Here is a 55,814-nt window from a genome sequence, read left to right as displayed (position 1 = left end):
GTAGCCGGTTCCGCCGACCAGATAGGCCACCAGGCCGGCGAGGGCGCCGCCGAGGAACGCGAACCACACGTACTCGTAGGGGCTGGTCAGGCCGAGGAGGCCGATGCTCGCGGCGACGCCGAACGCGCCGCCGGCGCTGACGCCGATCAGCCCCGGGTCGCCGAGCGGGTTGCGGGTGATGTCCTGGGCGACCGCGCCGGCGACGCCGAGGGCGAGACCGACGAGCAGGCCCAGGAGGGTGCGCGGGACGCGCAGGTCGCGGACCACGACGGCGTCGCCCTCACGGCTTCCGCCCAGGGCCGCGAACACGTCCGACAGCGCGAGGTTCTTGGTGCCGATGGCGAGGGACGCGAACACGGCGACGGCGAGCGCGGCGAGCAGGATCGCCACAGCGGTGCCGCGGCGGGCGGAACTCGCCGGTCGCGAGGGCGGGTCGGGCGCGGTGGCCGCGGTGTTGGCGGGGGGAGCGTCGAGCTTCGAAGGCACGACCGTAAGGTAAGGCACGCCTAATGGTGGCCGAACAGACCCCCCGGTTTCGGTCGAACGGACCCCCGCCAATCCGGCTCGGCCAAGGTAAGGCTAACCTCATCGCGATCGAAAGGTGGCGCTTGCGGCCATTTCGGCTTCGCGCCGTCGTGTTGCCGCTCGTCGCACCCGCGGTGCGCCCGCACCCGGTTCGTCGCCTTGTCGGCCTTGTTCGTCCCGTTCACCCGTGGAGGGTTCATGATCACGCTCAGACGTCGCCGTTGGAGCGCCCGTCTCGGCTTCGCCGCACTGGCCGTCGTGCTGACGGCCGGCCTCACCGCGTGTGGCGACGAGTCCGAGCCCAAGGCCGCCGACAGCGCGCAGAGCGCTCCCGCCTCGGCCGGCGGGAAGGCGTCCGCCGCCACGTTCCCCCGGACGATCACCCACGACAAGGGCACCACCACGATCCAGGCCAAGCCCAAGCGGGTCGTGGCCCTGGACAACAGCCTCGTCGAGGCGGTCGCCGCCCTGGACGTCCCGCTGGTCGGCGGGATCGGTTCGTACCGCGACCAGAAGGGCTTCCCGCCCTACCTCGGCGCCGCGGTGAAGGACACCAAGGACGTCGGCCCGCTCGCCGGCCCGAACCTCGAACAGATCGCGCTGCTCAAGCCCGACCTGATCATCTCGGCGACCGTCCGCCACGAACAGCTCTACGCCCAGCTGTCCAAGATCGCGCCGACCGTCTTCGTGAAGACCACCGGGCCGATCTGGAAGGAGAACGTCAAGCTCGTCGGCCAGGCGCTCGGCGAGGACGACAAGGCGCAGGCCAAGCTCACCGCCTACGAGACCCGGGCGAAGAAGATCGGCGCCGCGGTCAACGCGAAGGCCGGCAACCCGACCGTGTCCATCGTGCGTTTCGTGGACGGACCCACGCGCATCTACCTGGGCAAGACCTTCGGCGGCATCATCCTGTCCGACATGGGCCTGGCCCGGCCGGAGAACCAGCGCGACGCCGAGAAGTTCAACATCGAGATCAGCGAGGAGCAGATCGAACAGGCCGACGCCGACCACATCTTCGTGACCTCGTTCTCGGGCGGCGCGGAGCGCAAGGCGAAGTTCCTGGCCAACCCGCTGTGGCAGCGGCTGAAGGCGGTCCAGGGCGGTCACGTGCACGAGGTGCAGGACGAGACCTGGATGACCTCGGTGTCCCTCCAGGGCGCGGACATGGTGCTCGACGACATGGCGCGCATCTTCGCGGTCGACCCCGCCAAGTAGTCCCCACCGCGGCCCAGTAGTCCCCACCTCGGCCAAGCAGTCCCCACCGCACAGCCCCTCGGCGGCGGGTCGCGTCCTCCCGACGACGGCCCGCCGCTTCGGCATGCCGCACCACCGCCGACGCTACGCCGCCGACCTGCTGCCCGCCCCGCGCGAGTGACTCGCCGCCGTCCTCGCCGAACTCGCCGGCGGAGCCGACACCCTGGCCGACCGAGCCCGAGCACTGCTCCCGGACGACCTGCAACTCGCCTGCCACCTGGCCGAACTCGCCGTCGCCGTGGAGGTCGGCCCCGGTCGGCGTCCCATTCCCAATCCGCGGACGCGCCACGCGCGTGACGACCATGCCGCCCCGGGATACGAGTGCGCCCCGCTCCCGGCATGGAAGGCCGGGAGCGGGGCGGTCATCGGGTGTGCTCGGTCAGGGGGTCACGGGGTCAGGTCGTCACGAGATGCTGATGTCGTCGACCAGGAAGGTGGTCCTGAGTGACGAGTCCTCGGCTCCGGCGAATTGCACGGTGACCGTTTGTCCCTTGTAGGCGGTGAGGTCGACGGTCTTCTCCACGTAGGTGCCGGTGGCGCCGACGTTGGAGTAGGTGGCCAGGGCGGTGTTGCCGATCTTGACCTTGAGGGTGTCGTAGACCGTGGAGCCGGTCTCCTGGGTGGTGGTCTTGATCCAGACGCGGAGTTTCGGTGCGGCCGTGTTCGGGATCGTGACGGCGGTCTGGGTCAGGGTTTCGGTGGCGGTCCTGCCGTAGCCCATCATCCAGGCGTACCAGGAGCCGCCGTGCGGGGTGGCTCCGGTGCTGTTGGAAATGATGTTGGCGTTCTGTGTCCAGTTGGCGGTGCCCTGTTCGAAGCCGCCGTTCTGGAGCGCGTTGCCGCCGGGTCCACCGGTGACGGTCAGGGTGTAGGTGGTCGAGTGGGTCACCGAGCCGGTGCCGGTGATGGTCAGCGGGTAGGTGCCCGGCGCGGTGTTGGCCGCGACGGTGACGGTCGCGGTGGAGGACGACCCGGACTGCACGGACTGCGGGTTGAAGGTCACGCCCACACCGTTGGGTGCGCCGGTGGAGGACAGCGCCACGGTCTGGGCCGAGCCCGCGGTGGTGGCGGTGTTGATCGTCGTGGTGGCCGAGTTGCCGGGCTGGACACTGCCGGCGTTCGGGGTGGCGCCGATCGAGAAGTCGTTGGTGGGTGTGCTGCCGCCGACCGCGGTCTTCCAGATGGCGTAGGCGATGCCGTCGGCGCTGCGGTTGAGGACCGTGGCGTCGACGTTGGTCGTGGTGTCACACGCCGAGTGGTAGCAGGAGTCGTAGGCCGCGTTCGCCGTGCCGCCCCACTTGGTTGCCTGTGCCGCCGTCTTGCGGGCGCTTGCTCCGGCCGCGTAGCCGGAGGTGGGGATGCCGCCTTGTTGGAAGGAGTAGTCGTCGGAGCGGCCTTGGCCTTCGACGTTCTCCTCGGGTTGGAGGTTGAGGGTGTCCCAGTAGGCCTTGAGGGGTGCGGCGGTGGTGGAGTTGACGTTGTTGATGAAGTAGCCGGCGTTGCGGGAGCCGACCATGTCGAAGTTGTAGTAGCCCTTGATGGTGGAGCGCTGGGCGGAGCTGAGCTGGCTCACGTAGTACGCCGAGCCCTGGAGGCCCTGCTCCTCGCCGGCCCACCAGCCGAAACGCACGTGCTTGGTCATGGTCGGGTTGGCCTGGGCCAGGGCCAGCGCGTTCTCGAGAAGCGTGCCGGAACCCGAGCCGTTGTCGTTGATGCCCGGTCCGGCGCTGACGCCGTCGAGGTGGGCGCCGAACATGACGATCTGGTCGGCGGGGCCGCCGGGCCAGTCGGCGATGAGGTTGTTGGAGGTGTAGGTGCAGGAGGTGCAGACCTGTTCGGTGACGGTGAAGCCGGCGGCTTGGAGCTTGCCCTTCACGTAGGCCAGCGACGCGGTGTAACCGGCGGTGCCGGCCCGGCGGTTGCCGCCGTTCTGCGACGCGATCGTGCCGAACTGGGCCAGATGCGCCTGGACGTTCGTGATGCTGATGTCCGGCGGGTCCGTGTTCGGGTTACCGGGACCGCTGACCGTGAGCGTGTACTGCGCGGTGTGCGTGGTGGCGGTGCCGGTACCGGTCACGGTCACCGTGTACGTACCCGCCGGCGCGGTCGAACCCGCCGACAGGGTCAGCGTGGAGCCGGCACCGGCCTGCACGGACGCCGGGTTGAAGGTCGGGGTCACGCCACTGGGCAGGCCGCTGGTGGAGAAGGTCACGGTCTGCGCTGTGCCGGAGGTGACGGCCGTGCTCACCGTGGTCGAGACGGAATTGCCGGGCGAGACGCTGCCCGAGGTCGGGCTGACGCCCATCGAGAAGTCGGGGTTCCCGGGGCCGCCGACGCAGGTCGGGTCACCCGTCTGGGCCGGCACGCTGATCGCGTCCCACGCGGCCTTGGTCTTGTTGAACAGGACGCAGGTGGAGTCGAGCGTCTTGGCCGAGTTCAGCGTGGCGGTGCGGTACTTCTTGTAGGTCATGCCGCTGGTCTTGAGCAGCATGCCGCCGTAGAAGACCTTGCCCGCGCTCTGGATGCCGACGCCGGTGAGGGAAGTGTTGTTGCAGGTGGGGCTGTTGGGCTTGCCGCCACCGGGGGCGGTGCCCTCGGCGAGGAGGTAGAACCAGTGGTTCATCGGTCCCGCAGCGGCGTGTTCCTCGGTGCCGGGGATCGCCGAGCTGTAGCAGTTCGGGTCGCCGTTGGTCGAGGGGTTGTACATGTAGCGGATCGGGCCCTGGCCGACCAGGTTCACGACCTCGCCCACCGTGTAGTCCGGAGTGTCGTACGGCGACGGCTCGTTCACGTACGCCTCGGTCAGCGCGCCCATGATGTCGCCGGTGGACTCGCCCAGGCCCGGCTCCGTGCCGGCGCCGCCGGGGGTGAACTGGTCGATGCCGTGCCCGAATTCGTGGCCCACGACGTCCATCGACGCGATCCACTGGTTCGCCTGGTTGTGGCCGATCGCGACGGACGAGCCGTCCCAGTAGGCGTTGATGTCGTTGAGGCCGACCTTGACCGGCCAGCTGCCGCCGTTGCCGTTGTGGCCGTTGCGACCGAGCCAGTCGCGGAGCATGTTCCATTGCTTCTGCGCGGCCCACATGACGTCGACGCAGCCGGTTTCCTTGCTGGACGCCTGGCCGTTGCCCCACGAGTCGGTGGACTTGGAGAAGACCTGGCCGTTGCTGTAGTCCGCGCAGCTCAGGCCGGAACGACCGGGGTCGCGCAGCGTGTACGTGCTGCCCGACTGCGTGGTGTCGATGGTGAGCGGATTCGGGCCGTTCCACTGGCTGTTGCCGGTGCCCGCCTTCACGTCGTCGACGGTGTCGAGCACCGTGCCCGTGCTCGCGTCGACGAAGACGTGGAGTCGGCTGGGCGCGGTCGCGGTACGACCCGCCAGCACGGTCTCCCACGCGAGCGCGCTGTTGCCGTCCTTGACCCGGACGACCAGGCGGTGCGACTCGACCCGGTCCACGACCGCGAGCTTGGCCTTGGACGTGGCCTCGGCGGCGCCGGCCGCCACGATCGGCTGAATGGGGACGGATATTCGGGCGTTCGTGGCGGACTGGGTGGCACGCACGCGGCCCTTGCCGTCGGCCAGGACGACGGCGTCGCCGCCGACGACCGGGAGGCCGCGGTAGGTGCGCTCATAGGCGACGGAGTACAGATCGTCGACCCACGGCGTCACCGCCTGCCGTTCGTACTGCTCGTCGGGACCCTTGGCGAGGACATCCAAGCCGCTTGCGGCGGCCCGGTCGGCGGCGGAGACCGCCAGTGACAGCGAACCGGGGGGCGGGGACGGGTCGGCCGAGGCCGACTGGGTTGCCACGCCGACCGTCAGGCCGGCGAGCATGGCCAGGACGGTCCCGGCCGTGGTCGTTCTGCGATTCATCGAGGCTCCTTGGGTGGAAGGCAGACCTCGACCACGTCACCGGCTTGCGCCACGTGCGCCGCGTGAGCGCCGTGGACGACCGTGCATGCCGGGTTCGTGCCCGAGCGAGCTGAACACTCACACGGGCGTGTCACCAAGCGAAGAGATTCCGTGTAATCAGCAAATTCTGGCGAAATTCGGCGAGTTCCGGCGACGCCGGTGCCGTGACCGGTCATAGCCCGTGGCCCGCAAGCCCTTTCGGGGCGGGCGCGCGCCGATCACGGGAGCCGTAGGCGACCTACGGCTCCGCAGGGATGGTGAAGATGGTTACTGCCACCGTCGTTCCGCACCTCGTCGGCGAGGGAGGCATCCGGCTCGACGACCCGTCGAGAGGCACCTCACCGGCGAGACGGCCCCGCGCGCGGAGCGACGGGCGCCGGGTGGTTCACGCGTTTCGGGCCACGTAGTACACGTTGACGAAGTCGTCGGGCAGGGTGTGTGCCCGGATGTCGGCGAAGCCGGCCTCCGCCAGCTTCTGCCGGGCGGCCTGCTCGCCCCACACCGTGCCCAGCCCCTCGCCGCCCTCGCCCAGCGAGACGGTCATGCAATAGAACACCGAGAACGCGTACAGGGTGGGCCCCATCGGATGGTCGATGTTCTCCTCCAGGTTGCTGGACGCCGCGATCTCGCCCATCAGGAACACACCGTCCTCGCGCAGCGCGTCGGACACGGCCGCCAGCGTGCGGGTCGGCTGTGCCATGTCGTGGATCACGTCGAACGCGGTGATCAGGTCGTACGAGCCGAGCGGATCGGCCGCGTCGACCACGGCGAACTCCGCGTTGTCCAGGCCCAGTCCATCGGCCTCGTGACGGGCCGCGGCGATGCCCTGCGCGGAGATGTCCACCCCGCGGAAGCGGCTGCGCGGGAACGCCCGGGCCAGCACGTTGACCGCGTGCCCCTGCCCCGTCCCCACATCCAGCACGTCGATGCCCGCGAGCAGCCGCTCGGTCAGGCCCGGCACCAGCGGCACGACGGCGTCCACCAGCGCCGCGTCCCAGACCCGGCCGGACTCCTCGGCCTGGAGCGCCTGGAAACGCGGATACGCCGAGTACGACACGCCGCCGCCCCGCCGAAACGCCCCCACGATCCGCTGCTCGACCTCACCCATCAAGGCCATGTACTGCGTCATCCCGGCCAGGTTCGCCGGCCCGGCCGCCTCGGTCAGCGACGCCGCGTGTTCGGGCGGCAACACATAGGTGGCGGTCTCGGGCGAGTACTCGACGAAGCCGCCGACGACCATCCCGCCCAGCCACTCGCGCACGTACCGCTCGTTCAGTCCCGAGGCGCGCGCGATGTCGTCGCTCGTCGAGGGCGGCAGCGCCGCCATCGTGTCGAACAACCCGGTCTGGTGGCCGACACTGGCCAGGAAGGCCAGGCAGGCGTCGTTGAGAATGCTGATCATTCGCCCCGCGAACGCTTCCTGCCGCACGGGGTCGACGTCGGAGACGGACATGGCAACTCCCAGCCGATCGGCGCCGCGGGAGACGCCTCGGGCGTACGAATCCCGTCCCGGGGGGCCGGCACCCCGGACCCCGGACGTCCTGCGCACCGAAGGCACGGGCGTCGCCCGCAACGAGAACAAGACCTCGTTTGCCACGCTACGCCGGTTCCCACCGACACGAGACCCGACGCCGGACTCGGTGCCCGACCCGACGCCCGACTCGACACCCGACCCGCATCGGCCTCGACCCGAACGCGAGACGGGTGGCAGACCCGGGTCCGAGCCCGTGGTCTGCCACCCGTGGTGTGCGGAGCCGATCCGCCCGTGCGCTACAGAACGTTCGCTCGGGTCGGGTCGGTCGGGGACTTCGTCCGCCGGCCGGTGGAACCCAGCAGGGGGACGAGGTTGAGCAGCAGACCCACGATCGCGACGCCGGTGACCAGGTTCGCGCCGGGGCGGTAGACGCCGAAGTCGGTGTCTCCGGCCGTGGCGCCCGTGGTGAGGGCGGTCACGACGGCGAGCACGAGCGCCGCGCCGACCTGGCCGGAGGTCTGCACCAGGCCCGAGGCGAGGCCCTGTTCGGAGTCCTCGATGCCCTCGGTGGCCTGGGACATGATCGAGCTGAAGCCGAACGCGAATCCGCCGCCGAGGAGCAGCATGGTGGGCAACACCGTGAACGCGTAGTTCGGTGTGCTACCGGCCGTGGCGAGGAACCACACGTATCCGAGGCTCATCGAGGCCATGGACGCGATCAGGAGCGGCGCCGTGCCGTAGCGGTTGATCAGGCGTCCGGTGAACGGTGATCCGAAGGCCACGACGAGTCCGGCCGGCAGCAGAGCGAGTGCCATGCGCAGCGCGGACCATTCGAGACCGTCTTGGAGGTACAGCGTCATCATGAACTGGAAGCTCATGTACGAACCCATGAGCGCGACGATGCTCAGGTTCGCGCGCACCACCGTGCCGATGCGCAGGATGCCGAACCGTACGAGCGGGTGCGCGATGCGCTTTTCGACGATCACGAAGAGGGTGAGCAGCGCCGCGGCCAGCGCGACGGAGCCGAGCGTCAACGGTGCGGTCCAGCCGCGCTCGGGCGCGGAGACCACGGTGTAGACGGCGAGGAGCATGCCGCCGCTGAGCGTGACGGCGCCGACGAGGTCGTGCCCGCCGGAGTCGGCGGGGCGGTCGCGCGGGATCAGGAACCAGCCGCCGACCAGGGCGAGGATCGCCAGCGGTACGGGGGTGAGGAACGTCCAGCGCCATCCGAACTCGGTGAGCAGTCCGCCCAGGATCAGGCCGGAGGAGTAGCCGCTCGCCCCGAAGACGGAGAACACGGACAGCGCTCGGTTGCGCGCCGGGCCCTCGGGGAACGTGGTCGTCAGGATGGACAGCGCGGTCGGCGCGGTGAAGGCCGCGGCCAGACCCTTGATGAAGCGGCTGGCTATGAGCAGGCCGCCGCTGTCCACCAGTCCGCCGAGGAGCGAGGCGGCGGCGAACACCGCGAGCGCGATGAGGAAGACCCGGCGCCGGCCGAGCAGGTCGGCGGTACGACCGCCGAGCATCATCAGGCCGCCGTACCCGAGCACATAGCCGTTGACGATCCACTGCAGCGAGGTCGCCGAGAGGCCGAGTTCGTGCCCGATCGACGGCAGGGCGACGCCCACCATGGAGACGTCGAGGCCGTCGAGGAAGAGCACGAGGCACAGCACGGCCAGGACGCCCCAGAGTCTGGGGGTCCATTGCGCAGCGGAGTTCGTCGGGTCGGGTGTGGCGGACGAGGGGACGGACTGTTCGCGGGAGGGCGGTCCCGCGTAGGTCTCGACTGTGGAAGCCATGGGGACGAACGTATATGCGTACGCATTGAATGTCTACGCATTAAATGTGAGTGCAATAAATTTGCTTGCATGTTATGACGGGCCGCGTTAGCGTGACGCAATGAAGACCGAGGAGCCGCTGATCGAGAGTTGGCGCGAGCTGTTGTCGCAGTACAGCCGGGTCGCCCACGAACTCGACCGCGCCCTCCAGGACCGGCACGGGCTGACCATGAGCGACTACGAGGTCTTGGACCGCCTGATTGCCGCCGAGGGATGCAAGTCCCGTATCCACGATCTCGTCGGCGACCTGCACCTGAGCCAGAGCGCCTCCTCTCGCGCCGTCGCCCGGCTCGAGAAGTGCGGCCTCGTCGCGCGCGCGATGTGCGACACCGACCGCCGAGGGGTCTTCGTCACCGCCACCGACGACGGGCGCGCACTGCACGCACAGGCCCGCCGGACCCAACTCGCCGTTCTGAAAGAGCACTTGGCCTGACGCCCGACGAACCGTCGCCTCGGCGACCCGGAGTCGACCTCGCGTAGGTGACGCTCGTGCCGCTACCGAGGGGCTACGCCCGGTCGCCGGTCAGTTCGTTCACAAGGACGCGGATGCGCCTTTCGATCTCGTCGCGGATCGGGCGGACCGCCTCGACGCCTCGGCCGGCCGGGTCGTCCAGGGTCCAGTCGAGGTAGCGCTTGCCGGGGAAGATCGGGCACGCGTCGCCGCAGCCCATGGTGATCACGACGTCGGACGCCCGGACGGCCTCGGTGGTGAGCACCCTGGGGGTCGCCGCGGAGATGTCGATGCCGACCTCGCGCATGGCCTCGACCGCCGCCGGGTTGACCCGGTCGCCGGGGGCGGAGCCGGCGGAGCGGACCTCGATGCGGCCGGCGCCGAGGTGTTCGAGGAAGCCGGCGGCCATCTGGGAGCGGCCGGCGTTGTGGACGCAGACGAACAGCACGGACGGCTTGTCGGACATGGTGCGGAGTCCTTCCGGTACGAGGAGGAGTGCGAGGCGGCCCGGTTCGCTGCTCGATGAGGGGTTCGCTTTCCGCGCCCCGGGCCAGTAACGTATCAGTCCATGATGATGTCAGTCGATGCTGATCTGTTGAAGGTGCTCGCGGACCCGCTGCGCCTGCGCATCGTCACGCTGCTCGCGGGCGAGGCGCTGTGCGTGTGTCACCTCATCGAGGAGACCGGCGCCAGGCAGACCAACCTGTCCAACCATCTGCGCGTGCTGCGCGAGGCCGGGCTGGTCGACACCGAACCCTGCGGGCGCTTCACCTACTACCGCCTGCGGCCGGAGGGCATCGGCGCCGTCGCCGCGGCCCTCGGCGGGCTCGCCGACACCGCTCGCGACTCCGCCGCGCATGCCCGAAAGAGGCCCTGTTGAAGACCGCCACCGACAGCCCGCTCACTCCGGCGAACGGCTCGGCCGCGGTCGTCGGCGGGCTCTCCACGCTCGACCGGTTCCTGCCGGTGTGGATCGGCCTCGCGATGGGGATCGGGATCGGCCTGGGCAAGCTGATCCCGGGCCTGGACGATGCGCTGGCCAAGGTCGAGATCGGCGGGATCTCGCTGCCGATCGCGCTCGGCCTGCTGCTGATGATGTATCCGGTGCTCGCCAAGGTCCGGTACGACCGCCTCGACACCGTCACCGGCGACCGCCGGCTGATGGCGTCGTCGCTGGTGATCAACTGGATCATCGGCCCGGCGGTCATGTTCGCCCTGGCCTGGATCTTCCTGTCGGACCTGCCCGAGTACCGCACCGGCCTGATCGTCGTGGGGCTGGCCCGCTGCATCGCGATGGTGATCATCTGGAACGACCTGGCGTGCGGCGACCGCGAGGCCGCCGCCGTGCTGGTCGCGCTCAACAGCGTGTTCCAGGTGGTCATGTTCGGCGTGCTCGGCTGGTTCTACCTCGACCTGCTGCCCGGATGGCTGGGTCTGGGCGACGGCGAACACCTGGACGTGTCGTTCTGGAAGATCGCCCTCAACGTGGTCGTCTTCCTGGGCGTCCCGCTGCTGGCAGGCTTCCTGACCCGTCGTCAGGGCGAGCGGGCCAAGGGCCGCGACTGGTACGAGAGCACGTTCCTGCCGCGGATCGGGCCGGTTGCCCTGTACGGGCTGCTGTTCACGATCGTGGTCCTGTTCGCGCTCCAGGGCGACACCATCACCGATGAGCCCGGCGACGTCGCGCGGATCGCGCTGCCGCTGCTGGTGTACTTCGCGGTGATGTGGTTCGGCTCGTACGCCATCGGCCGCGGCATCGGTCTCCCGTACGACCGCACCGCCACGCTCGCGTTCACCGCCGCCGGCAACAACTTCGAGCTGGCCATCGCGGTCGCGATCGGCACGTTCGGCGTCACCAGCGGCCAGGCCCTGGCCGGCGTCGTGGGCCCGCTGATCGAGGTGCCGGTGCTCGTGGCACTGGTGTACGTGTCCCTGGCGTTCATGCGCCGCGCGCAAAAGACCTCGTCCACGTGACCCCGGGCGGCGGCACGGGCGTCCGCGCCCGCACCGCCGGCTCGGCCCGCGCGGACTGCCGTCAGTCGACGACGGGGCTGCGGCGTTCGATCAGCACGACGTCGCGCCAGGCGCCGTGGTGGCGGGCGACGCGTTCGCGGGTGCCGACCACGCGGAATCCGGCCTTGGCGTGCAGGGTCAGGCTCGCCTGGTTCTCCGGGAAGACGCCGGATTGCACGGTCCAGATCCCGGCCGCTTCCGTCGAGCCGATCAGGGCGTCGAGCAAGGCCCGCCCCACGCCCCGGCCCTGCGCGGCGGGGTCGACGTAGACGGAGTGCTCGACCACGCCGGCGTACACGCACCGGTCGGAGACGACGGAGGCCGCCACCCACCCCAGGACCCGGCCGTCGGCGGGGTCGAGGGCGACATGGCAGTGCTCGGGCAGCTTCTTGGCCCAAAACGCGTCCCAGGTCGGGGCCTCGGTCTCGAATGTCGCGTTGCCGGTGTCGATCCCGATGCGGTACACGGCCAGGACCCCCTCGGCATGGGCCGGGGCCATCGGCTCGATCGCCACGGTGGCGGCGTAGGACGTGGACTCGCTCATGCGTGATCCTCCGGGGCGTCGGGCGCGGACGGGCGCGGGACTGGGATGCTACCGAGGACCGGGAGCGCGCCGACGGCGGGCCGTCCGCGCGCACGCGGCGAGGCCGGAGTCACCGAGCGGGTTCGGGCGGCCTGGGTGCCGGAGGCGTCGACGCCCCGGGCGCCTGCCGTGCCGGCGCCGGCCGCGGCCGACCGCGGCGCGTCTCCCCTTCGGGGAGGGGAGACGCGCCGGTGATCAGGACAGGTCGTCGATGATCTCGTTCGCGGCTCGTTCCCCTTCGACGGCGCCGCCGTTCATGAATCCCTGGAAGTCGTACGACGTGTGCTCGCCGGCGATGTGGACGTTGCCCTGCCGGGTGCCCTCGTATCCGGCGTAGCGGTGCAGGTAGCCGGCGGGCCAGTACGAGTAGGCACCGAGCGAGTACGGGTTGCGGTGCCACGCGGACAGTTGGGCCTTGCCGTTCCACTGGGCCTTGGTGCCCGGGAAGACCTTGTCCACGTCGGTGAGCACACCGCCGACGAGGTTGCGGATGTAGGGGTCGGTCTCGGCCTTGCCGAACGGGGTGGCCGGGGTCAGCGCGTGCGCGAGCGAGCCGCCGCCGTACTGGATCAGGACCCCCTTCGTGCCGGCCTGGCCCTTCGTGGTGTCCCAGGTCTGCTGGAAGGGCAGGTCGGTGAAGCAGTCGCCGGAGGCGACGCCCGGCCAGGGGCCGGTGCCGTTCCAGGTGCGGCGGTTGAACTGCATGTTGAGTTTGGTGACATCGCCCATGCGGGCGTCCCGCAGCAGGTTGGTCATCAACGGGTCGAATCCGGCCTGGGTGCGGTCGAGTTCCTGCAGGTTGGGCAGCGGCAGGGCCAGGATGGTGCGGTCGGCGATCACAGTCCTGGTGGTGCCGCCGTTGTCGAAGGTCAGGGTCTGGGTGCCGTCGCTGTTGGCGCGGATCGCGAGCAGGCGGTGGCCCATGCGTACGGTGCCGGTGGGCAGTGCGTTCGCGACGGCGTGGACGACCTGGTCGTTGCCGCCGACCACGTGGTAGCGCTCGTTGGAGCCGCCCCAGATGTTGAAGTGGCCCGGGTTGGTCTGCCAGCCGAGCATGCACACGGCCGAGTACGCGGCCTGGTTCACGGTGTCGGCGCCGTACTCGACGTTGTAGGCCACGTCCAGGAACTGGCCGAGCCGGGAGGCGTACCCGCCGGGCACGCGCGAGTCGATCCACTGCCGCAGGGTCATGTTGCTGAGCGCGGTACCGGTGGGTGTGGTGTTGTTCCACATCACGGTGCCGGCCTCGTTGAAGTCGCGGCGGACCGCCTGGTACATCGTCTTGAAGTCCTCGTCGGCCTGCGCGCGGGGGTAGTACGCGCCGTCGAAGGACAGGATCTCGGCCGCGTCCTTGGGCCCCGCCGCGGCGAAGTCGACGGTGCTCAGGCCGAAGCGGCGGCACAGCTCCAGCATCTTCTTGTGCCCGGTGTCGATCAGCTCGCCGCCGATCTCCGAGGTCTGGCCGCCGTCCCAGTAGGTGCGCTGCGAGTACATCCGGCCGCCGATGCGGTCCGGATTCGCCTCGTACACCGTGCAGGCGACGCCCGAGTCGGCCAGGGTCAGCGCGGCGGTCAGGCCGGAGATGCCCGCGCCGACGACGACGATCCGGGCGTTGGTGTGGATCTGCTTGGTCGTGGTGGACGCCTCGGTCGCCGCGGCGGTGCGGGCGAGGGCCGCGCCGCCGAAGGTCACCACCGCGCCGAGTGCGGCGCCGCGCCGGATCAGCGAACGGCGCGACGGGCCCTCGGGCTCCGCGGCGGCTTCGGCGCGCAGGCCGCGATATTCGTCGACCGGCATGCGCAGGACTTCGGCGGCGCGGTGATCGGCGGCCATCCGGCGCAGGGTGTGCATCAGATTCGTCCGGGCCATGACGGGTTCCTTCCGGTTCGGGGCATGACGAGGCCCCCGGGTTGTACGCGGTGGCGTGGTGAACACGTGGTGCGTGCGGCCCGGGGGCCGTGGGTGCGGGCGAGGTCGAGTGGTCGTCAGACCTGGGCGGGGCTGACGGGTGCCGCGGGAAGCGGCTCGTCGTCGGTGCGTTCGCCGGCGTCCTCGAGGATGATCCGGCCCATGAGTTCGTAGCGTTCGGGGCTCCTGGCCCGCATGTACAGGGCGAGCGCGATGCCGCCGAGGAAGACGCCGCCGACGATGTAGGGGGTGAGGGTGAACAGGAGGGAGTCGGAGGCGGCGCCGGCCGCGGTCTCCATGTTCTGCAGGAGCAGGACCACGACGGCGATCATCGCGATGCCGCCGAGGAGCGGGGCCAGGAAGGTCCGGAACCAGTGAGCGGTCTCCGGGTGGTTCTTCCCGACGTGGAAGTAGCCGATGACGGCGAAGGAGCACAGCGTCTGGACGATGAGGATGGCCATCGTGCCCAGGATCGCGAGCAGTGTGTACAGGTGGATGTAGGGGTCCTGGTCGGCGGCCAGGAACAGCAGCACGATGCCGGTGGCGATGACGCTCTGGACGAAGGACGCGAAGTAGGGCGAACCGTGCTTGGGGTGGGTGTTGCCGAGTTTGCGGGAGATGAAGCCCTCACGGCCGATGGCGTAGAGGTAGCGGGAGGCGCATTGGTGGAAGGCCATGCCGCAAGCGAAGGAGCCGGTGATCAGGAGCCATTGGAACCAGTCGACCGCCCAGCCGCCGATGAAGTCGCCGGTGGGGCCGAAGAAGACGTCGAGCGGGGCGGAGCCGCTCGCGATCTCCTTGGACTTCGCGAGGCCGTTGCCGTCGATGGCCATCCAGGAGACGAACACGTAGAAGAGTCCGACACCGATCACCGAGATCAGCGTCGCGCGCGGGATGACCTTCTTGGGGTTGCGGGATTCCTCGCCGTACATGGCGGTGGATTCGAAGCCGACCCAGGACCAGAACGCGAAGAACAGGCCCAGTCCGGCGGCGCCCTTGAAGGCGTTGGCGGGGTTGATCGGTTCGGTGGACAGGCCGTCCGGGCCGCCGCCCTGGACCAGGACCGCGATCGCCATCGCGGCGAGGACGGCGATCTCGGCGACGAGCAGTACGCCCAGGAGGCGGGAGGTGAGGTGGATGTCGAAGTAGGACAGCAGGGCGGTGACGGCGAGCATGCCCAGGGCGTAGATCGACCAGTTGAGGTCGACGTCGAACTGGGCGTTGACGGTGGTGTCGGCGAAGTAGGCGAAGATGCCGACGATGGACGCCTCGAAGACGACGTAGGCCAGGACGGCCAGGAGGCCCGAGGCCATGCCCACGACGCGGCCCAGGCCGTGGGAGATGTAGCCGTAGAAGGCGCCCGCCGAGGTGATGTGCTTGGCCATCGCGACGTAGCCGATGGAGAACACGCTCAGTACCAGGGTGGCGAAGAGGTAGCCTGCCGGTGCGCCGATGCCGTTGCCGAAGCCGACGGCGATGGGCAGGTTCCCGGTCATGGCGGTGATCGGCGCGGCGGTGGCGACCGCCATGAAGACGACCCCGACCAGGCCCACCGAGTTCGCCTTGAGGCGCTGGACGGGGGGTTGTGCCGCGGGGGCCTGTCCGACCTCGGAGTGGGTGGACATCCCACCTCCCTGCAGTGTGTGGCGGGTAAATAACTGATGGCGAGTCAGCTTCCACCCGCAGTAGCGCAGCTCACAATTGACACAGTGTCAGTGATCGCCCCCAGTTGCCTCTTGCGGTGTCGGGGCGGTGTCCCAGCGTGCGGGATCTTTCCCGCACAGCGACGAGTGTCGTTCCGTCGGGGCGCGTCCACGAGCGAGCGCGTTCACGAGCGCGCGCGTCCACCGGGGCCGGGCCGTCCTACGATGTGCGGATGAGTACGGGCGAACATCCGGCAGGTGCATCGGGTACGCAGGAGCGAGGCGATGGCGAACGCCTGGAGGTCGCCGCGTCCGTCCTGGGTCTGCTCGCGGACCGCACCCGACTGGCCTTGCTGCACCGGCTCGGCCGGGGCGAGGCCGACGTCACCACCCTCACCGAGGCGTGCCGGGTCCCCCGCCCGTCCGTCAGTCAACACCTCGCCAAGCTGCGGCTGGCCGGTCTGGTCACCACCCGCAAGGACGGGCGTCGGGTCGTCTACTCCCTGCGCCACGGACACCTGCGGCGGCTGGTGGACGAGGCGCTGAATGTCGCCGACCACCAGATCGGCGCCCTGCCGCCGCACGACTGACCGCCCCGCCCCCGGCCCCGACCCCTCCCGTCCGGCCTCGGCGCGGGGATTTCTCCCATCATCATGTGCACACGTATGCACATGATGACTATCATGATGCGGTCTCACGATGCCGCCGATCGGGACGGGGCCGATGCTGTCCGTATTGCGCAACCGCACCTACCGCCACCTGTTCACGGCACAGGTGATCGCACTGGTGGGCACCGGGCTGGCCACCGTCGCGTTGAGCCTGCTCGCGTACGACCTCGCCGGGGACGACGCCTCCGCCGTGCTGGGCACCGCGTTGGCGATCAAGATGATCGCCTACGTCGCCATCGCGCCGGTGGCCGGCGCGGTGGCCGACCGCGTCCCGCGTCGGGCCCTGTTGGTGGCGATGGATCTGACCCGCGCCGCCGTGGCGCTCGCGCTGCCGTTCGTCACCCAGGTCTGGCAGATCCTGGTCCTGATCTTCCTCCTGCAGGCCGCGTCGGCGGCCTTCACCCCCACGTTCCAGGCCACCATTCCCGAGGTGCTGCCCGCCGAACGCGACTACACGAACGCGCTGTCGATGTCCCGGCTCGCCTACGACCTGGAGAGCCTGTTCAGCCCGGCGCTGGCCGCCGGGGCGCTGGCCCTGGTCTCCTATACCTGGCTGTTCGCGGGTACGACCGTCGGCTTTCTCGCGTCGGCCGCCCTGGTGGTCTCGGCGGTCCTGCCCAAGCCCGCGCCGGTCGAGCGCTCCGGTGGGGTCTACGCCAAGGCCGGCTTCGGCGCCCGTCTGTTCCGGGCCACCCCCCGGCTGCGGGCGCTGCTCGCCCTGGATCTGGCGGTGGCCGCCGCGGGCGCGATCGTCTTCGTCGACACCGTTGTCCTGGTGCGCGGTCACTTCGACCGGCCGGCCGGCGCCGTCTCCCTGGCGCTGGGCGCCTACGGCGCGGGGTCCGTGTCGGTCGCCCTGCTGCTGCCCCGCCTCCTGCGACGCTTCACCGACCGCGCCGTGATGCTCACGGCCGCCCTCGCGCTCCCGGTGATCCTGGCCGGCGTCGCCACCTTGACCGGCACCGCGCCGAGCACCGGGTCCTGGATCGCGCTCCTGGTGGCGTGGGCGGCGATCGGGGCGGCCTGCTCGGCGGTGCTGACTCCGGGCGGGTTGGTGATCCGCCGCTCCGCCGCCGCCGCGGACCTGCCCGCCGCCTTCGCCGCGCAGTTCTCCCTCTCCCACGGTTGCTGGTTGCTGACCTACCCCCTCGCCGGTTGGCTCGCCGCGGGAGCGGGCCTCCCGGCGACCGCCGCCGTCCTGGCCGTCGTCGCCCTGGCCGCCGCCGCGGTGCCGCCGCGTGCTGGCCCGCCCGCGACCCGCGGAGCTCGACCACACGCACCCGGACCTGCCCGCCGGCCACCCGCACCTCGCCGACGCCGCCCCGTCCGCGACGGGGTGGCGGCACGGCCACCACTACGTCATCGACCACCACCACCGCCGCTGGCCCCGACCGACCCCGACGGAGGCCGGTTCCCGGGCGCACTGAACGCATGGCGGCCGGCGAGGCACCCGGACCGCTGATCGCCCTGGCCGACGCCGACCTCGCCGCCCGCGCCGTCCCGGACCGGCCACCGACGATCCTCTCCCGACTTTCCGCCCTCCCATGTCACAGCCGGCCCCGGCTGTCTCGTCTCGGGTTTCGGAGACAGACTTCGAGATGAGGAAGGTGATGGTCATGCGGGTGTTCGTGGCAGGCGGAACCGGGGTCATCGGGCGGCGGCTGCTGCCGCGGCTGGTGGCCCGTGGCCACCAGGTGACCGCTACGACGACGAGCGCGGCCAAGTTGGAACTGCTCGCGCGGATGGGCGCCGGGCGCCGGCGGCGTGTACAGCCCGCCGTCGTTCCCGGCGGCGACCACGATCGATCTCTTGGTCGAGCCCGCCGGCCTGTCGTCAAGCATCGTCTCGAAGTTGTCGGTGCCGTCGTGCGCGGTTTCCTCCCCGCCGAAGCTCATGTTCACCACCGCGGGTCTGATCCCGGTGCCCGGGGCGCGCCACGGCTGGTCGAAGATGTAGTCGACGCCTTGGATGTTCTCCGCGTCGCCGAGGGCCGACCGGACAATGACGAGATCGGCGTCGTAGGCGATGCCGACGGTCCGTTTCCCACTGCAGCAGCCGGGCGGACCGAACCCTGCGGCGATGCCCGCGATATGGCTTCCATGCTTGTGCCAGTCACGGGAGACGAAGGGCGCGGGTGTGGTCGCGGTCAAGGCGGCGTTGATGTCGGCCGGGGTGAAGATCCGGCCGGGCTTGACGGCGATCGTGGGGTGTGTCCCGCCGGTGAGCATGGCCCCGACGCGGATGGCGTTGAGCGTCGCGGTGTCGAAGATCGTTCCGTCGTAGTGGCCGCCGAAGTCGATCACCATCGGTGTTGTCGGAAGCGGGCCCCCGGTTACGGTGACATCGCCCGGTGCGATCCCGGCGAACGCGTTGAGGGCGCTCTGCACGGTGGCGGCGGTCAGCGGAAGAGACAACGCCGGGGTCAGCTGATCCTGCAACGGACCCGGCGGCTGCCAGGCCAGCGCGAGCGTGCCTCCCGTCGGATTTCCTTCTGCCACCAGCGTATGACGGAGCGTCAGGTCATAGAGCGAGACGATTCGAGTGGTCCCGTCGGGCTTGCGGAAGGCCGGATGAAAGATGTCGACGCCGGAGTCGATGATGCCGACGACCACACCCCGGCCGGTGAGATCCGGCGCAAAGGCGTGCACCGGGTCGGCCGCGTCGACGAGATCGTTTCGCGTGGTCGATTCGCCGGTTCGACTCAGAAGCCGCGCTCGGCGATTGCTCTGGATCGAGACGACGTTGTCGAGTTCGGCCACCCGTTCGAGATCGGCGGCGGCGATCGTGCCGACCGCGACCCGTTCGGAGCGGAACTCCATCCACAGGCCGGCCTCTTCCACGACCGCGAGGTCTCCGGTGAAGCGGACCGAAACCTTGATCCGCTCCAGCCGCGCGAATTCCGCGGCCCCGTCGCGGAGGCCGGTGTGCTCCAGGGCATGCACCCGTGCGATCAACGGTTCGTCGAGTTTCGTGCTTACCATCCGGCACCTCACACTCGATCGGCGATGTTCGCAGCGATGGCGCGACCGGCATGTCGTACACGCCCTCCGTGGACGCGAGGTCCGGAACCAGCCACCGATTGCCCCAACTTGGCGGCCGGCGCTCAGCATGAGCGGGAGGAAAATGCGCTGTCAATCACCCAAATCGCCGGCAACCTCCCCCGCGAGGCCGTCGGTCTCCCGAACTTCGGGCCCCCGCAAGCGAAGTACGCAACCGCAGGGCGATCGAACATGTCACCCATCCGGACCAATCACCAAGCCTGACCTGCCCCCCGGGCCGCACACAGTTCCACCCGGCGCGCGCCTTCGGCGGCGGCATCGGCCACTCGGTCGGCCACGCGGCTGCCCGACCCACCGTAACCAACCGAGCCCGCCAAGCAGTTCGCCCCGACGCACCCCGACCAGCACACCCCACCCACACATCCGGCAACCCACATTGACCCACACGGGCACCGCCGTTGGGGCCGCGCAGCCACGCCATAGGGTGTGCGGGTGATTGAACCCCCGACGTGGATCGACATGCGACCCAAGCCCATACCCACGATGCCGCGCGAGGTGCGTGTCGCGAAGTGGTGGCTGTACACGATGGGCGGTATCGCCCTGATCCTGACGGTGGTCGTGTTCGTCCTCGCCGACGACGACGGGGCGTATCAGGCCGGCGGCCAGGCGGCGAGCATGCTCCCGGTCCTCGTGGGCCCGCTTCTGGGTCGCGGGTTCGCCACCGGCACCAACAGGCTGCGGGTGGGCACGATCGTGTGCGCTTCGCTGATGATCTTCTTCGCTCTGCGGGCCGTGGCCGAGGGCTACTCCATCGGCCTGCTCCAGATCGCGGGCGGGATCGTGCTCATCACACAACTCGCCTGTGGCCCCGCCAAGCAATGGTTCGCCCGCCCGGCCGCCCACCGAGTCTGACCGGCTGTCGACCGGGTGGGTGCGCAACCGCAAGTGCGGTGCGGGAGGGTAATTCCCGCGAGACGCATCGGGTGCGCCGATGCGTCTGTGGGTGACCGGGGACAACGCGCGGGCGATCCGCTTCTACGAGCGTCACGGGTTCCAGACCATGGGTGAGCGCGAGCTCTGGTGCGGCGGGTTGCCCGACGTGCGCATCGCCCGTGCCGCCGGGGCCTGAGCGATGCCGCCGCGGCGTCAGTGCATGGTGATCTGCTTGCCGACTGCTCGGCGGTGGGCGGCGGCGACGACCAGGGCGGCGGCTGCGGCGTCCTGGCCGCGACGCCGATCGACTTGTACAGGGTGATCCGGTGCGGCGAGACGCGGCCCGGTTTGCTGCGCGAGACGAGTTCGGCGTGGATGTGCTCGGCCGTGATGAGGCCGTCGCGGATCGGGATCATCAGGTCGTTGCAGGCGGGGAAGGAGGCCAGGACGGTCTGCCGCGACTCGACGCACACCAGCGCGTCGACGATCGTGGCGTCGTCGATCTCGCGGCCGGCCGGGTTGAAGCCCACGGAAGTGACGTGCACCCCGGGCGTGAGCCATTCGCGGCGGCGATGTCCGCGCCGTCGAGCGCTTCGGCGTAGGTCGCCGCCGGCCGGACGTCCACCGCGAGTTCGGACGAGAGCTCCGCGGCCAGGGCGGCCGCGTCCATGTCGAGCAGCGACTCGACCTGTGCGCGCCCGAGCAGAAGCACGCGCGCCTCCCTCCCGGTGACGGTGCTCCGCCCGACGGACCGCGGACCGCGGACCGACGACCCTTCACCCCGAAGCGTCGACCACGGCCCCGCCGACGCGACCGTGACACGCCGTACACATGCGCACCTTCGTCCCTCGCCACGGACCGTGTGGTCGCGGGCACTGTTCGTGGATCCGTCGTGACGGGAGACCCGGCTGTTGCGCGAGGCGTGATTGACGCGGTGGAGTCCGGGTCATATTCCGGAGGTAGAACCCGTACGGCCGCAAGGCACGAGAGCTCGGTGGCGGCCCCGCGGGTCCGGGGGATTTCGACACCGCCGGTGTCGCGATGACCGCACAGGGTGAGCCGCCGGGACGCGTGACGCTCAAGGAGCGATGTCATGGCACGTCCGGTCGGTATCGATCTCGGCACGACGAATTCGGTGGTCTCGGTCCTGGAAGCCGGGGAACCCACCGTCATCACGAACGCGGAAGGGGCCCGGACGACACCGTCCGTGGTCGCGTTCGCGAAGAACGGTGAGGTCCTGGTCGGTGAGGTCGCCAAACGCCAGGCGGTGACGAACGTCGACCGCACCGCGCGTTCGGTGAAGCGACACATGGGGGAGAACTCGTGGCGTTTCCCCGACGTCGGTGACATCGACGGCAAGCGGTACACGGCGCAGGAGATCGCCGCGCGCGTCCTGCAGAAGCTCAAGCGCGACGCGGAGGCCTACCTCGGCGAGAAGGTCACCGACGCGGTCGTCACCGTGCCGGCGTACTTCGACGACGCCCAGCGGCAGGCCACGAAGGAGGCCGGCGAGATCGCGGGCCTGAAGGTGCTGCGCATTGTCAACGAGCCGACGGCGGCGGCCCTCGCGTACGGCCTGGACAAGGCGCACGACCAGATGATCCTGGTCTTCGACCTCGGTGGCGGCACGTTCGACGTGTCGCTCCTGGAGATCGGCGAGGGCGTCGTCGAGGTGAAGGCGACGCACGGCGACACGCACCTCGGCGGCGACGACTGGGACCAGCGGGTCATGGACCATCTGATCAAGCAGTTCAAGAACGGCCACGGCGTGGACCTGTCCAAGGACAAGATGGCGGTGCAGCGGCTGCGCGAGGCGGCCGAGAAGGCCAAGGTGGAGCTGTCCAGCGCGACCGAGACGTCCATCAACCTGCCCTACATCACGGCCTCGGCCGAGGGTCCGCTGCACTTGGACGAGAAGCTCACCCGGGCCCGGTTCCAGGAGTTGACGGCCGACCTGCTGGAGCGCTGCCGCAGCCCGTTCCACGCGGCGATCGAGGACGCCGGCATCACGGTGGCGAACGTCGACCAGGTGGTCCTTGTGGGCGGTTCGACCCGGATGCCGGCCGTCGCCGAGCTCGTGCGCGAGCTGACCGATGGCAAGGAGCCGAACAAGGGCGTCAACCCGGACGAGGTCGTGGCCATTGGTGCCGCGCTTCAGGCGGGTGTGCTCAAGGGTGAGGTCAAGGACGTCCTGCTGCTGGACGTGACGCCGCTGTCGCTTGGTATCGAGACCAAGGGCGGCATCATGACCAAGCTGATCGAGCGCAACACCACGATCCCCACCAAGCGTTCCGAGATCTTCACGACCGCGGACGACAATCAGCCGTCGGTGCAGATCCAGGTGTTCCAGGGTGAGCGCGAGATCGCCGCGTACAACAAGAGACTCGGCATGTTCGAGCTGACCGGCCTGCCGCCCGCTCCCCGGGGCCAACCGCAGGTCGAGGTCACGTTCGACATCGACGCGAACGGCATCGTGCACGTGTCGGCGAAGGACCTGGGCACGGGCAAGGAGCAGTCGATGACGATCACCGGCGGCTCGGGCCTGCCGAAGGACGACATCGACCGGATGATGCGCGAGGCGGAGGCGCACGCGGAGGAGGACCACCAGCGTCGCGAGGCCGCGGAGACCCGCAACCAGGCCGAGCAGCTGGTGTACACCACCGAGAAGTTCATCAAGGACAACAGCGACAAGGTCCCGGCCGACATCAAGGCCGAGGTCGAGACCTCGGTCACCGAGCTCAAGGACGCCCTCAAGGGCGAGGACCTGGCCGCCATCCGCGACGCCGCGGAGAAGGTCAGCACCACGAGCCAGAAGCTCGGCACCGCGATGTACGCCAACGCCCAACCCGGCGCCGACGCCGGTGCGCGCGGCGATACCGCGGGTGGCGTCGACGACGACGAGGTCATCGACGCCGAGGTCGTCGACGACGACAAGCGGGGAGGCGAGACCGCATGAACCCGGCATCCCCCGGCTCGGGGCTGCTTCCCGTTCCCGCCGGGCATCCACAACCGCCGATCCTGGCGACGTTGCTGGCCGAGATCGCGGCACAGCGCGAACAGACGAACGACCGCGTGGACGATCTGCGGCGGCTCCAGTCGGACTACGACGCCTACCGCGAACGCGTCCGGCGCGACCGGCTCGCCGTGCGCGAGGTCGCGCTCGCGAACGTCCTGACGCCGCTGCTGTCCGTTGTCGACGGCTTCGACAGTGCCCGTGCCGCCGGGGATCTGGGCCCGGGGGTCGCGAGCGTCGTCGACATGCTGGAGGACACCCTCGCGGCGCTCGGTCTGTGGGCGTTCGGCGAGGTGGGTGACGTGTTCGACCCCCACGTGCACGACGCGCTGGCGCATCACGTACGGGTCGGAGTCGACACGCCGATCTGCTCGATCGTGCACGAGCCGGGCTACCGCGTCGGGGACCGGCTGTTGCGCCCGGCCCGGGTGACGGTGACCGGGCCGCCGACATTGGGCGAGCCATGACTCGTCGACGCGTGATCGTGTCGGGGGACGTACAGGGCGTGTACTTCCGTGACACGTGTCGGATCACGGCGACGCGGTACGGCGTCACGGGTTGGGTCCGCAACCTGCCGGACGGCGCGGTCGAGGCGGTGTTCGAGGGCGAGTCGGACGATGTCGCCCGGTTGGAGGCGTGGGCGCACCGTGGGCCGTCCCGGGCGATCGTCGGGCATGTGTACGTGTTCGAGGAGGATCCGGAAGGGCTGGTCGGATTCGAGATCCGACCGACACCGACGCCCTGGTGAAGACGACAATAAGGAGCAAACTCTATCGAATTTCGACAGCTTGACTCATGCTGGTAGCGAGGGGGCACGCGTTTCAGGGCCCGTTTCCGGGCCCGGGACAGGGGGGCCGGAGGTGGCAGTGATGCAGATCGTCGGATGGCACATCGAGATGGAGTTCAAGGAGGACGGCAGGCGCACCGAGGCCGCCGCCCTGCTACGCCTGCAGGACGGAACGGAACTGCGGTCGCGCGCGCACGCCGCCCGCTACCCGGACGACCCGGACCAGCCGCAGGTCGGCGAAGAGATCGCCGCGGCAAGGGCGTTGACGGATCTGACCCGGCAGCTGCTGGACAAGGCGGCGGGCGAGATCGAGGCCACGACACACCGACCCGTGATGACGCTCGCGTGAGCCGGCGCGATGCGAGGTGACCGGACCGGACGAAACCGGACCGGACGGGACAGGCTGTGCTGCGACACCCGTGAGCGTGCGCTCGCGGGTGTCGTTGTGATGCCCTGACGCAGTGATGCTCTGACGCAGTGATGCCCTGTCGCAGTGATGTCCTCGGCGACCCCGGGGGCACGCACTTCGACATCCACCCGCACCCACGAGCGTCCGGCCGCACCGTCCCATCCGGCCGAAGATCGGCCGGGCCGGTCGCGGGGAGCTGTGGGCCCACCACTGGACAGCCGTGCTGCCTGTGCGTGGCCGATGCAATAATCGGTAGTCCTGCGGCGCACCCCTCGCGGGACGAACGAATCCGAGTACACGAAAAGATGGTCCGCATGCCCGCAGCGTCCGATGAGCCCACAGCGCAGCTGGGAGTGGACTGGATTACCGGGCTGCATCTCTATTTCCAGGGCACGATGCTGGCGGAACTTGCCGCCGGTGGCTACCCGGGTGGGGCCTTCCACGACAAACTGGCCGGCCGATCCGTCGAACTGCGCAAGCAGGGAAGGGATTTGCTGGGCCGGGCCGCCGGCGATGCCGGCGCAGCCGTGGTTGCGTCGCGTGCCGAGTGGCTCTATGACGTGGCGAACGGGCGTCGGCCCGATGCCGCGGAAAGGGACCGCATAGCGGTGGACGCCCGTGCCGCCACAGCACGGTTCCTGTCCCCGGAGCGTGTGCGTCCTCGACCCGCCATGGTCTGGGACCAGGTCGACGGGGACTTGGTCGGGATTGAACGCATCTTGGAACGGCGTGGGATTCCGCCGCGCGGCTCGGTGGCACTGCGCATGCTCGTCGAGGCCACACAGCGCACGGGTCCCGACTCACTGTGGGCGAACGCCGACCGCTTGCGGACCGAACTGACCGATGTAGCACAGCTCACGGACACGCTGGCAGGACACGTGGCCGCAGGGGGTCCGATCCCGGGCAGTGCCGTGGTCGGTGTACGTCGTCTGGACGAGGCCATCATCGTCGGAGCCGCCAAGCGTGCCGGCGCGTGGACGGCCGCGCGGCTGGACCGGCTGGCCGCCCGCGACGGCCTGCGCGAGAAATGGGTTCCCGAGAGCGCATTGCCCGCTCCCACCCGTGTACCGGTCGAGGTCGACTCGCGCAGCCGCATGGGCGAACTGCCCCCACCACGTGGGACATCCCAGGGTCCACAGACCGTCAACTCCGCGACCCCCGTCCCGGGCGCCAGGGCCGCGGCCATCGGGATGACGCCCCTCGTTCGCTCCCTCAAGGCCAAAAGTGCGACCGGGCTCCCGGTGTCGCCGAGCGGAATCAACCGAGGGCCCGTGGTCCTCCGAGACCCCCCGGGCCCGGCCCCCGGCGCGCCGGACGGTCCACGCCGCGAGGGCCCGGCCGACGGACTCGGCCTGGACAGCTGACCGACGCGCCGGCGTCCCGGGTCGCGGCCGCCGTCGTCCCGCTCCACGCGCGACCGCCGAGCCGCGTCGTCCGCTTGGGCAGCCTGGCGCCACGCGCCCGGGTGCCCACGACCGGGCGGGCCACGCGCCCGCGAGAGCACCGGTTCAGTCGGTGATGTACCACGCGTTGTTCATGTACTCGAGGGTGTAACTGCCGAGGTTGCTCTCGGAGAACGTGGTGGTGGCCTTGACCGCCTTGACCGGCATCTCGATCTTGTCGGGCGAACGCACGACAACGAGTTTCGGGTCGACCGTCGCGGCCTGCAGAGCCTTCTTCTGTGCGGGGGAGATCATCTGGAAGGTCATGGCGAACGTCGTCTTGCATGGACCGAAGCCTTGGTCCTGCGCCCTCTTCGCCGCGGGCCCGGCAATCTCGCAGACCGTGTCGATGTCCTCCTGGCCCAACGCGTGGAGGAACTGCTCGTATCGCTGGATCGCCCCCGCCGTCGACTTGGCCTGCGCCGACTGCCCTCCGGACGAGGGCGGTGCGGTCTGTCCTCCGGGCGGGGACGATGTCGGCTGCCCGGACGCGGCAGGCGGCGGAGTGCTCGGAGCCTGCGTGGCCGCGGCCGCGGCCGTGGTCGTGACCGCGGACGCCGACGCCGACTGAGCCGGCTTGCCCTCCTTCGACGACTCCGAACTGCACGCCACCAACAACACGGCGGCTGCCGACACCGTTATGCCCATAATTGCCCGCATCCGACACCCCTTTCGGCAAGATCCAGGGGCCCGATGCTACTTCCGAACAACCGCCTCCCGCTCGCGAGCCGACGGCCCGCCTGCCCCGTACTCGATGTTCCCCGCGCCCGGGCGGGCTCTTGCGCTGGGCCGATTCCGAACAGGGCGACCAGTACCGGTGGTTGACGAACTCGGCCGAACCGGACGCGTACGACGCACCCGTGCACGCCCACGCCGTCGGATAACGACCGACGGGTGCCGGGGTGCCGGGCGTTCGGGGCGGGGTCCGTTCGGGTGTTTCTCGTTGGTGTCGCTGGTGTGTACGCAGCGGTGTCCGACGCGGGTGTGGGGGACTGGGGTAGCCACTCGCCGGAGGGTTCGTCGTTCGAATGATTGGGCGAAATATATGCGTCGCGCAGGAGTTCGACCGTAGAGTAATTGCCGGCGTGGACCGCTTCGCCGGCACGTGGTGGCACGAGAGGAGCTCGGTGCTTGTGGAGGCGGTCCCCGGGGGCTTGGACCTTCGGCTCCCCGAATGCCTCATCGCGGGCCCCGAGTTCTCCGGCCGCCCGGCGAGGGTCGAGAGCGCGGGCGCGTGCCACGTCGGTGACCCCTCGTCAGGCCGGATTCGTCCGTCGCGGCGTGGCCGTGCCCGGCGGCCGCATGTGAGGGGACCCGATCACGCGAACCCGGCAGTGAGTTGATCGTGCGCCATGTCCCTTGTGCCGCTACCGCGGCAATCAGCCACGACACAGGAGCAAACACCTTGGCGTCCAAGTTCTCGCGTCCCCTCCTCGCCCTCGTCGCGACCCCCGTCCTCACCGCCCTCCTGGTGGGTGCCTCCCAAGGGGGTGGCGCCACGCCCGGTGCCCCCGGCGCCGGCGACCCCTACTTCCCGCTGTCCGGCAACGGCGGGTACCACGTCCTCCACTACGGCCTCGACCTCGGCTACACCCCCGCGACCAGACAGCTCGAGGGCACCGCCGACCTCACCGTCACCGCGACCCAGAAGCTCAGCTCCTTCAACCTGGACCTGTCCGGACTGAACGTCGGCAGCGTCCGGATCGACGGCAAGCAGGCCGCCTTCAGCCGCAGCGGCGCGGAGCTCAAGGTCACCCCGAAGCACGCCCTGGACCGGGGCCGCAAGTTCCACGTCGTCGTCACCTACTCGGGTGTCCCGGCGAATGTGATCGACCCGGACGGTTCGCCCGACGGCTGGATCATCCAGCCCGACGACTCGGTCTTCGTCGCCAATGAGCCGCAGGGCGCGATGACCTGGTTCCCCAGCAACAGCCACCCGAAGGACAAGTCCACCTACGACGTCGCCGTCACGGTTCCCGACGGCTGGACCGCCGTGTCCAACGGCCGGCTCCGGGACCGGCGCAGTCAGCACGGGAAGACCACCTTCTCCTGGCGCGAGTCCCAGCCGATGGCCGCCTACCTGGCCACCGCGAGCATCGCCAAGTTCCAGACCGAGCAGTACGTGACGGCGGGCGGCATCCCCGTCTACAACGCGGTCGTCCCGAGCCAGGCCGAGGAAGCGGCGCCGGTGCTGGCCCAGCTCCCCGCCATCATCGACGCGCAGACCAAGCTCTTCGGCAAGTACCCGTTCGACTCCGCCGGGGCCATCGTCGAGGACGCCCCCGACGTGGGCTACGCCCTGGAGACCCAGACCAGGCCCATCTACGACCGCGCCCCCGACATCGACACCCTCGTGCACGAGACCGCGCATCAGTGGTTCGGAAACTCCGTCAGTCTCACCAAGTGGCAGGACATCTGGCTGAACGAGGGCTTCGCGACCTACGCCGAGTGGCTCTGGGACGCCGATCACGGCGGCTCCAGCACCGCCCAGAAGTTCGCCGACGATTACGCCCTGCCCGCCACCGACAGGCTCTGGGCTTTCCCGGCCGGCGACCCGGGCGACGGCGCCCACCTCTTCGCCAAGCCGCCGTACGAGCGCGGCGCCATGGTGCTGGAGAAGCTTCGCCAGACCGTCGGTGACAAGGACTTCTTCGCCATCCTGAAGGCATGGGCCACCGACCACCGCTACGGTCACGGCGACAGCGCCCAGTTCATCGCTCTCAGCGAGAAGATCTCCGGCGAGCAGTTGGACGCGATGTTCGCGACCTGGCTGTACGGGCAGGGCAAGCCCGCGACGCCGTAACGGACCCGCGAGGATTCGGGAGCGACGACAGCGCGGCGGCGACCGGGGTGCCCGAGGGTGCACCGGTTGCCGCCGCGCTGTCGTGCGTGCGAGAGAGGGAGGGTCAGGAGCGCGCTCGGCGGGGCTGATCGCGTCGCCCCGCGCTCTTGCCCTTCTCCTTCTCCTTCTGCTCCTCGGTCTTCGCCCGGTTCTTCTCCTTGATGCGCACCGCTTCCTTGCGGACCTCGGCCTGGGTGGCGCGCTCGTGCTGCAGCCAATCGGGACCGTCCGCCTTCAGCGCTTCGATCTGCTCCGTGGTGAGGGCTTCGGTGACTCCGCCGCGCGCGAGGCCCGCGATGGAGACGCCGAGCTTCGCCGCGACCACCGGCCGGGGGTGCGGGCCGTTGCGTCGCAGTTCCTGGAGCCACTCGGGCGGATCGGCCTGCAGTGCGTTCAGCTCGTCGCGGGAGACGACACCCTCCTGGAACTCGCTGGGGGTGGCCTCGAGGTACACACCCAGTTTCTTCGCCGCAGTGGCGGGCTTCATCGTCTGGGTGGTCTTGTGCGACGTCATGGTGTCAAGAGTAGCGAGCGTGTGCGATACCTCCGACCATGGCCGGTAACCTGACGGAGTGACAGGCATGGAAGCACCCCCTTCGTTCAGGCTCGCGTACGTCCCGGGGGTGACACCCACCAAGTGGGTGCGGATCTGGAATGAGCGGCTGCCCGACGTCCCACTGACGCTGAGCGCGATGTCCGCCGCCGAGGCGGCCGACGCCCTGCGGGGCGGCGCCGCCGACGCCGGACTGGTGCGGCTGCCGATCGACCGGACGGACCTCAGCGCGATCCCCCTCTACACCGAGACGACGGTGGTCGTGATCCCCAAGGACCACGTCATCGCCGCGGCCGAAGAGGTGTCCGCCGCGGATCTGGCCGACGACATCGTGCTGCATCCCCTCGACGACACCCTCGAGTGGGAGCACCGTCCGGGGCTGCCCGCGAAGGAGCGCCCCGCCACCACGGCGGATGCCGTCGAGCTGGTGGCGGCCGGAGTGGGGCTGCTCGTCGTCCCGCAGTCGTTGGCCCGCCTGCACCACCGCAAGGACCTCACGTATCGGCCGGTGTCGGACGCCCCGGAGTCACGCGTCGCGCTGTCGTGGCCCGAGCACGAGACCACCGAGCTGGTGGAGGAGTTCATCGGGATCGTCCGCGGGCGGACCGTCAACAGCTCACGGGGTCGCACCCCGACCCCACCACAGCCGAAGCAGAAGAAGCGTCCCGATTCGGGCGGCGCGCGGCACAAGCCCGCCGCCGGCAGGTCGACCGCCAAGAGCCCACGGGGCGGTTCCGGCGCCCCCAAGGGCGGCAAACGCGGCAAGCCTCGCGGTAGGTAGTGGCCCGGGCCCGGAAGACTCATGAGTCTTCTGGCGCATCGGCGGGAAGGTGTCGGTGCCGGGCGCGAGGATACTCGTCATGGCTGACACGAGTTTCGACTGGCGATCCTTTCTCGATCGGTGGAGTGAGGAATGGGCCGACTCCTGGGACCCCGCCGAGTCCCTCCACCCGGAGGACGAGGAGGCCCGCCGTACCCGTCGACTGGGCTTCGATCCGGCTCCCGCCACGCGGATCGCGGCCTTGGAGGAGCGGCTGGGACGCCGGCTCCCGCCGTCGTACCGGGAGTTCCTGGATGTCACCGACGGCTGGCGGCACGCGGGTGGCTTCGTCTGGCTGCTCGCGGGCACCGAGGGGGTGCGCTGGCACGAGGACGAAGCCGGCCTCGCCGAGCTGTACGAAGAGGAGTTGGACGAGGACTCCACGCCCGAGATGGTGTTGCTCGCCGGGATGTGGACGCGCGCGCTGCAACTGGACGCGGAGTCCGACGCCACGTACGTCCTCCTGGATCCGATGGACGTGGACGCCGACGGCGAGTGGGCCGTGTACTACTGCCGTGCCTGGGCGGGCGACCTGCCCGAACGCTACGCGTCCTTCCGGGAGTTCATGGTCGCGATGCACCGCGGGTTCCACAGCCTGCGGGCGGGGGGCGGCTCAGGCCGGGAGTTCGTCAACGCCACGACGCGGGCGCTGGACGCGGCCCTGGAGGTCGCCCGGCGCGACGCGTTGGGCGGAGCGTACGAGCGGGCCGAGACGGAACTCGCGAACGCCCAGGCGTACGGCAGGCCCCGGGCGCGGGCGCTGCGCGACCAGATCCGGCGGCTGCTGGGCGAGACGTATCTCGTGAACTTCGGCGGGCACGCGGTCGATCCGGTGTACGCCTCGGAGCTCCTGCCCGCGCTGGCGGACTTGCATGTACACAACGGACACGACGACGCGGTCTGGTCGTACCACTTCGGGTCGGTCTCCGACGAGGTCCGCGCGTCGGCGGACGAACTGCTGCGGCGGGTACGCGACCGGACCTACCGATACACCGCACAGGGTGCGTTCGGCCGAGCCGTGGACACGGCGCGGGAGCAGGCGCGGTGCGGCGAGACGGGTGCGGCGTGGCGGACCCTGCTCGCCGCGCTCCCCACGTGGCAACCCGTGGGCCCCGATCACCTCGCCCCCTTGGGCCTGCTCGCGGACCCGATCCTGGGGCCGCTGATCACGCCGGAACGCGGCCGGGAACTGCTGGCCACCCCCAGGGGCGGGGAGCACGGGAGCGCGCCCGTTCCCCCGGCCGACCTCGACCCGGCCTGGGGACCACCCCGGACGGACGATGCCCCTTCGGGGTGACCGGGCCCCGTCCCGGCGGAGCGCTCGGCCGTTCGCTCGGCCGTGCTCCCCGGGGCGGGGCGCTCCTGTGTGTGTGGGTCAGCGTGCGGCGGGTGGCGTCGGGGGCTTGAGAAGCTCCCACCAGGGGCTGATCTGTGGGGCGTCACCCGCGTCGACGCGGTCGCCGGGCAGGGGGATCGCGAGGTGTACGTCCTTCGCCTTGGCCTCGAGCCACAGGCGGTCGACGGGCTCGGCCCACGGGTGGGGCGCGAGGTTGAACGTCGCCCAGTGCACGGGCAGGAGGAGCTTTCCGCCCAGGTCCAGGTGGGCGGTGACGGCCTCCTCGGGGTTCATGTGGATGTCGGGCCAGTTCGGGCTGTAGGCGCCGATCGGTATGAGGGTCAGGTCGAAGGGGCCGTGCGCGGCGCCGATTCGGGCGTAGCCGTCGAAGTAGCCGGAGTCGCCGGCGTAGAACACCCGTCGCTGTGCGCCCTGGACGACCCAGGAGCCCCAGAGGGTGTCGTTGCGCCGGAGGGTGCGGCCGGAGAAGTGCCGGGCCGCGGTGGCGGTGAACCTCAGGCCCGCGACGACCGCGTCCTCCTCCCAGTCGAGCTCGATGATGCGGGACGCGGGTACGTCCCAGCGCTCCAGGTGGGCGCCGATGCCGAGGGGCACCAGGAACGGCGCGGTCTGCGTCGCGGTGAGCGCGCGTACCGTCGCCCGGTCGAGGTGGTCGTAGTGGTCGTGCGAGATGACCACCGCGTCGAGGGTCGGAAGCGTCGCAAGGGGGACGGGCATCGGGTGCAACCGCCGCGGGCCGACCAGCTGGGAGGGGGAAACGCGGTCGCTCCACACCGGGTCGAACAGCACCCGCCGTCCCTCGATCTCCACCAGCGTGGTGGCATGGCCGTACCAGATGGCGCTCAGACCGTCCTCGGACGGCGGGGTGGCCGGCGAGGCCACCAGCGGCACCGCACTCGCGGGCCGGCGTTCGTTTCGGTCCCGGAGCATCTGCGCGAGGATCTTCGGCGCGTTCCCCGGCTCGACCAGGTCGGCGGGGACGGGGTTGCGAAACGCGCCGTCGTGGAACTGCGGTGACCGCAGGACTCGCGCCAGCCGCTCGCCCGTGGCCTTACCGCCCAGCTCCGCCGGGACCTTCCGCAGCGCCCACCCGGTGGCGGCTAGCGCCGCCCCGCTCGCGGCCAGCCGCCGTGCCGATCGCTTTTCCGCCATGCCGAACACTCTCCTCGCGTCGCCCTGCGTGGTTAACCGATGGCGGGCGCCTCGTGTTCCCCGGTACGCGAGGCGCGATGCGCGCCGGGCGGGTTTTCGCGAGCCGACGATGCGGCTCGCCCGACCCGGCGGACGCCGTCGCGTCGGCGCCTTTTGGGCCGGCCGCCGAGAGGCGGCGAGAGGTGTGCGTGGGCGGATGTCCTTGTCATCTCGATTCCTTGACTACATCATGCAATTCATCGATGGGCCGGATCAGGTCATCGATGGGCCGGATCAAGCGAGAACGAGGCATGACGATGAACACCAGCGAGCTCCTCGACGACCACGACGCGGTGGGCCTGGCCGGCCTCGTGCGCCAAGGCGCGGTCACACCGGCCGAGCTCCTCGAAGCGGTGGTCACCCGCATCGAGGAGCGCGACCCGACGCTGCGCGCGTTCGTGTCCACGCGCTTCGAGGCGGCCCGGGCCGAGGCCGCGGCGGAGCTGCCCGACGGCCCCCTGCGCGGCGTCCCGTTCGCGGTCAAGGACCTCGGCTGCGACGTCGCCGGCATGGTGACCACCGAGGGCTCGCGCCTGTTCGCCGACGCGGTCGCCGAGCGGGACGGTGTACTGGCGACGCGATATCGCCGCGCCGGACTCGTCGTCGTCGGCAAGACCAACACCCCCGAGTTCGGCAAGAACGCCAGTACCGAACCGCTCCTGCACGGCCCGTCGCACAACCCCTGGCGCACCACCCACTCCACCGGCGGCTCCTCGGGCGGCTCGGCCGCCGCCGTCGCCGGCGGGATGCTGCCCGCCGCGCACGCCAACGACGGGGGCGGCTCCATCCGCATCCCGGCGGCCTGCTGCGGACTCTTCGGACTCAAGCCCTCGCGCGGTCGCGTCCCCGACGACCACGGGCTGTCCGCGTTGGCCTACCCGCTGTCGATGGCGCACGCGGTCACCCGCACGGTCCGGGACTCGGCCGCGCTGCTCGACGTCGTCGCCGGCCCCCTTGCCGGCGACCCCCACGCCGCGCTGCCGCAACCGCCCGCCGGCTCGTTCCTCGCCTCGCTGGACACCGCGCCCGCCCGGCTGCGCGTCGGCTTCGCGACGACCAACGCGGACGGACGCGACGCCCACCCCGCGGCGGTACGCGCGGTCGAGCGCACCGCGGCGCTGCTCGCCGAACTCGGCCACCATGTCGAGGAGGGCGCGCCGGTCTGGGACGGCCCGGCGACGGGCCGAGCGCTCGGCCAGGTGATGGCGGCGGCCACGCACGTCCGGATCGAGGACCGACTCGCCGCGCTCGGCCGGGAGTTGCGAGACGACGACCTCGAACCGTTCACCAGGGTCATCCACGACCGCACGGCCGCGATGGGTGCCCAGGACCTGGTGCGGGCGCTCCAGGCGGTCGTGCGGATCGGCCGCGAAGTCGCACCGTTCTTCGACTCCCACGACGTGTGGCTGAGCCCCACGCTGGGCGTCCCGGTACCCGAACTCGGCGTGCTGGATACGAGCAACCCGCCGAGCATGTTCGCCCGCGCCGCCGAACTGACGTGGTTCACCTCGGTGTTCAACGTCACCGGACTTCCCTCGGCGAGCGTGCCGGCGGGCTTCGACGAGGCCGGGCTGCCGGTGGCGATCCAGCTCACCGGTCGCATGGGTGCCGAGGCGCAACTCCTGCGGGTCGCCGCGCAGTTGGAGGAGGCCGCGCCGTGGCCGCGGCAGGCCCCATGGCCGCCGCCCGTGGCCGGCTGACACCGGGATCGATGATCGGGCAACGGCCGGATCACCGTGCGCCGCGCCCGTTGTCGCGGAGGGGCGGACAACGGGCCCGAGGACCGGAATCGGCCCCGGTCCCGGTCCCGGGCCCGGCCCCGGTCTCGGCGTGGTTCGACGACCGTCGGCCGCTCAGCGCTTGATGCCGACCCCGCCGTAGCCCCAGACGTTCTCGACCGCGTCCAACGGGGTCTCGGGCTCGCCGTCCGGATTCCAGTGTGGGCGGATGCCGGGCGGTTCGATCAGCTCGAAGCCTTCGAAGAAGGCCAGTACGCGGTCGTAGCTGCGCATCGTCATCTCGGCCGAGGCGTTCTTCCAGCCGGCGGCACCCGCCTGCCCGCGCGCGGGGTCGGAGTCGTAGGAGGCGTGCGACAGGATGAGCATGCTGCCCGGCGGGAGCGCGTCGCGCAGCGTCGCGACGATCTCTCCCGGGTTCTCCTCGTCCTTGATGAAATGCAGGATCGCCACGAGCATCAGCGCGATCGGCTCCGCGAAGTCGATCACCTTCAGCACCTCGGGCGCGGTCAGGATCGCCTTCGGGTCGCGCAGGTCGGCCTGGGTGAACGTGGTCTGCCCGGGCCCGTGGTCGGTCATCAGCGCCCGCCCGTGCACGAGCACGATCGGGTCGTTGTCGACGTACGCCACCCGCGCGTCCGGCGCGATCTCGTGCGCGGCCTCGTGGGTGTTCCCGGCGGCGGGAATGCCCGTACCGACGTCCAGGAACTGACGGATGCCGCGTCGCGCGGCGTAGCGGACGCTGCGCTGGAGGAAGAGCCGGTTGAGCCGCAGCGTGGTGGCCAGATCCGGGATCGCGCCGAGGATGTGCTCGGCCGCCGCGCGGTCGACCGCGAAGTTGCTCTTGCCGCCGAGCAGATAGTCGTAGATGCGGGCGGTGTGCGGGATGCTCGTGTCGATGTGGGTCGGGACGGAATCCGCGTCGACCTCGTCCAGACGGGGCAGCCGCCAGGTGTCCTCGTCGCCGGTGCCCGCGTCGTTGCTCGGTATGGACGTCACGTTCTCAAGCCTCCGCACAACCGATTCCATGGGTCAGCCGACCCTACTGTCCCCGGGGGCGCGCGGTCCCGGTGATGACGACACCGGTGACGACGACACCGATGCGGAGGCCACCGGTGCGGGTGCCACCGGTGTTGGCCCAGTCGGTGTCCGACGCGCGACCTCCGGCCGTCGCCGCGGCCGGCCGTCATCCTTCGGTCGCGCCGGCCCATGAGCCGTGCGGCGTAGCCCAGTTCAGCCCGCCGAGCGATCCTCGACGACCCTTGCGGCTGCGATCTTCGATACCGAACGTACCTCTGCTACGCGCCACTGATCCTGTGGGGCCGTTGCTGGCCGTTGCCGGCCGTGCTGACCGTGGCCTACCGCAAGCGCCGTCGCGCGGGCGTCGGGTCGGATCCCCGATCGCCGCGACCGCGCACGCGTGTGGCAGCGTGATCACGAACGGGGCGACAGGCGACACCAGCCGAGGAGAGATGTGGGTACGAGCCGGACTCTGGCGCAGATCCTGGACGCGGCGGCCGGCGGCCGGTTCCCGCCGCCGGACGGGACGACGACCGTGGTGCCGCAGCCGAGCCGGCGCGACGCCGGAGTCGTCGCGTTCACCGCGCACTCCGTGGTGTTCACGGACGAGGACCCCGCGTGGGTGCGCGGGACGTTGGCGGCCATCGATTGCGACGAGTTGGCCGCCACCATGAACCCGCGCTTCCTGGCGGCGTTGTTGGACCGCACCGGCCGATCGGTCGACACCATCGACCTGTTGACGGTCGCCGACGCCCTGCCGGGTGAACCTCCCCTGGAACTACGCGAGATCGCGGACCCGGACCACCCCCGCGTGACGCGAGCCCGCAAGCGCCGTGACGACGTGCGCGTATGGGCGGCCGACGGCGGGGTGCTCGTCCTCGGCCGGGGGATCGCGGGGCGCTGGGAGACGGCGATCGAGGTGGACCAGGAGGTACGCCATCGGGGCCTGGGCCGGGCACTGGCGACGGCCGCCCGGCATCTGGTGCCCGACGGGGGACCGATCTGGTCCCAACAGGCCACTGGCAACGCGCGCAGCATCCGCGCGTTCCAGGCCGCCGGGTATCGGCCGGTCGGCGCGGAGGCCCTGCTCATCGCGTCCTGAGGCGTGCGTGGGAGGGGGTCGGCTTCGCTCTGTGCCCGGCGACAGGCTTTTGCCAAACGGTCGACCACTTGTCTTTCCTGGTCGGTTAGCTTTCAAGGCATCCGTTGAGCTTCAGGTACGGGCCCGTTCGGCATGATCGACCGGGTCCGTGAGGAGGGGTGTGCCATGAGTGCGATCAACCTTGCGGAGACGGCGGCCGGTCTGCCGGAGGCGTGGATAGCCCACCGGCTGGGTTCGGTGGGGGCGGGCTGCGTGCAGGTGCTGCGCATGGACGAGTCGTCGGTCCAGGCGGAGAGCCATGATGCCGCCGAGGCGCTGCTGGTCCTCGATGGCCGGCTGGAGATGGAGGTGGATGGCATGCCGGTGTCGGTGCGGGCGGGCGAGCTGTACGTGGTGCCGGCGGGAGCCGCACACGCGGTCCGTCCCGGAAGCAGCGGCACGTTGGTGATCGTGGAACTGCCCGAGAAGTAAGGGCTCTTCGGGCGGACTCGACCGGCCGGGTACTCATTTCGGGTGCAGGTGAGCGGGTGGTCCGAAGCGAAGTCGGTCCTCGGCCCGGCCCTGGCGTTGTGCCGGCGTCCGGGCCGCGATGGCGGCGTGGTGCTCGTGGCGGCTGCGGTGGTCGGGTCTCGTCACGTCCCGGTCGCGGGCGGTGCCCGTCGCGACGAGTAGGCCCGGGTTGCGGTGTACGGGTGGACTGTGACGCATTGTCGTGACCGGCGTACGAGGGCACACCGCGGGACTCAAGCAGCCGCCGGAGGACGTGGCGGACGGTCACGACTTCACCGCGGAGCCCGGCTGGGCCCAGGCGTATGCCGCCAGGTCGGCGGCGACCGCCGCCGTCTGGAGTGATCCGCGGGCCTGGACCGGGGAGACCTCGATGACGGGCGGCGGGCCGATGCCGGCCGGGCTCGTCGGCGGGATCGTGCTGGGCGAGTGGCTGCTGCACGGCTGGGACCTGGCCGTGGCCACCGGGCAGACGCTGACCGTGGACGACGAATTGGCGGGGGTGTTGTACGAGGACGTCGCCGGCAAGGCCGAGACGGCCAGGAAGTACCACGTGTTCGGCCCCGAGGTCGGTGTGCCGGAGACCGCCCCGCTCTTCGACCGCGTGCTGGGTCTGGCGGGCCGCGACCCGCTGTGGAAACCCGGCGACTGACCGCGCCGGCCGCTGCCGGGTTCGCAAGCCGCTTGCTCCGGAGGTACCCGCGTCCGGTCAGGAGGGCGCGCAGGAATCGGGTGAGGTCCTCGGCGCTGGAGATCATCCCGCCGGCCGGCCCGGGGGCACCGGGGTTGCCGTGGCTCAGAACGGTGGGATCCCGATCCCGGCGATCGTCATGTTGCCGTCGAGGATCCGCTCGACCGCGAACGTCGATCCGACGCCCCGCACCCACAGGACCGGGATCTCGGCCGCCGCGACCGCCGCGATGTCGACCGAGGCGTCGTCGGTCCACAACCGACCGCTCCACCCCTCGCCGTCGGGCACCCGCCGCAGACGAGCCTCGACCGCGACCCGGGTGCCGTCGGCGATCACCACGGCCGGACCGTCGTATCCCTGCACGCTCATGTCCACCAGACTGCGCCGAAGTCGCGAGCTCCGCAGGTCGAATCCGCCGCCCGACGGAGTGGTGGTGCGCAGGCCGCCCGAGGCGCGCCGAGGCGGGCGCCGGTCTGCGCCGGGAGGAAGTGGCCCGGCTCGTCCTCGGGCCGCGCACGAGGGCACCGCCCCCCGGCCGCCCTCGACGCCGCCGCCCGGCCCGAGCACCGCGCGTCGATCAGCGACGCGGCCTGCCCTGCCCGGTTCCGTTCAGGGCCGCGAGGGAGGCGAGCGGGGTTCCTCGATTCCACAAGCCGAAGAAGTCGCGATGGATGGCGAGGATGCCGTTCTCGACGGCGAACGCGGTCGACTGTCGGGTGAACGTCGTCGTGGTGACGAAGACGGCGACGTCGGCCGCGAAATGCGTCTTGGCACCGAGCAGGTCGCGGACCTCCTTCGGAGCGATCCGGCGCGTGGGCGTGTACCTCTTGCACTGGATGACGGCGCGGCGTCCGTCGGGCAGGCGGCACAACACGTCCGCCCCGTTGTCACCCGAACCGCCGACCCGGCGCACCTCGGCGAAGCCGTCCCGGCGGCACAGATCGGCGACCAACTCCTCGAACTGCGTCCCGGTGAGCAGATCCACCTCCTCCAGCGTCCGCCGCCCCGCCGCCAGCGCGTCCTGGTGTCGCCACAGCTCGTCCTCGACGCGCGCTCGCCGATGGGCACGCCACAGTCCCCAACCGACCCCCGCCATCGCACCGGCCACCACGACCCCGACCGCCCACCAGGGGCCGCCGACGACGAACGCGACCGCGACCGGCGCCAGGGCCGTGCCGATGGCCACCAATGGCACGGCGGGCGAGCGCGGCCCTCCCCGCGTCGAGCCGCGCGGGCGCGTGTCCCTCATGTCGATTCCCCCGATCATCGAAGTGTCCGCGTCCAGTGTGGCCACGCTGCGGTCGTCGCGGGGCCCGTTCGCCCACACTCCGCGGGCCGCTCGGGTGGTGTGTGACAGGATCGGACTCCCCTCGTCCCAGCGGAGGTTCGGCCGGATGTTGGAACTGTTGGCGGCGTTGCGGTTGGCCCCGCCGGCGGTGGCCGACGCGCTCGCCGAGCGGTTCCGGCCGCAGCTGGTGCGGTTGTTCGCCGCCGAGTTCGGTCTGCCCCACGCGGCCGCCTCGGGGGACACGAGCGGCTGAGCGGCCTCGATCCGCCGGACGACCGCGCGAGAGATCGGCGAGGAGCTATCGCGGGTCGGTCGAGCCGACCATGATCGTCGCGAACGGCACGAGGCCGTGCCTGCGGTAGAAGCGGAGGGCGTCCTCGTTGCCGGCGATCACGGCGAGTTCGAGGTCCCGGATGCCTCGGGCCCGCAGTTCGTCCCGAACCGCTTCCAGCAGTCGGGTACCGGTCCCCGCTCCGCGCCTGCCCGGCAGGATCGCGAGCGACTCCAGGATCCCGATGCGGGCTCCCCGCGTCCAGGAACCGGGCGTGTCGTCGACGACGCGCGCCATGGCGTAGCCGACGGGCTCGCCGTCGTGCTCGGCGACGAGGGCGAAGCCGTCGGGGGAGGCCAACCAGTCGACGTAGCGTGCGCGCCGGACAGGCCACGAGTCCTCGGGCGTCAGCGGCGGCATCAGGTCCTCGACGGGGGTGGCGATGCCCAGGTGGTGTCGGTGCAACTGCCGCCACAGCGGGGCGACCTCGTCGATCCGCGCGGGGTCGAGCCGGCTGATGCGCGCGGGTCCGGCGGGCTGGGTCTGTTCGGCTTCGTCGATCATGCGGCCCCATGCTCGCATCCGGCCCGCGACCACGGGTACAGCGGGTCCCCGTGCTCCCGGGAGGAAGGGGACCCTACCCGGAACGGAGTGGTGTCCGCACGCGAAATATGGCTGTAGACGAGGGACGATCTTCGTGTTTCTATCTACGTCATGGTATCTACCGACCGACTGTTGGCGTTCGCGGCGATGTCGTTCCTGCTGATCGTGATACCCGGCCCCAGTGTGTTGTTCGTGATCGGGCGGGCGTTGGGGCAGGGGCGCCGGGCCGCGTTGATCACGGTGGTGGGGAACACGCTCGGGGCCTATGTGCTCGTGGTGGCCGTCGCGCTCGGGGTCGGGTCGATCGTGGAGCGGTCGGTGCTGGCGTTCACGGCGCTGAAGCTGGTGGGTGCCGCGTACCTGGTGTACCTCGGTGTCAAGGCGGTGCGGCAACGCGGGTCGTTGCACGCGGTGTTCACCGGTGACGCTTCCGCGCAGAGCAGTTGGCGCACGCTGTGGGAAGGGTTCGCCGTCGGGGTGGCCAACCCCAAGACCATCGTGTTCTTCGCCGCCGTACTGCCCCAGTTCGTCGACCGCGGGCAGGGGCACGTGATGGCCCAGATGCTGCTGCTGGGCCTGGTCTTCAACGTCATCGCGGTGACGTTCGACAGCGTCTGGGGCCTGGTCGCGGCCACCACGCGGACCTGGTTCGTCCGGTCGCCGCAGCGGCTCGCCACGGTCGGCGGGATCGGCGGCCTCACGATGATCGGCCTCGGCGTCACCGTCGCCGCGACCGGCCGTAAGGACTGAGGCCCCGTCCGGCTCAGCCCACCTTTCGGGCGAGGGCGCGGCCCGCCGCGCGGCCGGAGAAGATGCAGCCGCCCAGGAACGTGCCCTCCAGGGCGTTGTAGCCGTGCACACCGCCGCCGCCGAAGCCCGCCACCTCGCCGGCGGCGTACAGCCCGGCGAACGGGGTGCCGTCCGGTCGGACCACCTGGGAGTCCAGCGTGGTCTCCAGGCCGCCGAGCGTCTTGCGGGTGAGGACGTGCAGCCGCACCGCGATCAGCGGCCCCTGCGCCGGGTCGAGGAAACGGTGCGGGTGTGCGACCCGGGTGATCCGGTCGGGCCAGTACGCCCGCGCGTTGCGGATCGACATCAGCTGCAGGTCCTTGGTGTACGCGTTGTCGATTCCCCGGTCGCGGGCGACCACTTCGCGCTCCACTCGCGCGAAGTCGAGCCCGGGGTCGGGGGCGATCGCGTTCATGCCGTCGACGAGTTCGCGCAGTGTCCGGCGCACGACGAAGTCCTCGCCGTGGTCCAGGAAGGCCTGCACCGGACCGGGCGCGCCCTTGCGCACCCGGGACAGCACCAGCTTGAGGTCCTTGCCGGTGATGTCGGGGTTCTGCTCGGAGCCCGACAGCGCGAACTCCTTCTCCGCGACGGCCCGGGTGAGCAGGAACCAGGTGTGGTCGTGGCCGCCGGCGACGATGTGTCGCAGCGTGGCGAGGGTGTCGTGGCCGGGGAACAGCGGTGCGGGCAGTCGCCGTCCGGTCGCGTCCAGCCACAGCGAGGACGGGCCGGGGATGATCCGGATCGCGTGGTCGGGCCAGACGGGATCCCAGTTCTTGACGCCCTCGGTGTAGTGCCACATCCGGTCGCGGTTGACGAGCGAGGCGCCGGCGCGCTCGGCCGTCTCCAGCATGCGGCCGTCGACGTAGGCGGGCACGCCCGTGATCATGGACCTCGGCGCGGGGCCGACCCGGTCCACCGGCCAGTTCCGGCGCACGAGTTCCTGGTTGCCGCCGATGCCGCCGGAGGTGACGACGACCGCCTGCGCCCGCAGCTCGAAGTCGCCGGCCGCCTCGCGGGAGGAGGCCACGCCACGCGGCTGGGCGCTCGGCACGAGCACGGTGCCGCGGATGCCGACCGCGGCACCGTTCTCCACGATCAGTTCGTCGACCCGGTGCCGGTACCGGAAGGTGACCAGGCCCCGGGCGGCCGCGTCGAGGACCGGCTCACGGAAGACCCGGACGACTTCGGGGCCGGTGCCCCAGGTGAGGTGGAAGCGCGGGACCGAGTTGCCGTGCCCGGTCGCCGTACCCGCACCGCGTTCGGCCCAGCCGACCGTCGGTGTCAGGCGAAGGCCCAGGTCGTGCAGGTAGCGCCGCTTCTCGCCGGCCGCGAAGTCGACGTACGCCCGGGCCCATTGGCGGGGCCAGTGGTCCTCCCGCTCCCGGTCGAAGGCCGCCGAGCCCAGCCAGTCGGCCAGGGCCAGCTCGGGGGAGTCCTTGATGCCCATCCGGCGCTGCTCGGGGCTGTCGACGAGGAAGAGGCCGCCGAGCGACCAGAACGCCTGGCCGCCCAGATTGGCCTCGTTCTCCTGGTCCACGACGAGCACCCGGCGTCCCGCGCGGGTGAGTTCGTACGTGGCGACCAGGCCGGCCAGGCCCGCGCCCACCACGATGACGTCGGCGTCGTCGCTCATTGCTGCTCCCGGGGGATCGGCGTGCTGTAGGCGTCGAGGACACGGAAGAACAACTGCTCGCGGCGCTCGCGCACGACGGCGCTGTCCGGGTCGAGCAGGACTTGCACGGTGGTGCCGTCGTGGACGGCGACGAGGGCCTGTCCGAGTGCGGTGCGGTCGTCGACCCGGCGCCCGGCCCGGCGCAGCGCGTCCACCACGACCGGCAGGACGGTGTCGAGGATCGCCTGCTCGCGCGCGGCCATCACCCGGCGCAGCGACGGGGTGCGCAGTGCGTGCGCGGTGAACTCCGCCGTCACCCGGTACCACCGGTCGTCGACGGGGATCGCCGCCAGCGCGGCGCGCAGTGCTTCCTGCGGCTCGGCGGCGGGGACCTGTTCGAGCGCGGTGGCGATGTCGGCGAGCATGCGCGCGGAGCGCTCCTCCCACATGGCCAGGAACAGCTCGTCCAGGGAGGAGAAGTTGGAGTAGAAGGCGCCGCGGGTGAATCCGGCGTGTTCGCAGATCTGCTCCACCGTGGAGCGGCCGAAGCCGTCCTCGGCGAAGACCTCGAGCGCGGCGTCGAGCAGGCGCCGACGTGTCTGCGCCCGCCGCACGGTGACGCGTTTGGGGTCGGCCCCGGTGGTGGACGCGGTCATCGGCCTCACCCCTCTCGATACACGAACGTCGGATGCACGAACGTATCGGATGCACGAACGTATCGGATGCATTCCTGTATCGACAAGGGATGCCGTCGGGCGGGAACGTGGAGGGTCGGCTGCCCGGGCGGGCCGGCGGCGGCGCTCTCGCCGACGTCCCGGCCGGCCGAGCCCGACCGGTGGGGCGCGCCGCGGACGAGACCGCGGTGCGCCCCACCGGGGTCAGAGACCGGCGGTGTACAGGAGGGAGTCGGGGGAGCCCGCGCTCACGTCCAGGACGTCCTTGGTGGACTGTTGGGCGAGCCACGCGGAGATGGCCGCGGGGGTGGCGTTGGGGTTCGCGGCCTTGTAGAGGGCGACGACTCCGGTGACGTGCGGGGTGGCCATGGAGGTGCCCTCCCCGGTGGCGCTGCCGCCGCCGAGCAGCGCCGAGACGATCCCGCTGCCGGGCGCGTACAGCGAGAGGCAGCCGCCGTGGTTGCTGAAGGCGGTCTCCTTGTCGCTGCGGTCGGTCGCGCCGACGGTCACCACGCCGACGGCCCGGGCGGGGGAGACGCCGCAGGCGTCGATCGCGTCGTTGCCGGCGGCGACCACGGGCAGGAAGCCCTTGTCCGCCAGCGCGTTGACGGCATTGTCGACGGAGGCGGAGGCGGGGCCGCCGAAGGAGGCGTTGACGACGGCGGGTTGCGTGCCGTTCCTGGCGATCCAGTCGAAGCCGGCGATGATCCCGGCCCCGGTGCCCTTGCCCTCGCAGTTGAGGACCCGCACGCTCACCAGCGCCGTCTTGTTCGCCACGCCGAACGTGGCGCCGCCGACGGTGCCCGCGACGTGTGTGCCGTGCCCGGAGCAGTCCTGGCCGTTGCCGCCGTCGCCGATGGCGTCGTAGCCGGGGACGGCGCGCCCGCCGAACTCGCTGTGCGGGTAATCGATGCCGGTGTCGACGATGTAGGCGGTGGTGCCCGCGCCGGTTCCGGTGGCGGTGAATTGGTCGTCGAGCGGCAGGGCGTGCTGGTCGATCCGGTCCAGGCCCCAGCTCGTGGTGGCGGCGGGGCCGGCGCCGATCTCGCCGGCGAAGACGAGGCTGTTCTCCTCGACCGCCGCGACCGCGGGGTTGTCCCGGACGGTCGCCAGTTGGTCCGGGTCGAGACCGGCCGCGAAGCCGTTGAGGGCGTCGCTGTAGGTGAACATGGGTGTGAGGTCGAGCTGTTCGAGTACGGCGTCCGGCGCGGCGTCCTGCGCGAGCGTGACGATGTACTGGCCCGGCACGGCCTGCGCCGACCGGTACAGCGGAGCCGGGGCGGCCCGGCCGGGGGAGCCGGCCTGGGCCACCGCGTTCGGCACGGCACACAGGGGCACGATCAGGAGAAGGGCCGCGGACGCGCAGCGCGCGAACAGTCGCATGGGGTACTCCAGCCGGGACGCGGGCAAAGGCGCCCGCCACCGGGACGGATGGCGGACGGACCATCACCTGCCCTTCGACCGCGAACCCGCCGGCCTTGACCGCTTTCACCCGGTCGGCCGCGCCGGGGGCACGCGGCCGACACGGGGCGGGCGGGTCAGCCGGCCGGGGTGCCGGCGTCGCCCTCCTCGACCCAGTTCATGGTTCGCTCGACCGCCTTGTGCCAGTGGCGGTATCCGCGTTCGCGGGTGGCGGTGTCCATCCGCGAGGTCCACTCGGCCGCGCGGTGCCAGTTCGCGCGCAGCGAGTCGAGGTCGGGCCAGTAGCCGACCGCCAGGCCCGCGGCGTAGGCGGCGCCCAGCGCGGTGGTCTCGGCGACGAACGGCCGGGCGACCGGGGCGTCCAGCACGTCGGCGATGGTCTGCATCAGCAGGTTGTTCGCCGTCATGCCGCCGTCGACCTTGAGCGCGGCGAGCTTGACCCCGGAATCGCGTTCCATGGCGTCGACCACCTCGCGGGTCTGCCACGCCGTCGCCTCCAGGACGGCACGCGCCAGGTGGCCCTTGTTGACGTACGCGGTCAGGCCCGCGATCACGCCGCGCGCGTCCGAGCGCCAGTAGGGAGCGAAGAGCCCGGAGAAGGCCGGCACGTAGTAGGCGCCGCCGTTGTCCTCGACGGTCAGCGCCAGGGTCTCGATCTCCGCGGCCGTGGAGATCAGCCCCATCTGGTCGCGCATCCACTGCACGAGCGAGCCGGTGACCGCGATGGACCCTTCGAGCGCGTACACCGGCGCGTCCTTGCCCAGCCGGTACCCGACGGTGCTGAGCAGTCCGTGGTGGGATTGGACCACCCGCGGCCCGGTGTTGATGAGCAGGAAGCTGCCGGTGCCGTACGTGCTCTTGGCCTCGCCCTCCTCGAAGCAGGTCTGGCCGAACAGGGCCGCCTGCTGGTCGCCGAGCGCGGACGCCACGGGCACGCCCTCCAGGGCGCCGCGCGCGGTGCCGTACACCTCCGAGGAGGAGCGGATCTCGGCGAGCATCGCACGCGGGATGTCCATCGCGCGAAGGATCCGGTCGTCCCAGTCGAGGGTCTCCAGGTTCATCAGCATGGTCCGCGACGCGTTGGTGACGTCGGTGACGTGCACGCCGCCGTCGGGGCCGCCGGTGAGGTTCCAGATGACCCAGCTCTCCATGGTGCCGAAGAGGACGTCGCCCCGGTCGGCGCGCTCGCGCAGGCCCTCGATGTTGTCGAGCAGCCAGCGGGCCTTGGGGCCGGCGAAGTAGCTCGCCAGCGGCAGACCGGTCTCCACCCGGAAGCGGTCCTGTCCGACATTGCCGCCGAGTTCGCGGCACAGGGCGTCGGTACGGGTGTCCTGCCACACGATCGCGTTGTGTACGGGCTCGCCGGTGTGGCGATCCCACAGCACCGTGGTCTCGCGCTGGTTCGTGATGCCCAGCGCCCGGATCTGCTCCTTGCGGAGGCCGGCCTGCGCGAGGGCGCCTGCCACGACCTCCTGCACGACCGTCCAGATCTCCGAGGCGTCGTGCTCGACCCACCCCGGGCGGGGGAAGATCTGCCGGTGCTCACGCTGGTCGACGGCGACGATGCGCCCGTCCGCGCCGAAGATGATGCAGCGGCTGGACGTGGTGCCCTGGTCGATCGCGGCGATGTAGGTGTCGGGCATGGCCCCTCTTCCGATTTCCGATTTCCGAGTCCGACTTCAGGACTGTGGGGTGTGTGCGGGGTGCGGGGTGCGGCAACGACGGTGCGGGGAGCGGTGCGACGGTGTGGCGGTGGATCAGAAGGCCAGACGGTACAGTCCGCCTGCGGCCAGCCCGCCGAGCATGGGGCCGGCGATCGGCACCCAGGCGTAGGCCCAGTCGGAGCCGCCCTTCTTCGGGATGGGCACCACCGCGTGCACCAGGCGGGGTCCGAGGTCGCGGACCGGGTTGATGGCGTAGCCGGTGGGGCCGCCGAGCGAGAGGCCGATGCCGACCACGAGCAGGGCCGTCATGAGGATTCCGGTGCCGGACAGCGCCAGTCCGTCGGTGAGGCCCTGGGTCAGGATCACGATCACCAGGACGGTGGTGGCGATGGTCTCGGTGACGACGTTCTGCACGGGGTTGCGGATCTCCGGAGAGGTGGCGAAGACGCCGAGCACGGGTTCGTGGTGTTCCTGGAACTGGCCGAGGTAGGTGAGCCAGGCGAGTACGGCGCCGATCACGGCACCCAGGAGTTGTCCGGCGAAGTACACCGGCACCTTGTCCCATTGCCCGGACTTGACCGCGATGCCCAGGGTGACGGCCGGATTGAGGTGCGCGCCGGACAGCGAGACGCTTGCGTACGCGCCGGCCAGCACCGCGAAGCCCCACCCGAAGGTGATCGCCAGCCATCCGGCGTTTTGCGCCTTGGAACGGTTCAGGGTGACCGCCGCGCAGACACCTATGCCCATGAGCACGAGGATCGCGGTGCCCAGGGTCTCGCCGATGAAGATCTTGTCGCTCGTCACAACAGGCCCTTCTCTCCGATGGCGCCGGTGGGCGCCGGACGACACGCGCCGCGCCGGGATCGGCGCGGCGGATCGATGCCGGGGGTCGTGGATACAGCAGACACGGGGCGGTGCGCACTCGGATCGGGGCAGTTGTCGGTCCGACGGCGAGAGAACGGTCGCCCGACCGGCAGGGAGCGAGTTGTCCCGCCCGATCTCGTTCGGTGATAGTGACTGGGATTCGACAATGACGACCGCTGTCCGGCAGTTTTCTCTGCGTGTTGCATCGACGTCAAGAGCCGGTGAACAACTCGTCACCATCGGATCTCGCATGCGCGGCCGCCGGTGCCCGTGGAAACATGCCGATTTCGGCGCGTCGAGCGGGATGCCGGGGGCGGAGGGCGCGGTTGCCCCGACGGGGCGGGCCCGGCCGGGTCCCATGGCTCATTGACGACCGCTGTTCTACATTGCCAACCTGATCGTCGATGGAGGAGTTGGTATGCCCGGTCCCATCCAGTCGCTCGAACGTGCGGCGGCCATCCTGCGGTTGCTCGCCGGAGGAGAGCGGCGATTCGGGCTCAGCGAGGTGGCCACGACCCTGGGTCTGGCGAAGGGCACCGCGCACGGAATCCTCAGGACGCTGCACCAGGAGGGGTTCGTCGAACAGGATCCCAAGAGCGGCAAGTACCAACTCGGCGCCGAGCTGTTGCGGCTGAGCAATTCCTATCTCGACGTGCACGAACTGCGGGCGCGGGCGCTGGTGTGGGCCGACGACCTGGCCCGCGCGAGCGGCGAGAGCGTGCGCATCGGGGTGCTGCACAAGGGCGGGGTCCTGGTGATCCACCACGTCTTTCGCCCCGACGACAGCAGGCAGGTCCTGGAGATCGGGGCGATGCTGCCGCTGCACTCCACGGCGTGGGGGAAGGTGCTCGTCGCCTTCGACCCCGCCGCGCGCGCGGAGTTGGCCGAGGCCGAACCCGTCGCCTTCACCGCCCGCACGATCACCGACCCGGCCGAGCTGGACGCGGAGTGCGTCACGGTGCGCGAGCACGGCTGGGCGAGCGACGTCGAGGAGTCGGTGTTCGGTCTCGCCGGGATCGCCGCGCCGATCCGCGATCGCCGCGGCAATCCGCTGGGCGCCGTGGGGATCAGCGGCTCGGTGGAGCGGATCGTGCTGGACGGCGCGCCCCGTCCCACGCTGGTGGCCGCGGTGCGCGACGCGGCCCGGGCGATCTCGCGTGACCTGGGCGCCTCGTTCCCGTACTGACGCCGGCCCGGCCCCGTTCGGGCGAGCCGGCGACGAAAAGCGGAAGGCATGTCACTTGACGGCGACCCGGGTGGGATGAAAACTGTCGTATGACGGTCGACATTGTCGAACGTCGGATGGTGGCGGGGGGTTTTCCCCGACCGGCACCGATCAACCCGCCGCCGCCCGCACCATGGACGGCCCCGTGGAAAGAAGACGCGCGTGATGAGCACCGCCCCCGGTCCGACCGTCCCCGTCCGCGCCCAAAGCCGCGACGAACTCGTCCGCGGCACCCACGACCTGCTCGTCATCGGCGGAGGCATCCTGGGCACGGCCGTGGCCTGGACCGCGGCCCAGACCGGGCTGCGGGTGGCCATGGTGGACGCGGGCGACTTCGCCGGCGCGACCTCCTCCGCGTCCTCCAAACTCGTCCACGGCGGGCTGCGCTACCTCCAGACCGGCAACCTCAAGCTCGTCGCCGAGAACCACCGCGAACGCCGCGCCCTCGCCCGCGACGTGGCCCCGCACCTGGTCCGACCGCTGTCCTTCCTGGTCCCGGTGTACAAGGACGGCCCGCACGGCTCGGCCAAGCTCGGCGCGGGCGTCTTCCTCTACTCCGCCCTCTCGGCGTTCGGCGACGGCATGGGCAAGGTGATCGGCCCCGAGAACGCGGTCGAACTCGTCCCCGCGCTGCGCACCGACGGGCTGCGCCGCGCCGCGGTGTACGGCGACCACCAGATGAACGACAGCCGCGTCGCGGTCACCACCGTGCGCGCCGCCGTCGACTCCGGCGCCGTCGTGCTCAACCACGCCGAGGTGGTCGGCCTGCGCAAGGACGCCGCCGGGCGGGTCACCGGAGCGGACCTGCGCGACCGCCTCGACGGCACCGAGTTCGGCGTCGACGCGCGCGTGGTCCTCAACGCCACCGGCCCGTGGGTGGACCACCTGCGACGGATGGAGGACCCCTCGGCCGCCCCCAGCATCCGGCTGTCCAAGGGCGTCCACCTCGTCCTGCGCCAACACCAGCCCTGGCGCGCGGCGCTGACCATCCCGATCGACAAGTACCGCGTCTCCTTCGCCATCCCGTGGGAGGACCACCTGCTGCTCGGCACCACCGACGACGCGTACGAAGGCGACCCCGCCGAGGTCTCGCCGAGCGAGGCCGACATCACGCAGATCCTGGACGAGGCCGGCCACGCCGTCGAGACCTCCCAGGTCCGCCGCGAGGACATCACGTACGCCTTCGCCGGCCTTCGGGTGCTCCCGGGCGGAGCGGGGGCCACCAGCGAGGCCAAGCGCGAGACGGTCGTCTCCGAGGGCCGCGGGGGCATGCTCTCGGTCGCGGGCGGCAAGTGGACCACCTACCGCCACATCGGCCGCACCGTCATGGAGAAGCTGGCCAAGGCCGGCGCGGTGGCACTGGAGACGGACATGGCGACGCCGCTGCGCACGGTGGCGCTCCCGGGCTCGGCGAACCCGGAGGCGGTCGCCCACCGCCTGATGACCGAGGAGCCGGGCGAGGACGGCATCGACGCGGCCGTGGCCCGCAACCTCGCGTCGCACTACGGCAACCTGGCCTACGACGTCGCGGCCCTGGTGCGCGAGGACCGCGCCCTGGGCGAGCGCGTGCACCCGGACGGGCCGGACATCTGGGCGCAGGTCGTCTACGCGCGCGACCACGAGTGGGCTGTCACCGCCGACGACGTGCTGCGCCGCCGCACGACGACGACCATCCGCGGCCTCGACACCCCCGAGGTGCGGGCGCGGGTGGCGGCCCTGCTCGGTGACGGGCCCCGCTGACGAAGCCACCACCGGCGGCGCGGTCGCCGGCACCCGCGCCGCCGAGACCAAGGCGGGCGAAATCAGTTGGCGGGCTTGCCGAACCAGCGGGAGAGGTGGTCGTCCAGGTCCTGTTGATCGTCGCCGATCCAGGCGACGTGCCCGTCGGGGCGCAGCAGGACGCACGGAACATCCAGTACCGCAGTGGGATCCGCGAGGTAATCGACCCGGTCCGACCAGCCGCCGACGGTCAGGCGTTCGGTGCGGTCCAGCAGCAGGCCGCGGCCGCGGTGCAGCAGACCGTAGAGGTGGCCCTGTTTCACGTCGATGTCGCGCAGGCGGCGGCCGAGCAGGTCGGGGCCTTCGCCGAAGTCGTAGCGGATGCCGATCGCGGTGATCTTCTCGATCAGATGGCGGTTCACCTCGTCGAAGTCCATGAGTTCGGTGAGCAGCCTGCGCACGGCCTGCGGGCCCGGTTCGGTGGAGTGCAGTTCCATCTGGGCGCGGGTGTTGTCCAGCACGTCCTCGGCGACCGGATGACGTTCGGCCTGGTAGGTGTCCAGCAGTGTTTCCGGCGCCCAGCCGCGGATCTGTGCGGCCAGCTTCCAGCCGAGGTTGAACGCGTCCTGAACGCCGAGGTTGAGGCCCTGTCCTCCGGTGGGTGGATGGATGTGTGCCGCATCGCCGGCCAGCAGTACCCGCCCGACTCGATAACGTTCGGCCAGCCGGGTGGCATCGCCGAAGCGGGACAACCAGCGCGGGGAGTGCACGCCGAAATCGGTTCCGGCGATGGTGCGCAGCTGTTGTTTGAAATCCTCGAGGGTGGGTGGTTCCGCGCGATCGCTGACTCCCGCGACGGGGACTAGGACGCTATATGCCCCTTCGCCGAAGGGCCGGAGCCAGAATCGCTTGTTGGTCTCGCCGATTTCGGTCACCTTGGCGGCGATCTCCTCCTGCGGCACGCCCACTTCCATCTCGCCCATCAGCGTCTCGGTCCGTGAGGGCTCGCCGGGGAAGCCGACGCCGAGCAGTTTGCGCACCGTACTGCGCCCGCCGTCGCAGCCGACGAGATAGCGCGAACGCAGCTGTTCGCCGTCGGCCAATTCGACGGTCACACCCTCGTCGTCCTGCTCGAAATCGACCACCGCGCAACCGCGCCGGACCTGCGCACCCAGTTGGGTCGCATGTTCTTCGAGCAGGTGAACGATGACCGGCTGCGGGATGCCCAGCAGATAGGCGTGCGCGGAATCCAGGCCCTGGGGCGCGGGTTTGTTGATGGCGGCGAAGAATCCGCCGGCCGGACGCTGTCTTCCGTGTTCGCGAATGCGATCCAGCAGTCCGCGCATTGCCATCAGCTCGAGACTGCGAATGTGCAGACCGACGATGCGGACGAACGACACGGGCTCGGTTTCCTTCTCCAGAACGAGTACCCGCACATCGTGCAGCCGCAGTTCGGCGGCCAGCATCGCGCCGGTCGGCCCGCACCCGGCAATGATCACGTCGAACATGAGGGGCGCACGATCGGCGCCGGAGGTCGGCGACCGGAGTCCGGGGACGTCGCTCACGGTGAAGTCGCGCTCGACCGCATCGTTCGACGACGGCTCGGCGGTGAATTGTGGAGAGTCCATGGGTGTTGCCTTTCGGGAGTGCCTTGTTGTGGAGGCGCTCCCGGCGACACCTACGTCAATCGCCGGCCGCGACGGGAAGGGGGAGCACCCACGTCGATACTGCGTTCATGGGTCTCACCTCCTCGGGCGGTGTCACGGTCCATTGCAAGCTACAAGCCCGAACATCACCCCGTCCAACCCTTTCCCGGCCACGTGATCATCCGGCCACCTGACGGCTGGGGACACGTTCGCGAGCGGAGGGCCCAGTTTCCCGTGGGTTCACGACAACCGAGGGCTTGGGCCCGGACCCCCCAGAAATAGTGGTCTCGGGCTGACCTGCGTGGTCTGTTGTCGATTCCGAGGGTGGAGGCTCGCCGATCCGCCGATCCGCCGATCCGCCGATCCGCCGATCCGCCGATCCGCCGGCTGCGACGGCCGCGACGGCGAACACGCCGCGACACGGCGACGCGTGGAGCTCGGCACGGACCGGTGTGTGGACACGGTGTGGCCGCCGTGGGCGCGTATTCGCCGGATCGGGTGAAATCGTGGGGTTCTCGGCGCGGGTGGCGTGCCGTCGGTCGGAATCGGGGGTTGTCTCGGAGAGCTGTTCCGAGGGAGGTCAGGATGGGGCGCGTCGCGACCGGTGGTGGTTCCACGCGGTACGGCGTGTTCTGTGCGATCGTGCTCATCGCGTTGCTGTCCCTGCTGCACGCGACCCGCACACCCGGCGCCAGGCACCTGATCGTGCCGGACACCGATCGGTGCTCCGCAAGTGCCCTTCGGCAGAGCGTGGTTCCCGTCGTCGGCGACGCGCCCGGTGACCGCTTCGCGCAGGCCGACGCGCCGACCGGGGATCCCGGCGGCCGGCACGGGTCGGCGGTCGGGACCCCGTGCACGGTGGGCGCCTCGCGGCCGCGACACCTGTCGACCGCTTCATCGGCTTCCGCCGTCGTGGAGACGATCGGGGTCCGGATCGCCGGCGCGACCGAGGCCGTCGAAGTCGCGGCCCGGACTGGCCCGACCGCACCCGGGGGAGCACCCGCGCGGACCGTCGTCCTGCGCTGCTGAGGCATCCCCGCCGACGTGTGCCCGCCGCATCCCGCGGTGGGTCGCGCCGGCGTGCCGCGATCGCTTCCTCAGCCCCGCGAACACGGGAGTACCCGCCATGCCTTTTGACGTCTACGCGGCCCTGAACGCCCTGGTGCGCGCCGAAGCCGCGCGCTCCGCCCCGGCCACCCCGGCCGCTGCGGCAGCCGAGCCCGCCGAGTCCGCCGCGGGCCCGGAGACCGGCCTCGTCGGCGGCGCGCCGAGTCCGGCCGACACCGACCCGGCGGCCGGCGCCGCCATCGCCCTCGACGGGGATGAAGCAACGCCCTCGGCGGCCACGCCGTAGGGCCTTCGTCCGCGACCCGGTCCGGTGCCCTCGGCGTGGCCGCGCCGAGGGATACCGGACTCTCTCCCGTCGAGTCGCCCGTCGAGAACGGGCTCGCGTTCTCCGTCGACACCCGGCTGTCCGGCACGGGAGTGGTCAGCACTCGGGTGGAGGCGAAGCCGGCCAATCGGCGCCGGGCGACGGCCGCCGGCCCGGCGCCCAGTTCGACGGCCGTGACGGCCGGCCCCCGCTCCGCCAGGGGCACGGTTGCCTGGCCGGTGCCACAGCCGACCTCGACCACCCGGTCTCCGGGGGCGAGCCCGGCACGGCTGACCAGGTCATCGAACATCTGCGACGGGCAGACCGGCCTGGTGCGGTCGTACACCTCGGCCGCCTCGTCGAACACCGCACACAAACCATGACGCTGTCCGCTGTCGTCCACGACGCCCAGCCTCGCAAGGGTCGGAGCCGGATCACGACGATCCTGCCCCACCGTGCCGCATCGGAGAGCCATTCGTGCGACCTCGGGGCCCTCGCTGCCACCTGCGCCATACGGGGGAATTCGACCTTTATCACCCGATTGGTAGGCCGTTCGAAGCTCCCGAAAGGGCTGCCGTCGCCGAAGATCGCGGGGTCGGGTACAGACGGACGAGGAAGAAGAGGCCGCAGGACATGAGTCGACCGTTCCCACATCGCTGGCCCGCCCTGGCCTCCCGCGGCCTCGCAGTGGCCGCCGTCACCGTGGCCGGCCTGCTTCCGGTCGGCCCGGCGCAGGCATCGGCTCCGTCCGGCACCGAGGCGGTTTCGGTGTCGTGCGACTCAGGCGACCGCAACTGCCCGCCGAAGCGGCTGAGTCCCAAGGTGCGGGCCGAGCTGGACCGGACCATCCAACAGAAGATGCGCGAGGCGGGTATCCCCGGCGCGATCGTCGGATTGTGGATGCCCGGAAAGGGCGACTACGTCAAGTCCTTCGGCGTCGCCGACACGGCCACCGGCGCGCCGATGACCGAGCGCCTGAACATGCGCATCGGCAGCGAGACCAAGACCTTCACCGTCACGGCCATGCTGGAACTGGTCGACGACGGTCTGATCGGCTTGGACGACCCGATCTCCGCGTACGTGGCCGGTGTTCCCGACGGGGACCACATCACCCTGCGTCAGCTCGCCGAGATGCGCAGCGGTCTCTTCCCGTACTCCGCGGACCCGGACTTCGTCGCGACTCTCCTGGCCGATCCCAAGCGTCCCTTCACCCCCGAGGAACTGCTCGGCTACGCGTTTCGGCACCCCAACCTCTTCCCGCCGGGACAGGAGGGCCAGTACTCCAACACCAACACGATCCTGCTCGGCCTGGTGGTCGAGAAGGTGAGCGGGAGCAGCCTGGCCGACTTCATCCGGACTCGGATCGCGAAGCCGAGCCACCTGGACCACACGTTCCTCCCGCGCGGGGCCGAGTTCCCCGAGCCGCACGCCCACGGCTACACCCAGCAGACCCCCACCGGTGAGACCGCCGACGCCACCGATTGGAACCCCAGTTGGGGCTGGGCGGCCGGTGGGATGATCTCCGACCTCCAGGACCTGCGGAAGTGGGCCGTCGACCTCGCCACCGGCACCCTGCTCAGCCCGGCGACCCAGGCCGAGCGGCTCAAGACCCTCCCGACGGCCATTCCCACGCTGAAGTACGGACTCGGGATCTTCGACGTCAACGGCTGGCTCGGCCACAACGGCTCGCTGCCCGGCTACCAGAGCCTGACCGTCTACCTCCCCGCGCAGCAGGCCACCCTGGTGATCCTGGTCAACTCCGACATCTCGTACCAGGACAACGAACTGCCCACGATCCTGGCCAAGGCGATCACCGGCATCGTCACCCCGGCCAACGTGTACGACCTCCCACAGCCCGCCGCCCAAAGCTCCGGCGGCATCGGGGAACCTCGATACCGCCGGTTGCGCTGAACCTGCCCACTGGGCCCGGGACGTGATCCGGGCCTGCTCCCGGCTCAGGACGATCTCGAGATGTGATCCGGCCGGTCGGATCGAGGGCACCGGTGGCGGCGTCGGCGCAACGCGATAGAGATGTCGCCATGGCACTTACGAAGGTTGATCCTCGGGATCAGTGGCTCTCCTCGGCGTTGTCGGGCCTGGTCACCGGCGGAGGGATGTGGTACCGAGACGTGCTCGGGGGCTTCGAGCGGGTCGGCGGCTACCTCGCCGGTACCTGGGACCCACCGGCCGGTGCGGACGGACCGGGCACCGTCGGCGACGGGTCCTGGCCACCGTTCATCGGCCGGATCGGCGCGATCGCCCTGCGCGCGGCGGCACCCGCGACCAGGGCCGAGCACCGGGAGGCCCTGCTCGGACTGCTCGACGTCTGGGCGGACACGCCGCTCGCCGACCCGACGGCGCGGCTGCGCACGGGTGTCGCGCGCGCCGACGCCAAGGCCGTGCGCGACGAGCGAGGGGCCACCATCGCGACGTCGTGGCCGCGCGACGGCCGCTGCGACGTCCTCCAGGTGCGCACCGGGGACGCCGATCCGCCCGAGTTCGGCGAGCCGGCCGACTGGGTCGAGGTCGCGCGCGGCTGGGGCGACGCGCGGCAGTTGCGCCGCTCGTCGCGCTGGTGCGCGAGCGCGGGCCGATCGCCTGGGACGCCGCGGCGGCCCGGCGGGTGAGCGCGGAGACCGGCCTGTCCCGGGCGGGGGCGGCGCTGCTGCTGACCGGCGATGCCGGCGGGATCCGCACGCTGCCACCCCTCGATCCCGATCAGCGCCGGGTGCTCGGGCTCGGCCTCGCCGAAGCGGGCGCCGCATACCAGGAGTTGGGTCGGCTGACCGAGCTCGACCGGCTGGAACTGTTCGCGCACGTGCTGCCCGACGATCCGGCCGAGCTGTGGGAGCCGGCCGGCCCGGCTGCGCTCGCGGACCGGATCTGCGCCGCCTGGCAGGCCCGGTTCGGGCGCGCGGTCGCGGCACCGGAGGAGACCCTCGCCGTACTGGCCGAGCTCACCCACGTCACCCTGCACACCCCCGCCG

General features: G+C 70.9%; 52 protein-coding genes and 2 pseudogenes (2 of these 54 only partly in view). 32 read left to right on the top strand and 22 right to left on the bottom strand.

From position 1 onward, the window contains the following. Window positions 1–486 carry the beginning of a FecCD family ABC transporter permease gene (locus tag OG928_RS36865; RefSeq protein WP_406291553.1) on the bottom strand. 585 nt of this gene lie to the left of the window's left edge, so only the first 486 of its 1,071 coding nucleotides appear in the window; its start codon is at window positions 484–486; its stop codon lies off the left edge, out of view. Window positions 487–723: 237 nt separating this feature from the next. Here OG928_RS36865 and OG928_RS36860 point away from each other — a divergent pair, with 237 nt between their 5' ends. Further along, a complete protein-coding gene (locus OG928_RS36860; RefSeq protein ID WP_331766349.1) occupies window positions 724–1,740 on the top strand; it encodes an iron-siderophore ABC transporter substrate-binding protein in 1,017 nt (338 codons plus the stop codon). 442 nt (window positions 1,741–2,182) lie between these two features. Here OG928_RS36860 and OG928_RS36855 read toward each other — a convergent pair whose 3' ends face one another. From OG928_RS36855 to OG928_RS36845, 3 genes are all read right to left on the bottom strand, one after another. After that, on the bottom strand, window positions 2,183–5,656 hold the full coding sequence (locus OG928_RS36855; protein WP_331766348.1) for a M28 family peptidase: 3,474 nt from the start codon (window positions 5,654–5,656) through the stop codon (window positions 2,183–2,185). A 424-nt stretch (window positions 5,657–6,080) separates the two neighbouring features. Beyond that, complete coding sequence (locus tag OG928_RS36850) at window positions 6,081–7,148, bottom strand: class I SAM-dependent methyltransferase (protein WP_331766347.1); 1,068 nt, start codon at window positions 7,146–7,148, stop codon at window positions 6,081–6,083. A 317-nt stretch (window positions 7,149–7,465) separates the two neighbouring features. Further along, window positions 7,466–8,968 (bottom strand): MFS transporter, encoded by a 1,503-nt coding sequence (locus OG928_RS36845; RefSeq protein ID WP_331766346.1) that lies wholly within the window; start codon window positions 8,966–8,968, stop codon window positions 7,466–7,468. A 100-nt stretch (window positions 8,969–9,068) separates the two neighbouring features. On the opposite strand from OG928_RS36845, the gene OG928_RS36840 reads away from it, so the two are divergent. Beyond that, window positions 9,069–9,440 carry a MarR family transcriptional regulator gene (locus tag OG928_RS36840; RefSeq protein WP_331766345.1) on the top strand — a complete coding sequence of 124 codons (372 nt, stop codon included), beginning with the start codon at window positions 9,069–9,071 and terminating at the stop codon, window positions 9,438–9,440. A 73-nt stretch (window positions 9,441–9,513) separates the two neighbouring features. On the opposite strand, the gene OG928_RS36835 is transcribed toward OG928_RS36840, so the two are convergent. Beyond that, the gene (locus OG928_RS36835) at window positions 9,514–9,924 is read right to left on the bottom strand and encodes an arsenate reductase ArsC (protein WP_331766344.1); all 411 of its coding nucleotides are present in this window, start codon (window positions 9,922–9,924) and stop codon (window positions 9,514–9,516) included. Window positions 9,925–10,026: 102 nt separating this feature from the next. Between OG928_RS36835 and OG928_RS36830 the strand changes: the two genes are divergently transcribed. Together OG928_RS36830 and arsB are read left to right on the top strand one after the other, a co-directional pair. Further along, window positions 10,027–10,338, top strand: coding sequence for a metalloregulator ArsR/SmtB family transcription factor (locus OG928_RS36830; protein ID WP_331766343.1), 312 nt, complete (start codon window positions 10,027–10,029; stop codon window positions 10,336–10,338). Further along, the gene (arsB, locus tag OG928_RS36825; protein ID WP_406291552.1) at window positions 10,335–11,432 is read left to right on the top strand and encodes an ACR3 family arsenite efflux transporter; all 1,098 of its coding nucleotides are present in this window, start codon (window positions 10,335–10,337) and stop codon (window positions 11,430–11,432) included. The genes OG928_RS36830 and arsB overlap by 4 nt, the downstream gene beginning before the upstream one ends. Window positions 11,433–11,493: 61 nt before the next feature. Here arsB and OG928_RS36820 read toward each other — a convergent pair whose 3' ends face one another. The 3 genes from OG928_RS36820 to OG928_RS36810 all read right to left on the bottom strand — a co-directional run bounded on the left by OG928_RS36820 (window position 11,494) and on the right by OG928_RS36810 (window position 15,587). Next, window positions 11,494–12,015, bottom strand: a complete 522-nt coding sequence (locus tag OG928_RS36820; RefSeq protein WP_331766342.1) for an N-acetyltransferase family protein — start codon at window positions 12,013–12,015, stop codon at window positions 11,494–11,496. A 234-nt stretch (window positions 12,016–12,249) separates the two neighbouring features. Continuing rightward, the gene (locus OG928_RS36815; protein WP_331766341.1) at window positions 12,250–13,923 is read right to left on the bottom strand and encodes an NAD(P)/FAD-dependent oxidoreductase; all 1,674 of its coding nucleotides are present in this window, start codon (window positions 13,921–13,923) and stop codon (window positions 12,250–12,252) included. A gap of 116 nt (window positions 13,924–14,039) precedes the next feature. Next, window positions 14,040–15,587, bottom strand: coding sequence for an APC family permease (locus OG928_RS36810; RefSeq protein WP_331766340.1), 1,548 nt, complete (start codon window positions 15,585–15,587; stop codon window positions 14,040–14,042). A 251-nt stretch (window positions 15,588–15,838) separates the two neighbouring features. Between OG928_RS36810 and OG928_RS36805 the strand changes: the two genes are divergently transcribed. The 3 genes and pseudogenes from OG928_RS36805 to OG928_RS36795 form a co-directional block, all read left to right on the top strand. Continuing rightward, window positions 15,839–16,195 carry a metalloregulator ArsR/SmtB family transcription factor gene (locus OG928_RS36805; RefSeq protein WP_331766339.1) on the top strand — a complete coding sequence of 119 codons (357 nt, stop codon included), beginning with the start codon at window positions 15,839–15,841 and terminating at the stop codon, window positions 16,193–16,195. 109 nt (window positions 16,196–16,304) lie between these two features. Beyond that, window positions 16,305–17,735 carry an MFS transporter gene (locus OG928_RS36800; protein WP_406291551.1) on the top strand — a complete coding sequence of 477 codons (1,431 nt, stop codon included), beginning with the start codon at window positions 16,305–16,307 and terminating at the stop codon, window positions 17,733–17,735. Between the two features lie 154 nt (window positions 17,736–17,889). After that, window positions 17,890–18,024 (top strand): annotated as a pseudogene (locus OG928_RS36795) (NAD-dependent epimerase/dehydratase family protein); the annotation flags it as partial. A gap of 81 nt (window positions 18,025–18,105) precedes the next feature. Here OG928_RS36795 and OG928_RS36790 read toward each other — a convergent pair. After that, window positions 18,106–19,092, bottom strand: a pseudogene (locus OG928_RS36790) (S8 family serine peptidase); the annotation flags it as partial. A 672-nt stretch (window positions 19,093–19,764) separates the two neighbouring features. Here OG928_RS36790 and OG928_RS36785 point away from each other — a divergent pair. From OG928_RS36785 to OG928_RS36750, 8 genes are all read left to right on the top strand, one after another. Next, a complete protein-coding gene (locus OG928_RS36785) occupies window positions 19,765–20,184 on the top strand; it encodes a hypothetical protein (protein WP_406291550.1) in 420 nt (139 codons plus the stop codon). Between the two features lie 79 nt (window positions 20,185–20,263). Next, on the top strand, window positions 20,264–20,401 hold the full coding sequence (locus OG928_RS36780; protein ID WP_331766336.1) for a hypothetical protein: 138 nt from the start codon (window positions 20,264–20,266) through the stop codon (window positions 20,399–20,401). Between the two features lie 175 nt (window positions 20,402–20,576). Then, window positions 20,577–20,807 (top strand): hypothetical protein, encoded by a 231-nt coding sequence (locus tag OG928_RS36775; protein ID WP_331766335.1) that lies wholly within the window; start codon window positions 20,577–20,579, stop codon window positions 20,805–20,807. A gap of 491 nt (window positions 20,808–21,298) precedes the next feature. Beyond that, window positions 21,299–23,161 carry a molecular chaperone DnaK gene (gene dnaK / locus OG928_RS36770; RefSeq protein WP_331766334.1) on the top strand — a complete coding sequence of 621 codons (1,863 nt, stop codon included), beginning with the start codon at window positions 21,299–21,301 and terminating at the stop codon, window positions 23,159–23,161. After that, window positions 23,158–23,685: a nucleotide exchange factor GrpE gene (grpE, locus tag OG928_RS36765; RefSeq protein WP_331766333.1), complete on the top strand. Its 528-nt coding sequence runs from the start codon at window positions 23,158–23,160 to the stop codon at window positions 23,683–23,685. The genes dnaK and grpE overlap by 4 nt, the downstream gene beginning before the upstream one ends. After that, window positions 23,682–23,966, top strand: a complete 285-nt coding sequence (locus OG928_RS36760) for an acylphosphatase (protein WP_331766332.1) — start codon at window positions 23,682–23,684, stop codon at window positions 23,964–23,966. The genes grpE and OG928_RS36760 overlap by 4 nt, the downstream gene beginning before the upstream one ends. Before the next feature lie 121 nt (window positions 23,967–24,087). After that, window positions 24,088–24,354 carry a DUF1876 domain-containing protein gene (locus OG928_RS36755; RefSeq protein ID WP_331766331.1) on the top strand — a complete coding sequence of 89 codons (267 nt, stop codon included), beginning with the start codon at window positions 24,088–24,090 and terminating at the stop codon, window positions 24,352–24,354. A 374-nt stretch (window positions 24,355–24,728) separates the two neighbouring features. Beyond that, a complete protein-coding gene (locus OG928_RS36750) occupies window positions 24,729–25,778 on the top strand; it encodes a hypothetical protein (protein ID WP_331766330.1) in 1,050 nt (349 codons plus the stop codon). Window positions 25,779–25,922: 144 nt separating this feature from the next. Here the strand turns inward: OG928_RS36750 and OG928_RS36745 are convergent, their stop codons facing one another. After that, entirely contained in the window at window positions 25,923–26,123 is a 201-nt protein-coding gene (locus OG928_RS36745; protein ID WP_406291549.1) for a hypothetical protein, read from the bottom strand. A gap of 82 nt (window positions 26,124–26,205) precedes the next feature. Between OG928_RS36745 and OG928_RS36740 the strand changes: the two genes are divergently transcribed. Then, window positions 26,206–26,427 carry a hypothetical protein gene (locus OG928_RS36740; RefSeq protein WP_406291548.1) on the top strand — a complete coding sequence of 74 codons (222 nt, stop codon included), beginning with the start codon at window positions 26,206–26,208 and terminating at the stop codon, window positions 26,425–26,427. Between the two features lie 834 nt (window positions 26,428–27,261). Further along, window positions 27,262–28,659 (top strand): M1 family metallopeptidase, encoded by a 1,398-nt coding sequence (locus OG928_RS36735; RefSeq protein ID WP_331766328.1) that lies wholly within the window; start codon window positions 27,262–27,264, stop codon window positions 28,657–28,659. A 103-nt stretch (window positions 28,660–28,762) separates the two neighbouring features. Here the strand turns inward: OG928_RS36735 and OG928_RS36730 are convergent, their stop codons facing one another. After that, window positions 28,763–29,212, bottom strand: coding sequence for a DUF5997 family protein (locus OG928_RS36730; protein WP_331766327.1), 450 nt, complete (start codon window positions 29,210–29,212; stop codon window positions 28,763–28,765). Between the two features lie 67 nt (window positions 29,213–29,279). On the opposite strand from OG928_RS36730, the gene OG928_RS36725 reads away from it, so the two are divergent. Together OG928_RS36725 and OG928_RS36720 are read left to right on the top strand one after the other, a co-directional pair. After that, a complete protein-coding gene (locus OG928_RS36725) occupies window positions 29,280–30,032 on the top strand; it encodes a LysR family substrate-binding domain-containing protein (protein ID WP_406291547.1) in 753 nt (250 codons plus the stop codon). A gap of 79 nt (window positions 30,033–30,111) precedes the next feature. After that, entirely contained in the window at window positions 30,112–31,368 is a 1,257-nt protein-coding gene (locus OG928_RS36720; protein ID WP_331766325.1) for an SMI1/KNR4 family protein, read from the top strand. 78 nt (window positions 31,369–31,446) lie between these two features. Here OG928_RS36720 and OG928_RS36715 read toward each other — a convergent pair whose 3' ends face one another. Then, window positions 31,447–32,580 carry an MBL fold metallo-hydrolase gene (locus OG928_RS36715; protein ID WP_331766324.1) on the bottom strand — a complete coding sequence of 378 codons (1,134 nt, stop codon included), beginning with the start codon at window positions 32,578–32,580 and terminating at the stop codon, window positions 31,447–31,449. Window positions 32,581–32,876: 296 nt separating this feature from the next. Here OG928_RS36715 and OG928_RS36710 point away from each other — a divergent pair, with 296 nt between their 5' ends. Continuing rightward, entirely contained in the window at window positions 32,877–34,319 is a 1,443-nt protein-coding gene (locus OG928_RS36710; protein ID WP_331766323.1) for an amidase family protein, read from the top strand. A 153-nt stretch (window positions 34,320–34,472) separates the two neighbouring features. Here OG928_RS36710 and OG928_RS36705 read toward each other — a convergent pair whose 3' ends face one another. Then, entirely contained in the window at window positions 34,473–35,354 is an 882-nt protein-coding gene (locus OG928_RS36705; protein WP_331766322.1) for an SAM-dependent methyltransferase, read from the bottom strand. Between the two features lie 475 nt (window positions 35,355–35,829). Between OG928_RS36705 and OG928_RS36700 the strand changes: the two genes are divergently transcribed. From OG928_RS36700 to OG928_RS36690, 3 genes are all read left to right on the top strand, one after another. Then, window positions 35,830–36,477: a GNAT family N-acetyltransferase gene (locus OG928_RS36700; RefSeq protein WP_331766321.1), complete on the top strand. Its 648-nt coding sequence runs from the start codon at window positions 35,830–35,832 to the stop codon at window positions 36,475–36,477. A gap of 165 nt (window positions 36,478–36,642) precedes the next feature. Next, entirely contained in the window at window positions 36,643–36,948 is a 306-nt protein-coding gene (locus OG928_RS36695; protein WP_331766320.1) for a cupin domain-containing protein, read from the top strand. A 241-nt stretch (window positions 36,949–37,189) separates the two neighbouring features. Then, the gene (locus tag OG928_RS36690) at window positions 37,190–37,636 is read left to right on the top strand and encodes a TIGR03086 family metal-binding protein (protein ID WP_331766319.1); all 447 of its coding nucleotides are present in this window, start codon (window positions 37,190–37,192) and stop codon (window positions 37,634–37,636) included. A 144-nt stretch (window positions 37,637–37,780) separates the two neighbouring features. On the opposite strand, the gene OG928_RS36685 is transcribed toward OG928_RS36690, so the two are convergent. Together OG928_RS36685 and OG928_RS36680 are read right to left on the bottom strand one after the other, a co-directional pair. Then, window positions 37,781–38,044 (bottom strand): DUF4873 domain-containing protein, encoded by a 264-nt coding sequence (locus OG928_RS36685; protein WP_331766318.1) that lies wholly within the window; start codon window positions 38,042–38,044, stop codon window positions 37,781–37,783. Between the two features lie 208 nt (window positions 38,045–38,252). Continuing rightward, window positions 38,253–38,924, bottom strand: coding sequence for a restriction endonuclease (locus OG928_RS36680; protein WP_331766317.1), 672 nt, complete (start codon window positions 38,922–38,924; stop codon window positions 38,253–38,255). 145 nt (window positions 38,925–39,069) lie between these two features. Between OG928_RS36680 and OG928_RS36675 the strand changes: the two genes are divergently transcribed. Continuing rightward, entirely contained in the window at window positions 39,070–39,216 is a 147-nt protein-coding gene (locus tag OG928_RS36675; protein WP_331766316.1) for a hypothetical protein, read from the top strand. A 45-nt stretch (window positions 39,217–39,261) separates the two neighbouring features. Here OG928_RS36675 and OG928_RS36670 read toward each other — a convergent pair whose 3' ends face one another. Continuing rightward, window positions 39,262–39,798, bottom strand: coding sequence for a GNAT family N-acetyltransferase (locus OG928_RS36670; RefSeq protein WP_331766315.1), 537 nt, complete (start codon window positions 39,796–39,798; stop codon window positions 39,262–39,264). A 150-nt stretch (window positions 39,799–39,948) separates the two neighbouring features. Here OG928_RS36670 and OG928_RS36665 point away from each other — a divergent pair, with 150 nt between their 5' ends. Further along, window positions 39,949–40,587, top strand: a complete 639-nt coding sequence (locus OG928_RS36665; protein WP_331766314.1) for a LysE family translocator — start codon at window positions 39,949–39,951, stop codon at window positions 40,585–40,587. Between the two features lie 13 nt (window positions 40,588–40,600). Here OG928_RS36665 and OG928_RS36660 read toward each other — a convergent pair whose 3' ends face one another. From OG928_RS36660 to OG928_RS36640, 5 genes are all read right to left on the bottom strand, one after another. Next, window positions 40,601–42,262, bottom strand: coding sequence for an FAD-binding dehydrogenase (locus OG928_RS36660; protein WP_331766313.1), 1,662 nt, complete (start codon window positions 42,260–42,262; stop codon window positions 40,601–40,603). Further along, window positions 42,259–42,897, bottom strand: coding sequence for a TetR/AcrR family transcriptional regulator (locus tag OG928_RS36655; RefSeq protein ID WP_331766312.1), 639 nt, complete (start codon window positions 42,895–42,897; stop codon window positions 42,259–42,261). Before OG928_RS36655 ends, OG928_RS36660 begins: the two co-directional genes overlap by 4 nt. Window positions 42,898–43,119: 222 nt before the next feature. Beyond that, complete coding sequence (locus OG928_RS36650) at window positions 43,120–44,298, bottom strand: S8 family peptidase (RefSeq protein ID WP_331766311.1); 1,179 nt, start codon at window positions 44,296–44,298, stop codon at window positions 43,120–43,122. 155 nt (window positions 44,299–44,453) lie between these two features. Beyond that, window positions 44,454–45,980, bottom strand: coding sequence for a glycerol kinase GlpK (gene glpK, locus OG928_RS36645; RefSeq protein WP_331766310.1), 1,527 nt, complete (start codon window positions 45,978–45,980; stop codon window positions 44,454–44,456). 114 nt (window positions 45,981–46,094) lie between these two features. Further along, entirely contained in the window at window positions 46,095–46,805 is a 711-nt protein-coding gene (locus OG928_RS36640) for an MIP/aquaporin family protein (protein ID WP_331766309.1), read from the bottom strand. Between the two features lie 478 nt (window positions 46,806–47,283). Between OG928_RS36640 and OG928_RS36635 the strand changes: the two genes are divergently transcribed. Together OG928_RS36635 and OG928_RS36630 are read left to right on the top strand one after the other, a co-directional pair. Beyond that, window positions 47,284–48,051, top strand: coding sequence for an IclR family transcriptional regulator (locus tag OG928_RS36635; protein ID WP_331766308.1), 768 nt, complete (start codon window positions 47,284–47,286; stop codon window positions 48,049–48,051). A 204-nt stretch (window positions 48,052–48,255) separates the two neighbouring features. After that, on the top strand, window positions 48,256–49,830 hold the full coding sequence (locus OG928_RS36630) for a glycerol-3-phosphate dehydrogenase/oxidase (protein ID WP_331766307.1): 1,575 nt from the start codon (window positions 48,256–48,258) through the stop codon (window positions 49,828–49,830). 62 nt (window positions 49,831–49,892) lie between these two features. Here OG928_RS36630 and rox read toward each other — a convergent pair whose 3' ends face one another. After that, window positions 49,893–51,437 (bottom strand): rifampin monooxygenase, encoded by a 1,545-nt coding sequence (gene rox, locus OG928_RS36625; protein ID WP_331766306.1) that lies wholly within the window; start codon window positions 51,435–51,437, stop codon window positions 49,893–49,895. A gap of 603 nt (window positions 51,438–52,040) precedes the next feature. Between rox and OG928_RS36620 the strand changes: the two genes are divergently transcribed. From OG928_RS36620 to OG928_RS36600, 5 genes are all read left to right on the top strand, one after another. Next, window positions 52,041–52,484, top strand: coding sequence for a hypothetical protein (locus OG928_RS36620; RefSeq protein WP_331766305.1), 444 nt, complete (start codon window positions 52,041–52,043; stop codon window positions 52,482–52,484). 97 nt (window positions 52,485–52,581) lie between these two features. Continuing rightward, the gene (locus OG928_RS36615; RefSeq protein ID WP_331768357.1) at window positions 52,582–52,809 is read left to right on the top strand and encodes a hypothetical protein; all 228 of its coding nucleotides are present in this window, start codon (window positions 52,582–52,584) and stop codon (window positions 52,807–52,809) included. Window positions 52,810–53,460: 651 nt separating this feature from the next. Next, the gene (locus tag OG928_RS36610) at window positions 53,461–54,738 is read left to right on the top strand and encodes a serine hydrolase domain-containing protein (RefSeq protein ID WP_331766304.1); all 1,278 of its coding nucleotides are present in this window, start codon (window positions 53,461–53,463) and stop codon (window positions 54,736–54,738) included. A 128-nt stretch (window positions 54,739–54,866) separates the two neighbouring features. Next, window positions 54,867–55,454, top strand: a complete 588-nt coding sequence (locus tag OG928_RS36605) for a hypothetical protein (protein ID WP_331766303.1) — start codon at window positions 54,867–54,869, stop codon at window positions 55,452–55,454. Then, window positions 55,403–55,814 carry the beginning of a hypothetical protein gene (locus OG928_RS36600; protein ID WP_331766302.1) on the top strand. 1,028 nt of this gene lie beyond the right edge of the window, so only the first 412 of its 1,440 coding nucleotides appear in the window; its start codon is at window positions 55,403–55,405; its stop codon lies off the right edge, out of view. Before OG928_RS36605 ends, OG928_RS36600 begins: the two co-directional genes overlap by 52 nt.

The sequence above is a fragment of the Embleya sp. NBC_00896 genome (assembly GCF_045207785.1).
GTDB lineage: Bacteria > Actinomycetota > Actinomycetes > Streptomycetales > Streptomycetaceae > Embleya.
This window is presented reverse-complemented; position numbering and strand designations above follow the sequence as displayed.

What these genes read in the sequence shown, in the direction of transcription:
- OG928_RS36860 (WP_331766349.1), top strand. Translation starts at nt 724, where the DNA reads ATGATCACGCTCAGACGTCGCCGTTGGAGCGCCCGTCTCGGCTTCGCC.
- OG928_RS36855 (WP_331766348.1), bottom strand. Translation starts at nt 5,656, where the DNA reads ATGAATCGCAGAACGACCACGGCCGGGACCGTCCTGGCCATGCTCGCC.
- OG928_RS36850 (WP_331766347.1), bottom strand. Translation starts at nt 7,148, where the DNA reads ATGTCCGTCTCCGACGTCGACCCCGTGCGGCAGGAAGCGTTCGCGGGG.
- OG928_RS36845 (WP_331766346.1), bottom strand. Translation starts at nt 8,968, where the DNA reads ATGGCTTCCACAGTCGAGACCTACGCGGGACCGCCCTCCCGCGAACAG.
- OG928_RS36840 (WP_331766345.1), top strand. Translation starts at nt 9,069, where the DNA reads ATGAAGACCGAGGAGCCGCTGATCGAGAGTTGGCGCGAGCTGTTGTCG.
- OG928_RS36835 (WP_331766344.1), bottom strand. Translation starts at nt 9,924, where the DNA reads ATGTCCGACAAGCCGTCCGTGCTGTTCGTCTGCGTCCACAACGCCGGC.
- OG928_RS36830 (WP_331766343.1), top strand. Translation starts at nt 10,027, where the DNA reads ATGATGATGTCAGTCGATGCTGATCTGTTGAAGGTGCTCGCGGACCCG.
- OG928_RS36820 (WP_331766342.1), bottom strand. Translation starts at nt 12,015, where the DNA reads ATGAGCGAGTCCACGTCCTACGCCGCCACCGTGGCGATCGAGCCGATG.
- OG928_RS36815 (WP_331766341.1), bottom strand. Translation starts at nt 13,923, where the DNA reads ATGGCCCGGACGAATCTGATGCACACCCTGCGCCGGATGGCCGCCGAT.
- OG928_RS36810 (WP_331766340.1), bottom strand. Translation starts at nt 15,587, where the DNA reads ATGTCCACCCACTCCGAGGTCGGACAGGCCCCCGCGGCACAACCCCCC.
- OG928_RS36805 (WP_331766339.1), top strand. Translation starts at nt 15,839, where the DNA reads ATGAGTACGGGCGAACATCCGGCAGGTGCATCGGGTACGCAGGAGCGA.
- OG928_RS36800 (WP_406291551.1), top strand. Translation starts at nt 16,305, where the DNA reads ATGCCGCCGATCGGGACGGGGCCGATGCTGTCCGTATTGCGCAACCGC.
- OG928_RS36780 (WP_331766336.1), top strand. Translation starts at nt 20,264, where the DNA reads ATGCGTCTGTGGGTGACCGGGGACAACGCGCGGGCGATCCGCTTCTAC.
- dnaK (WP_331766334.1), top strand. Translation starts at nt 21,299, where the DNA reads ATGGCACGTCCGGTCGGTATCGATCTCGGCACGACGAATTCGGTGGTC.
- grpE (WP_331766333.1), top strand. Translation starts at nt 23,158, where the DNA reads ATGAACCCGGCATCCCCCGGCTCGGGGCTGCTTCCCGTTCCCGCCGGG.
- OG928_RS36760 (WP_331766332.1), top strand. Translation starts at nt 23,682, where the DNA reads ATGACTCGTCGACGCGTGATCGTGTCGGGGGACGTACAGGGCGTGTAC.
- OG928_RS36755 (WP_331766331.1), top strand. Translation starts at nt 24,088, where the DNA reads ATGCAGATCGTCGGATGGCACATCGAGATGGAGTTCAAGGAGGACGGC.
- OG928_RS36750 (WP_331766330.1), top strand. Translation starts at nt 24,729, where the DNA reads ATGCCCGCAGCGTCCGATGAGCCCACAGCGCAGCTGGGAGTGGACTGG.
- OG928_RS36745 (WP_406291549.1), bottom strand. Translation starts at nt 26,123, where the DNA reads ATGACCTTCCAGATGATCTCCCCCGCACAGAAGAAGGCTCTGCAGGCC.
- OG928_RS36740 (WP_406291548.1), top strand. Translation starts at nt 26,206, where the DNA reads ATGTCCTCCTGGCCCAACGCGTGGAGGAACTGCTCGTATCGCTGGATC.
- OG928_RS36730 (WP_331766327.1), bottom strand. Translation starts at nt 29,212, where the DNA reads ATGACGTCGCACAAGACCACCCAGACGATGAAGCCCGCCACTGCGGCG.
- OG928_RS36725 (WP_406291547.1), top strand. Translation starts at nt 29,280, where the DNA reads ATGGAAGCACCCCCTTCGTTCAGGCTCGCGTACGTCCCGGGGGTGACA.
- OG928_RS36720 (WP_331766325.1), top strand. Translation starts at nt 30,112, where the DNA reads ATGGCTGACACGAGTTTCGACTGGCGATCCTTTCTCGATCGGTGGAGT.
- OG928_RS36715 (WP_331766324.1), bottom strand. Translation starts at nt 32,580, where the DNA reads ATGGCGGAAAAGCGATCGGCACGGCGGCTGGCCGCGAGCGGGGCGGCG.
- OG928_RS36710 (WP_331766323.1), top strand. Translation starts at nt 32,877, where the DNA reads ATGAACACCAGCGAGCTCCTCGACGACCACGACGCGGTGGGCCTGGCC.
- OG928_RS36695 (WP_331766320.1), top strand. Translation starts at nt 36,643, where the DNA reads ATGAGTGCGATCAACCTTGCGGAGACGGCGGCCGGTCTGCCGGAGGCG.
- OG928_RS36685 (WP_331766318.1), bottom strand. Translation starts at nt 38,044, where the DNA reads ATGAGCGTGCAGGGATACGACGGTCCGGCCGTGGTGATCGCCGACGGC.
- OG928_RS36680 (WP_331766317.1), bottom strand. Translation starts at nt 38,924, where the DNA reads ATGAGGGACACGCGCCCGCGCGGCTCGACGCGGGGAGGGCCGCGCTCG.
- OG928_RS36675 (WP_331766316.1), top strand. Translation starts at nt 39,070, where the DNA reads ATGTTGGAACTGTTGGCGGCGTTGCGGTTGGCCCCGCCGGCGGTGGCC.
- OG928_RS36670 (WP_331766315.1), bottom strand. Translation starts at nt 39,798, where the DNA reads ATGATCGACGAAGCCGAACAGACCCAGCCCGCCGGACCCGCGCGCATC.
- OG928_RS36665 (WP_331766314.1), top strand. Translation starts at nt 39,949, where the DNA reads ATGGTATCTACCGACCGACTGTTGGCGTTCGCGGCGATGTCGTTCCTG.
- OG928_RS36660 (WP_331766313.1), bottom strand. Translation starts at nt 42,262, where the DNA reads ATGAGCGACGACGCCGACGTCATCGTGGTGGGCGCGGGCCTGGCCGGC.
- OG928_RS36655 (WP_331766312.1), bottom strand. Translation starts at nt 42,897, where the DNA reads ATGACCGCGTCCACCACCGGGGCCGACCCCAAACGCGTCACCGTGCGG.
- OG928_RS36650 (WP_331766311.1), bottom strand. Translation starts at nt 44,298, where the DNA reads ATGCGACTGTTCGCGCGCTGCGCGTCCGCGGCCCTTCTCCTGATCGTG.
- glpK (WP_331766310.1), bottom strand. Translation starts at nt 45,980, where the DNA reads ATGCCCGACACCTACATCGCCGCGATCGACCAGGGCACCACGTCCAGC.
- OG928_RS36635 (WP_331766308.1), top strand. Translation starts at nt 47,284, where the DNA reads ATGCCCGGTCCCATCCAGTCGCTCGAACGTGCGGCGGCCATCCTGCGG.
- OG928_RS36630 (WP_331766307.1), top strand. Translation starts at nt 48,256, where the DNA reads ATGAGCACCGCCCCCGGTCCGACCGTCCCCGTCCGCGCCCAAAGCCGC.
- rox (WP_331766306.1), bottom strand. Translation starts at nt 51,437, where the DNA reads ATGGACTCTCCACAATTCACCGCCGAGCCGTCGTCGAACGATGCGGTC.
- OG928_RS36620 (WP_331766305.1), top strand. Translation starts at nt 52,041, where the DNA reads ATGGGGCGCGTCGCGACCGGTGGTGGTTCCACGCGGTACGGCGTGTTC.
- OG928_RS36615 (WP_331768357.1), top strand. Translation starts at nt 52,582, where the DNA reads ATGCCTTTTGACGTCTACGCGGCCCTGAACGCCCTGGTGCGCGCCGAA.
- OG928_RS36610 (WP_331766304.1), top strand. Translation starts at nt 53,461, where the DNA reads ATGAGTCGACCGTTCCCACATCGCTGGCCCGCCCTGGCCTCCCGCGGC.
- OG928_RS36605 (WP_331766303.1), top strand. Translation starts at nt 54,867, where the DNA reads ATGGCACTTACGAAGGTTGATCCTCGGGATCAGTGGCTCTCCTCGGCG.